Here is a 57,671-nt window from a genome sequence, read left to right on the forward strand (position 1 = left end):
GACCCAGATCGGGTGAACGTGCAACGGAGCAGTGAAATGGATTTTGTAGAACGCTTGAACGCAATGTCAGCGAAGGTCAATCAGCTAGCTTCGACCATACAAACGGAGGAAGCAACGAAAACTGCTTTTGTCATGCCGTTCATTCATACCGTGCTGGGCTATGATGTATTCGACCCGTCCGAAGTCGTTCCCGAATACGTGTGCGATGTGGGCACGAAAAAAGGGGAGAAGATTGATTACGCGATTTTGAAAGATGGCCAGATCCAGATATTGATCGAAACAAAAAAAGTCGGCGAGCCGCTCAATATCAATCATGCGAGCCAACTCTTCCGATACTTTCATGTCACAACTGCAAGAATTTCCATCCTTACAAATGGCAGGTTTTACCGGTTCTATACCGATCTTGATGCACCAAACAAAATGGATGAAAAGCCGTTTCTTGAGGTCGACTTGCTTAACATTGATGAGCACGTCATCCCTGAACTTCAAAAGCTTACGAAGTCCGCTTTTGACGTTGATTCGATCATCAATGCTGCAGGCGAACTAAAGTATGTTGGAAATATAAAAAAGGAAATGGCTAGGCAGTTCACGCAGCCTGATGATGACTTCGTTCGTTTCTTCGCATCGCGAGTCTACGAAGGGGTCATAACCCAAAAGGTTCGGGATCAGTTTACTCTGCTCACAAGGAAAGCCGCAGCCCAGTTTCTTAGTGACCAAATCAACGATAGGTTGAAGTCAGCGATGAGTAAAGCCACGTTTCCCACGCTCGCTGAATCGGTCGTTGCTGAAAATCAAGCTGAAGCCCAAGAGGAGCCTGAAGATCGTATTCTGACTACGATGGAGGAGCTGGAAGGCTTCCATATAATAAAAGCGATTGTCCGGACCGTCATAGATGCAAAGCGAATAGCCAGCAGAGACACCCAGAGTTACTTCGGTATCCTTCTAGACGACAATAACCGCAAGCCTATCGCTAGACTCCACTTCAACCGTAGTCAAAAATATCTTGGTATTTTTGACAAAGACAAAGTCGAAACGCGCCACCCTATCAAATCACTCGACGAGATCTATGAGTTTTCAGCCTCGCTAAAAGAGACGATATCTTTTTACCAAGAAGCCTGAGCAAGGACTTCCCAGTTCTTTACCTACAGGCCCTAGGACTGGGATTCCGCTAATCTCCGGCCATAGATGCTATTGGTGACTGCCAGCTTTCGGCCAAAAGCGGACGTTGGCAAGCGACCACTACCGTTCAAGTACGGACGCTGGACACAGTGACATCAAATGGGTAGCGTCACCAATGCTGCTTTTGAACCTGGAACTCCGCAGGGCTTATCTTCACCCTTGTCGCGTTTTTATGAGCGATATCGCGTTTACCGCGAGCACCTCTAAGCTGGACACAGTGTTACAGGACGTCAAGGTGCATGTATTCATTCGTAACGCTAAATAGTTAACTGTATGTTTGAGTTTTTTTGTAGCGAAGATTGATGATCTTCATAATCGATAATTGGCGCTCAGGAAATAAATAAGCAAAAGGAGAATCATGGCAAAGCCATTTAATGTCGAGTCTGGTGATATCAATAAATTAAATGATATCCAACTAACGCAATTGCTCAAGGAGCTTCTGCACGCCGAAGCTTTTCGTTTCGGTATTGCGCAGCGTGCCGTTGAAGTCGCACTTAATATAATTACCGGCGACGGCGGTGAAGATGGGAGGATTTCCTGGGAGCAGGGGCCAGACTCCACAGACTACATTCCCAATCGGCTAAGTTTGTTTCAGAATAAAGCGACCGATATGGGGCCGGCGGCATATGCAAAAGAGGTGCTCACTTCTAACGGCTTGGTCAAACCAATAGTGGATCAAGTTCTTGCCGATGGAGGAAGTTATATAGTATTTACCACCCAAGAGCTAAACTCAAAACAAAAGCAGGCACGCATTAAGCAAATAAGAACATCTCTTGTTGGTGTTGGCAAAGAGTATGCGAATGAGTGTGACTTGCGCATATATGATGCAAGTCAAATCGCAGGTTGGGTTAATCGTTATATTTCAGCTGTTGTAGCAGTTCAGCATTGGAGTGGTCGCCCAGTTGAGCGAGGTTTGAAAACCTACGAGCTTTGGAGTGAGCATGAAGATCTATCACGCTTACCTTTTGCCGCTGTTGCTAGTCGTAGTGAGATAGTTGAGAAGCTAAAGGTTGGTTTGTCTGTGCCGAAAGCTTGCTTTCGTATAATGGGATTGTCTGGCTTAGGTAAAACAAGAACAGCGTTTCAAGTATTCAGTGAAAGTCAGGAAATTAGAAGTTTGGTTGTTTATGTCGACGCTAATCATGCACCTAATATTGACTCGCTTATAGCTGACTGGGTTACATTGGGGTATGAGGCCATTATTGTTGTCGACAACTGTGAGTATCGGCTGCATGAAAGGCTTGTAAAGGAAGTCCGCCGTGAAGGTAGTCGTGTGAGATTGCTGACTCTTGACTATAATTTTGATTCGATGGCGGCTCCAACTGTTTGCTTTAAATTAGAGCAAATGACTGATGATGAACTTTTTCAGTTGCTAAGTCCTGTATATAATAATGTCCTGTCGGACTTGAAGCGAATAGTGGATTTCGCGCAAGGCTTCCCTCAAATGGCGGTGCTATTGGCGGAAGCTAGACTAAATGAAGACCCAAGAATTGGCAGTCTCACGGAGGACGAACTCGCGAGCAAGCTTCTGTGGAAACGTAATGAAGCAGAGAATCCGGCGTGTTTGAAGATTTTACAGGCATGTTCCTTGTTTGACGTGTTTGGCGTCGAAAAAGAAGTTGAATACCAGTTGGAGTATATTGCCAACACGATTGGTGTGCATGTTGATGAGGTTTATGGCTGCATTCAAGAGTATTCAATTCGAGGATTAATTGATCGTCGCGGACGATTTGGTCAAGTGGTCCCTAAACCATTGGCAATACGGTTGGCGGGGCAATGGTGGACGAAGTCACGAGAGGAAAAGCAAAAAGGATTAATTGACTCTGTCCCCGAAGGGATGATTGAGGGTTTTTGTAACCAAATTGAGAAAATGGACTTTCATAGTGACGTGAAGTTGCTCACTGAGAAGCTTTGTGGTCCTCAAGGCCCTTTTGGCCAAGCGGAGGTGATCCTATCGGAACGGGGTTCTAGATTCTTCCGCGCGTTTGTCAATGTGAACCCCGATGCCACATCCGCTGCGCTGTATCGAATTTTAACCTCCATGGATCACGATCAGTTGTTATCAATTGAGGGGGACGTTCGAAGAAACTTAGTTTGGGGGCTAGAGAAACTCTGCTTTCATGCCGATTTGTTTATGGAAGCCTCATGGTGCATGTTGCTATTAGCGTCAGCAGAAAATGAATCTTGGAGTAATAATGCCACAGGCATATTTGCACAATTATTTTGCATCAATCTCTCCGGTACTGCTGCTGCGCCAGATACCCGTTTTTCTTTGCTTCGACAGGGTATGGATATGGAGCAAGTTGAAGTTGATATGGTGCTGCTTAATGCGTTAGAGCAGGCAATTAGTACTTTTGGAGGTGGTCGGACAGTTGGTGCAGAATACCAAGGTACAAAAGCACCTCTTGAAGAGTGGCGTCCAAAAATTTGGCAAGAAATATTCGACTATTGGCAAACTGCTTTCGACTTTTATTTAGAGATGATAAATCGAGGCGAGAAACAGAGAGAGAAAGTATTAAATGACATTGGCAATTCGATTCGAGGCTTTGTAGGAAGAGGTCGGCTTGATATGCTAGATGCTGCTATTAGATACATCGTAGAATCTAATGGTCGATACTGGCCTGCTGCACTTGACAGCATAAAAAACACCTTCGAGTACGACGGCGAAAAACTAGAAGAAACTGCTGTCTCTGCGCTAAATTCCTGGATGAAACTACTCAGTCCAGAAGGTGCAGCGTTAGTGGAGAAACTTCGAATAGTTGTTGTTAATCCACCTCGAGAACATAAAATGCGCGATGGTGGGGGGTACATAGATGTTGCGGCGGAGAATGCTAAAAAATTAGCAGCTGAAGTTGCTGAAAATGTCGATGAGTTTTATTCGTGTATTGATCTTCTGCTTGAAGGTGAGCAGCGACAGTCACACTCGTTTGGGCATCAACTAGTGCTAGAGCTGGCAGATGAAAGCAAACTTATTGAGCTTGCTTTAACAGCGCTGTCTGAAAACGCCAAAGCAAATGCTAGCTTTATTACCGGCCTATTTCGTGGAGTGTACGAGAAATCTCCGGAAATTTGGCAGAAGCACATAGATTACGTTTCCTCTGATGAGCGGCTTGTCAGCTTTTATCCTGAACTTATTCGTACCGGAAATATTGATGCTCGACACCTAAATAAGCTGGTTGAGCTTATATCGGCTGGATTGATCTCAACCAATAGTGCAAATGTTTTGAGCTATGGTGGTGTTACTAGTGAGCTGGCGCCAGAGGTGGTTTCGGATTTTTGTTTGAAGTTGTCAGCGTTAGGTGAAGAGGCCGCTTGGCCAGCACTGAATGTAATGTTTATGTACTGCTTTGGAAATATGGAGAGAGTTGACGAAATACGTACGTCCGTAAAGTCATTGTTGTTGGCAGTTCCGTTACACAAAAAACATTCGGCGGCATACACGGATCTTCACAGTTGGTCCGCACTTATCGAGGCTCTGTTAAAGACTCGTGATGAAGAATTTGTTATTGCGATTTCTCGTCAATTGATTGATTCATGCCGAGTTGGGTTTAATCATAGTGATTTATGGAGCTACATAAAGCCGTTGCTTATGAAGATCGTGCAGCAGTACGACGAACTCTTATGGTCTGTTTTTGGGGAAGCGATATCTAAAGCGAAAGGCATGGAACTTTATTGGTTGCAGAAGCTACTTGATAGAGAAAGCAGTGTTTCAAGCCTACTCCCAAGTATTATTTCTTATTTTCCTTCAGGAGAAATTATTTCGTGGTGTTATAAGCATCCAAATTCTGGGTCCAGCTTTGTCGCTGCTTGTATAAATATATTTGAAGTGCAGAATAATGTTCAGACCCCGTCGGAATTATTTATTTTGCTTCTTGAGAATTTCGGCGAAGATAAACGTGTCGCGAGCGCTTTGGTAGCGAACATGGGGAGTAGGGGGTGGTCAGGATCATTGGTTCCTCATTTGGAGGCTGATAAGTTAGCACTGACTCCTCTTTTAAAGCATAAAAATGTCAACGTAAAAAGGTGGGTAAGGGGATATATTGGTTCTATCGATAGTCAAATAGAGCGCGAATCCAGCGTGGATGCAGAGCGCGATCTAGGGATCTTTTAATTTGGTAGTCAATAAACTTAGATGATGGTCTGAAATGCAAAGGGTGGCTATTGTTGTAGCCACTCGCCACCAAGTTACTTGTCGTGCCGATATAAATAATCACTCGATCGCAAACAAGCATATCCAAAATTAGTAATCGTGCAGCCGCTTGGATGTGGAAACTTGGAAAGGCGCATACTACCTATAGTGAAAATTCGAATTCCTATTAATCACCGCTAACACCTGAGTGACGGCAGTTATCCGAATGTGCCCGCATTTGACATATCTTGAGCTAGTGGGTTTCTGCTAAATGAATGAGTTTCGAATCCGAACCCGTTGAGCCAGGCGAACTAACACTCACGCGTGATGCGCTTTTCAACCTCGTCAGTTGTTTGGATATTCAAGGTCCGCTTCTGGCCGTTAGCTGCCCTCCGCGAAGGGCAGCTATGAATCGAAAGCAGCCCTTCTTGACAGGCAGCTATCGACCCAGGTTGCGTGAAACCGTATACACCGTTTTGTAGTCTGCGCTGCTACGTAAAATCTCCCATCGCTTGGTTGGTCAGCAGCTCTAAAATTGCATAGGACCATGTTTTTCGTTTTTATATTGGAAACGCTACCAAATTTTAATATTTAATTGTGATTCGATCTGGGCTTTGTCGACATTTATAAATATATCCTGCCTGTTTCCCGACTCGTATGTCACAAGGGATAATACTTCCCGATCTATGTTGGAACACTCCAAAATTAGACTTCCTTCGAGCAACGAAAGAAACCTTCTAAAATTCTTGTTGATTTTGAGATGGTCCGACAATGTTTCCCATCCTTCGATAATGGTTTCGGCGGCCATTACGGCGGACTGCACCGGGCTGAGACTAGGTTTAGCCGCGATGAACGGCAAGTGCTGCATTCCGTGTTGAGATACGGAAGCCATAAACATAGAGATATTAGAAAATTTCTCTAGTTTGGCTTCTTGATGTTTGACTTTTTGTATAAAAGGAAAAAATTCCGCAGCCAAACGCTCGGATGCGTTTTGAACTACATGGTAATGCAGGGAAGTCGGTTCCGAGACTATGATGAGAGGAGCGATATTCAGATTGGGGTCGAAAAAGGTTCGGACCAAAAAATTTGTAGGAGGCACGTCGGGACTAATATTCTTGTCGTAGATGATTGTATTACTGCTAATTGAAGTGAGTTTACTGAGGTCTGCAAGGAATGTAGCGTATTCCATCTTTTTTTCTCGTAAAGGACTGTTAACGTTTCGCAGCTGGCATGGCAATGATGCCATGTTATGCGGAATTTCGATGCAGATTGGTGCTACGACGCCACGCCAGCTTATCAATGCGCATACATGCCGCTGTTGAAGGCGGTCTTGTCTCGGGCGGGCGCTATTCCCAGTGTGCTCGTGCCCTTACCGCGGCGGCCAAGGCGATCTCGGCATTAGAAGCAATAAGTACGGCAGTCACGGTCAGATGCTTACTTCAGGAGCGGATGGGCGCCTTGGGTCATTGCGAGATGTGATGCCGAACAGCTGCTTCTGGCCGAAAGCGGCCCGTTACGACTGCTGACTGATCGCTGGCAGAGCGGCCAAACTGATGATTACAGCCCGTTAATCGCATCAATTGGGCGGACTGGGAGTGGGGAATTACCTGGTCTCCTGCGCATGGACATGACCTCCTCCGCCCCTCTTTCGAGCATCGGAGCGTTACACCAGATGGCAGAGTTACACGCCTAAATGTTTGTGTACGCAGCCGATGTAACATCATAAATAATCAATAAATACAGTCACTTAACAACCATCGTTACACCAGTTACACGAGTTACACCGCATTTTTGAGGGGTACATACCCCCACACCCCGTAAGCATCAATCCCACCAGCGAACGTCAGGTGTATCTCCCGCAGTGTGCCGGGGCCCCTGAGGTTTTCTTCGAGACACGGGGTCGGAAACCCGCGGGACTGCGTTAGCTGAAAAATGCCCAGCTTAGTGAACAGGTGAACTAGGTGAACTAGGTGAACACGCAGTTCACCAGTGCATTTGCACAAGGTACTGGGAGGACGCCGGGGACCCTGAGCATTTCTGAAGGACACGGGGCACAAAACCCGCGTGATCTCGTTAGTGGCTGATTTTTTTAGATTGGTTGACAGGTTGACTTGGTTGACAGCTCAACGCGTGCGGAATCAACAACACAAAAGGCCATCGTTACGAATGCGGTAACGATGCCTTTTTTTCAACCAAATCCTTTCGATTTCAATGACTGAAATTTCAGTAAGCTGGCGGGCCTGCCACTACCGAGATCCCGCGGGTTTCCGACCCCGTGTCTACTCAATATCGCCAGGGGCCCCCGGCTATTTTTCAATCGCCAGGCGATCCGGACCCGTTTTGCTCGTTGCCAAAGGTTCGGAAAACAAGCGAGGCAGTTTGGCGCTAGACTTCACCTTCACGTTCGTCCGCCTAAGGCGATGATAAGGCCATCTATGATCGCAAACTGGGAAGGAATGAGACGAATCGATGGTGAGATATTGATCATCGAGGACGATCCGACTCTGCGTAGGATTACCCAACACATCGTGGAGGAGTTAGGCGCGGAGGCCGTCACGTTTGAGTCAGCCGATGACGCGCTGGTGTATCTCTTGCAATCAAGCAAGCACTGCTGCCTTGTGATCGCTGACTACGGCGTGCCGGGCCAGCTCAACGGGATGGAGCTTATTCGACTGGTCAGAGAAAAGTGGCCGTCCGTCAAAACATTATTGATGTCCGGTTACGAACTCTTGCCTGCAACAGTGTCTGCTCCTACGGTCTACCTTCAGAAACCGTGGACGATCAATGAGCTCTTGGTTTCGATAGCTGATTTGCTACAACCCGACTTCCCTATACAGAAACTGTAGGTCGCAATCAGTCGTCGATACAGCCCGGCGAAAGGATGAGAAGGCTAACAGAGCACACCGTGTATCCCAGCTTGTATCCCAAACTTTCGGAATCCTCTACAGACCACAGGATATCTGGAACAAGCGAGTCTCCCTCGGGCACCAACACAGAGAAAAAGGTCTTGCGAAAGCAGGACTTTTTTTTCGTCTGAAGGAAAGTGGTTGGTGCAATGCCGACCGCTGAAATGCGCGTCGGAATCACCTTCTGTTCAGTGCTTGGGCTGTCATCACTTCGAGGGCCAAGGAGGCCAATCCCGAGACGCCGGAAGCATGGATAACCAAGCATAAGGCTGAGCAAATAGCGCTCGATGAGAAAAGGCCTGCGAAAAGGCCCTCTCTTTATCCCAACAAGCTATTTTTTCCGGCAGATCTCAACATCGTTTTGTGTTTTCAGATCGGTGTCGATGCCAAGCCGATACCTACAGTAATCAATAATCCATTTACGCTCCTGCTCCGTGAGTCGCTCGACTTGTCGAATCTCCCCGTCATTGGCGTGGATGTTGTAAAACTTCACCTGAAACGTCGGATGCTTTTTGACAAACAGGATGGTTTCGATGTCTCCATCATCGAGCGCTTGGTAATACCCGACGTAGAGCATTGTCACCAGAACCAAAACAATCAGGGCAATCAGCTTCTTTATTCTTGCGGCGCTGGAACTAACGCGCCACCGCATGGCCAAGCCTCCAATCTTCTACGCGCAGCAAGCCCATTAAAAAATACCTCTGTAAAACCCGCAAAAATGGCCTTGGCATGTCTTGGCGTTGGGAACCGGCCGGATCGTTACGTGCCGCAGGTTTTGCCACAACCAACTCCTCGTCACCATCGCCCATTCCCATACCAATTCGAGCTCAAAGCCTACGTACGATTTCCTCCCAGATGTACGCGTAGTTGTACTTCAACCAACGAACCAGCACTTTGTCGAACTGGCGACGAAACCAGTTTCGCTCCCTGGCTTCCAGCCTTTCCTCAATCGATTCTCTGAGTATGTCGGGGTCGAAACCCGTCCATATCGGAGGCACAGGTGCAACGAGATTGGTAAAGCACACCGGCGCGACCTCTGAATAAAGAATTGAGTAAAGGATTTCAGGGTCGACACCTCTCACCTTATTCGCCAAATAATCATATTCCACGGGAAAATCATTGAATGGCTCGGAAAGAGCAGCTCTAACTTTTGTCAGTTGTGGCTCGGTCAGAAGATATCCCAATGTGTGAGCTCCTCTAACTCTTCATCCAGTGAACTCGCTACCGCTTCGCCTGCAATATCACCGTCAGGCGAGCTGCGGGCAAACCATCGAAGAAAACGTCAGGCGAACCTGTCGCGATGGGGTTGGTTCCGTGCCCTGGAACAGGACAGCTGGAGGGATCGCTTTTACGAGCGGCTGGGTTAGCCATGGATGACTCCTGTCAAAAAAATCCTTTTCGAAAGATAAACCTATCACGAAATTCAGCCTGGACGGCCGCATCCGATCATTCAAAAAAGTGCTCGATCACCAGACCGCGCTACCTGTTGCTTCGGTTAACGCGGTTGGTACTTCGCTGGCGTTTTCTACCTTGCCGTCAACTCAGGTTTCAGAATGGGACGCGGCTCCTCCCTACTCCTTGACTGCAAACATCCGCCCAGCAATCTCCCGCCCCCGCTCCAACCCTTCCTCCGTCAACCATATCGACTTGTTCCTGTTCACCGGATTACTGATCAAACCCTGCTCGTGCAAGCGGTTCATGATCTCGAAGTCATAGCCCTTCCACGCATTGCCGGCGTCGGAGCTATAGGCTGCCAGGAGAGCAAGGACGGCGTCGTCGATCAGTTTCATGTCGTATTCCATGATGGTCACTCCGCTGATGTTCAGTGTTTGTAATCAAAGCGTCGGATCAAAGTGGATGTCAATGCTGCGCGAGCTTGTAGGTTTTAGATGCCCGATTGCTGGTTGCCTCGCATGCGATCCCCGCCCGTATAATCACGCCCGCACGTCAAACCTCCTCTGGCGTTTCGCGCATTGGTTTCAAACCCTTCACTTCACTGACAGACATCCCCATGGAAACCTCACTGGAAACCGTCGCCCTCTTCTCCCTCAAACTCGCCTACGAAGAAGAAGGCCTGAGCCCGATCCTGCGCGATGACATGGTCATGGGCGATTACCAGAAAGATGTTTTCGAGTTACTGGTGAAACGCGGCGATGTCGAGGCCATTCAGTTCAAGATGACCGAATGCCTGAATCTGGCGCTGGATGCTTTGGGTGGGGTCGAGAAGCCGTTGGGGCGGGAGTTGCGCAAGTTGTCGGCGGAGTTGGCTCAGGCGCGGTCGGTGGAGCAGCTGGGTCAGCCGCTGCTCGCGCTGAAGGGGTATCTGCGCGACATTCTTTGAGTGCCGCGCCACAGCCATGCCGGTATCTCTGCTGTCAGCGACGTGCTTTCAGCACTCGAATATCCGTTGGGAAGCCGTCAGCGCCCACCAGTTTTTTCCAGCCCATGTACTGAAATTCGCCATTGGGATCGATGTAGTCGCCCTTCTCTGGTTGCCCTCCGCCAACTATCGCAACACGCTTCACTTCGCCACAGCCGCCATCCGACGGTCGAACCGTGTAGATCACATACGGCTTCACGTATTGCGTGGCGCGGAAGTATTGGCCGCAGATTTCGTCGACGGTAATCAGCATGGTTTTCAGGCGGGCTTCGCCGTCGGTGTCTTCGTGCAGTTTCAGAAAGGAGATGTCGCCGACGTCGCTGTAGCCGAGGGAACGGGCGCGTTGGTAGGCGGGGGAGTTCTGGTGCGCAATACGGCCCTCCTCCACACCCCGTTGCATTTGCGCGGCGAACTCGGCTTTGCCTTGGGCCAGGGTTGCCTCGGCGTGGGCGGCGACGTTTTCGCAGTGGGCGTACTCGCTGGAGTCGAGGTGTTGCGGTAGCAGGTTAAGGCGGCGCTCGTTCATGGAGGCGAGGCTGTCTTGCAGGCCGGACGTTAGTGCATAGGCAGCGGAGACGCGACCGCTCTGGACGTCGGCGATTGTCTCCTGCATGCGCTGGCAATTGGCGAGGTAGTAATCCCAGCTGACTTGCGGGTGTTCTTGCGCGAAGCTGAAGGTCGGGGTGATGACGGCGACAAGGAGTGCGCCGAGCAGTTGCGGCAAACGGGTTGTGGAAACCATGGGTAGTCCATTACAGAGAAGGCATGGCGCGACGCTACTATTTTGCTATCTTGCCGTCCACTCTCTACAGGCGTGCAAGCTGCCGCCTCTGTCTCCTAGCCAGGAAAGAAATCCGATGGATGCTGTGTTGTGTTTGGTAGTGATGGCTGCAATGTGGTTCTGGGTGGTGCGCCAGCGCGGGCAATGGAATCTGTTGTTGGCGAACCTTGCCGGAGCGGGTAGCGCTGTGGTGGTCGGCATTGTCTTCACACTGCTTTATGACGCGCTGTTCGGCACCACAATGGCAGCGCCCGGACTGCATAACAGCCTGGTGGTGTTCATGACCAGCGCGGGCGTTCTGGCGGGCGTGTGGTTGTGGATCGCCAAGCGTCGTCAGCCGGCGCACCCGGTTGCACGTCAACTGCTTGCGGGCGCCTGTGGCTTTGCCGCCGGCATGGTCACGTTGATTTTTCTGGCGGCGAATTATTTTCCGCAGCCGTAGCCGGAAGACGCGTCTATTTTGCTATCTTGCCGCGCATCGTCGGTGCTCGCTGGTCGTCTCGCGCCGCGTTTGGATTGTTGAAAGGTAAGGAAAGGATCAAATGGAGTTTCTGCGTTTTCTGGCGTTCGTCGCTGTCTGGGGTTTCATGTGGCGCTGGGTGGTGAAAAACCGCGGTAGCTGGAATATTTTCTACGGCAACATCGTTGGCGCGGCGGGTGGGTTCATTGTCGGGCTGGTGATGTTGTCGATCACGTTCTCGCTGTTTCCTTCTTCGTTCGATCACGAAGCGGCGCAGGCGCAAAACACACCAGTCGTCGAGTCGACCTCTGTGTTGCCTGAAGCCGAGGCAGTCGCGCCCGCCACCGAGCTGAAAGATGCGCCGGTTTTTGCTGCGATCGAAGCGGATGACAAGCCTTCTCCCGCCGACTCCGCACTGCTACCGAATTACACCAGCCGGGCGCCGAAATCGATGCCGGTGCAGACGGTGCTCAATCAAAGCGACTATGACGGTCGCATGGCCCTGGCCGCGTTGAACAAGAAGTTGCGCGGCGACGCACAGGCCGACAAATCGATGATCGCGTATGTCATGTGCAGCCCGTTTGTCACCAGCACCCTGCGTTATCCCGCTTCGGCGCGTTTCGCTGACAGCAAAGCGCTGGTCAGTCATCGCTACAAGGATCAGGTCTACAGCTTCAGCAACAGCGTCACTGCGCGCAACATGAATGGCGACGATGTCACCTACCGTTTCGATTGCTCCGTGCAGGAATTACCACGGGTTGATGCGACGGCTGGGGAATGGCGTTTGCTGGCGCTGAAGCTGCAAAAAGCCGACTCTTAAGACTCATTTAAGGGATCAAGGCGCCGGCTGCGCTATCATCGCCGGCCTGTGCGCCTTGAACTTTATCCTCAATGTTTCCAACACCCGATAACCTGATCTCGCTGCCTCCTGTCCTGGCCGGCCCGTTACTGCGGCGGCTGGAGCCGACGCGCGTGGTGCTGTGGCTGGTGGGCTCGCGTGAACTGTCGTTGACCTTGCGCCTGCAAGGTGTAGGAGATATTCCGCTCGACTCAGAGAAATGCACGGTCATTGCCGTAGGCCGTCATGCGTTCGTGCATCTGATCGACGTTCAACTTGAAAGCGCCCTGCCCTGCGACACGTTTAGCGCTTACGACCTGCTGATCGACGACGCCATCGGTATGGCTGAGTGGGCACCGCACCTGCTTTATCCCGGCGCCACCTGCGCGAACCTCGTCGTGCGTTCGCGGATCGATCAATTGCTCCACGGTTCCTGCCGCAAGCCGCATCATCCGGCAACCGACGGTTTGCTCTGCGTCGATCAATTGCTGGCCGACGAAACCGATGCGCAACGGCGCCCGGCGCTGCTGATGATGAGTGGTGATCAGGTCTATGCCGACGACGTCGCCGGGCCGATGCTGCGGGCGATTCATGCCTTGATCGAGCGTCTCGGTCTGTTCGATGAGCACCTTGACGGCGCCGTGGTCAGCGACAGCGCCAAGCTCTATCAACACCCGGCAAGCTACTACCACCGTGCGGATTTGTTACCGGCGCTAGAGAGCAACGAGACCTTGCGCGAGCGATTTTTCGGTGGCGCGCGTAAGCCGATTTTCACCAGCAGCAGTGCCGACAATCACTTGGTGACGTTCGCCGAAGTCATGGCCATGTACATGCTGGTGTGGTCGCCGACGCCGTGGTCGTTGATCAATCCGAGCGCGCCGACGCTGACGCCGGAACGCCGCAAGCGCTACCACCTCGAGCAGACGCGCATCGATGCCTTCAAGGCGGGCCTGGGCAACGTCGCGCGGGCGCTGGCGCATCTGCCGAGCCTGATGATTTTCGATGATCACGACATCACCGATGACTGGAATCTTTCTGCGCAGTGGGAGGAAACCGCCTACGGCCATCCGTTCTCCAAGCGCATCATTGGCAATGCGCTGATTGCCTATTTGTTGTGTCAGGGCTGGGGCAACAATCCGGATGCCTTCAAGGACGTGCTGGAGCAAACCGCACGACTGAGCGCCAGCGGTGATGACGGCTATCTGGACATGCCGGTGCAGGACGATCTGATTGATCAATTGCTGCGTTTTCAGCAGTGGCATTTTGTGTTGCCGAGCAGTCCGGCGCTGGTGGTGATCGACACGCGCACCCGGCGTTGGCGCAGCGAGATGGCGCTCAAGCAACCATCGGGCCTGCTCGATTGGGAAGCCTTGAGCGAACTGCAACAGGAACTGCTCGATCACCCGTCGGCAATCATCGTGTCGCCGGCGCCGATCTTCGGCGTGAAGCTGATTGAAACCGTGCAAAAGGTGTTCAGCTGGTGCGGTTATCCGCTGCTGGTCGACGCGGAAAACTGGATGGCCCATCGCGGCGCGGCACAGGTGATCCTGAACATTTTCCGACACTCGCGCACACCGGGGAACTACGTGGTGCTGTCCGGCGATGTGCATTATTCCTTCGTCTACGAAGTCCTGATCCGCCACCGCAAGGCCGGCCCACGGATCTGGCAGATCACCAGCAGCGGCATCAAGAACGAATTCCCACCGACCCTGCTGGAATGGTTCGACCGCCTCAACCGCTGGCTCTACTCACCGCGCTCGCCATTGAACTGGTTCACCAAACGCCGCCTGATGCGCATCGTCCCGTATACGCCGGAACATGCCGAGGCCGGGGAACGGTTGTGGAATTCGGCGGGGATCGGACAGGTGTTTTTCAATGAACAGGGGCAGCCGAGCGAGATTGTTCAGCACAACTCGAATGGGGCGGAGAAGACGAGAATGCTGGCGCCGGAGTTTAAAGATGTGCCGGACTAAAGCCATGCGCTGACCTGTGGGAGCGAGCCTGCTCGCGAAGGCGCAATTTCAGTCGACATCTACTGTGAATAGTCGACTGCTTTCGCGAGCAGGCTCGCTCCCACAGGGTTTTGCGCAGACCAATCAATGTGCGTCCAGAGCCCGCCCAACCCCTCTGACAATCATCCCCACCTCGCGCTCATCAATCGTCAGCGGCGGGAGCAACCTGATGGTCTTGCCACGAGTCACGTTGATCAACAGGCCATGATCGCGCGCGGCGATCAGCGTCAGGTCGCGCACCGGTTGTTTCAGCTCGATGCCGATCATCAGTCCCTGCCCCCGGATTGCCAGCACGTTCGGGTTGTCTGCCAATTCGGCGCGCAAGCGTTCCAGCAGCCGTGCGCCCTGCACCCGCGCATTCTCCAGCAAACCTTGTTCTTCGATGATGTCCAGCACCGTGCAGCCAACCCGACAGGCCAGCGGATTGCCGCCGAAAGTGCTGCCGTGGCTGCCCGGGGTGAACAGGTCGGCCGCGCGGCCACGGGCCAGGCAGGCGCCGATCGGCACGCCATTGCCAAGGCCTTTGGCCAGGGTCATGACATCGGGCACGATACCTTCGTGCTGAAATGCAAACCACTGCCCGGTGCGGCCGATGCCGGTCTGGATTTCATCGAGCATCAGCAGCCACGCGTGGCGATTGCACAGGTCGCGCAGGCCCTTGAGATAACCCGGCGGTGCGACTTGTACGCCGCTTTCGCCCTGAATCGGTTCGACCAGAATCGCCACGATGCGCGCGCCGTGTTTGCGCTGTATTTGCTCCAGCGCGGCGAGATCGCCGAACGGCACTTTGACGAATTCCCCCGGCAGTTCGTTGAAGCCCAGGCGCACCGCCGGGCCATCGCTGGCTGACAGCGTGCCGAGGGTGCGGCCATGAAACGCGTTGGCCATGACCACCACCAGCGGCTGCTCGATGCCTTTGCGCCAGCCGTACAGACGCGCCAGTTTCAGTGCCGTCTCGTTCGCTTCAGCGCCGGAGTTGTTGAAAAACGCGCGCTCCATCCCCGACAACACAGTCAGCCGCTTGGCCAGTTGTTGTTGCCAATCGATGCTGTACAGGTTGGAGGTGTGCAGCAGCAATCCCGCCTGCTCGCTGATCGCCGAGACAATGCGCGGATGCGAGTGCCCGACATTGGTCACTGCCACACCGGCAACGGCGTCCAGATATTCGCGCCCCGCCTGATCCCACAGGCGCGTGCCCAGGCCCTTGGTGAAACTCAGGGCCAGTGGTTGGTAGGTGTTCATCAGGGCGGCGGTCATGACGTGAAACTCCATTGCAGGTCGGTGTTTTTGCAGTATGGTTAGCCACCTGAACTGGATAAACCCGGAAAAACTTCAATCATTTAAAAGCCGAGCTTGATAATGGATTTGTTTCAGTCGATGGGCGTTTACGTCAAAGTGGTCGAAACCGGGAGCATGACGGCCGCCGCTGCGAAGTGCGAAATGTCGACGACGATGGTGGGCAATCATCTGCGCGCGCTGGAGCAACGGCTCGGCGTGCAACTGCTGCAACGCACCACGCGCCGCCAGCGCCTGACCGAATTCGGCAGCGTCTATTATCAACGTTGCCTGGAAGTGCTCGGCTTGGTGGCCGACTCCGAACGCCTTGCCGAACAAGCGTCGGACGAGCCGCGCGGCTTGCTGCGTATCACCGCGCCGCTGACCTTCGGCGTCGAACGACTGACCCCGGCCCTCAGCGAATACTCCTTGCTCTATCCGCAAGTGAAGCTCGACGTGGTGCTGACCAACAGCCGCCCGGATCTGCTGGAGAACGGCCTCGATGTTGCGTTTCGGCTGGGCAATTTCGACCAATCCAACCTGATCGCCCGGCCCTTGATCGACTACACCCTGACGGTCTGCGCCTCCCCTGAATACATCGCGCGGCGCGGCATGCCGCACACGCCACAGGATTTGCAGCAACACGATTGCCTGTCCTTCGCCTACCCGGCTGGCGATGACTGGCAATCGGTGGAAAAACGCTGGCGTCTGAGCGGCCCGGAAGGTGAAGTCCTCGTCGACGTCAGCGGGCCGATGCTGATCAACAGCTCCGCCGGTCTGCACCAGGCAGCGCGCAACGGCATGGGCATCATGATGCTGCCCGACGCGCTGGTGGAGCAGGATCTGCGCGACGGCAAACTGGTCAGGGTAATGACGGACTACCAACCGCCAAGCAGGCCGATGCATCTGCTGTATGCGCAGGATCGCTATCGACTGCCGAAGCTGAGACGCTTTGTCGAGTTTGCGATGCGTACTTGGGGGAAACCTGACGTCGGCCGGCCGTAATTGATCACGATGGAAATTGATAAGGACTTGAATATCCCATGAACGACAGCCTTACCGTGCGCGACTTGCATCCCGGCGAAACAGAATCGGCGAGGCTGTTTCTTGGCCAGCATGGCTGGGGCCATCGCATTGGCGATGCCGAATCTTTTGCCCGCTTGATTCACAATTCGCAGCGCACAGCTGTTGCGCTCTTAGGCGAGCAAATTGTCGGTTTCGCTCGAGCAATTACCGATGAGGTCTCCAACGGCTATCTGTCTATGGTGGTGGTCCATGACCAGCATCGGCGCAAAGGAATCGGGCGGGCACTGGTGGAGTACGTCATGGGTGACAACCCGGACATCACCTGGGTGCTGCGCGCTGGACGCGAAGGCGCTGAAGCTTTTTTCGCCGGCCTGGGCTTCGAGAAGTCCGTTATTGCCATGGAACGTCAGCGCCGCAAATAGCGCACGCAGTGGAAAAATTCCGACCACCAGACCGTTGCTCCGTGACAACGCCGCCCCGCTCCCCTAAATTAGTCGGCCTGAAAAAGACCTCGTGCTTTCTCGCCTCAACTCAAGTTAAAAAAGTAGTGAAATTTCAATGTCCGATTTCAACACCGCTGAATCCGTAGTCACCCAGTCGTCCAAAGCGGAATACGAAAACTCCATCAATCTTTCACAACACCTGCCTCAAGCCAAAATCATCAGCGAGATGGTCCTGGACGCGTTCCAGTCGACCCGCGAAAGCGACCAGATCCGCGAATTGCGTGCGGCGATCCGTCAGGCGCATGACAGCTTTGATGACGACAAGGCGTACGAGCTGATGGGCGAACTCAAGCGCCTGAAAGACGCCGAGGCAGCGGACATTGCCGCGCTGGAAGACCTGAGCAGCAAGTTCTCGATCGGGCGCATTCTGTCCAGCTTCAAGGACGATCCGGCGTTTCAGGAAATCGTTTATGGTCTGGCGCTGAAAGTGCTGAATCAGACCCATCAGGCGATCAGCAATCCGAGCGGCGGCAAGAGCAAAGCTGCGAAGAAGAAAGAAGTGGAAATCTTCACCATCAGCAAGGACGGCGCCAGCGTGACCCTGCCAATGCGCACGCCGCGTTCGCGCCTGAATGTTGATCGTGAGGCACTGGAATTCCTCGGTTTTACCTTCGTGGGTGAAGGCGATGAAGCCGAGCTGGAGAGCGAAACCTTCGTCGATAACGCCGGTACGGAACAGGCGGTGAACCGCAAGAACATCATCACCGCCCTGCAGCAGCAGACCGCGTTTGATGGTTACAGCATCGCGGCGCAGTAATCTGCCCAGCACTTGTGAAAAAGCCCCGCGCTGAGTGATCAGGCGGGGCTTTTTGTTTGAGGCGGGGATAACTTCAAGCCGAAGGATGCAACGCCGCAATCATGTCCACTTCAATCGCCGCATTCTTCGGCAACTGATACACGCCGATGGTCGTGCGCGTATGCCGTCCGGCATCGCCCAGCACATGGCTGAACACGTCCGAAGCGCCGTTGGCCACTTCGCTCAGGTCGACAAAGTCAGCAGTCGACTTCACATACACCGTGACCCGCAACAACGCGCGAATCTTGTCCAGCGAACCCACCGCATCGACGATCAGCGCCAGGCAACGCATGGCGCTGATGCTTGCCGCTGCTTGTGCATCCTTGAGGTTCAGTTCCAGCCCCACGCGACCGGGATACAGGATCTTGCCATTGACCCGCGGCACCATCCCGCTGATGTACAGCTCATCGTGATGACGGATCAGCGGCGCGTAATTGCCACCGGCGGTGTTTTCGCCATAGATGTCGTAGTTGAGTTCTTCGGCCAGGGCGATAAAGCGCTCATCGCAGGTCATCCGTTCGGTCATTGCGCCCAGCCTTTTGATCAATGCACGGGTTAGGACAGTCGACCACCGGGGGATGGCGTGGAGCTACTACTGTCGGGGTTGGATCCAAATCTAGGGTGTTTGCGTAAGTTGTGCAACCAGCGTAGATGGAACAAAAAGCCCCAAACCTTCGGATGCCCCGGACCACAAGCTGATCTTCAGCGGCGCTCAAACAGTGTTCAAGCGCTCAACCATATCTGGAAATTTTTCAACCAGTCGTATCAATAAGGCTGCTTGAGCATTGGGCTTCGACTTTTCCTGCTCCCAATTTCGAAGGGTGTTTGGACTTGTCCTGATTCGACTGGCAAAAACAGCTTGAGACATATGCAGTTTTTCTCGAAGAGCCACAATTTCCTGTGCGCCCACTTCAGGTACAGGCTTGTCCTCAAGCACTGTATTGCGCAGTGTGATCTTGCCCTCGCGTTGAGCCGCCATCTCATCAACGCCCTGCATTAACTCTGCAAACAGGTCGCGTTTTTTCATGGGGTACCTCGTTTTTTCAACTCTTTATCAATGGCTGTCCTGAGTGCCCTCTCCTGCTCGGCAGTCAGCTTCTCAACCTCATCTTTGTCGTAAATGGCGAACATCCAGAACTGACCATCATTCATAAGCCAATAGTAGAGAACCCGCAAGCCGCCCCGTCTTCCCTTGCCACGGCGAGAATCAGCCCAGCGCAGCTTACGGAAGCCACCCGTTCGAGGCATTACATCGCCCGCAAGCGGATTGCTCTGAAGGTAGTTCTGCATTGTTCGATATTCGTCGTCCGTCAGATAGCGGCCAACGCTTGTGGTAAATATCGTGGTTTCAAAAAAGATTGTTCGCATAGTCAAACTATAAGCAGCTTGACTATAGATAGCCTATCAACAAATTGCTGCTCGAATAAACAAAAAACCCCGCACATCTCTCAACGTGCGGGGTTTTTCCTGAAGCCTGCAAACCTTACGGCGCGTACGTCAGCAACAGCTCTGCCGGCACCTTGAAGTCCAGGGACATCATGACGCTCAACGCAGTGATGGTGAAGATCGAGAACACGAACAGCTTGCGTGCCCAGACGGTGTCATCGACTGCCTTGTAGCCGGTCCAGGCCATGTACAGCCAGTACATGCCCATGGCGGCGGCGACGGCGAGGTAGCTCATGCCGGCGTAGCCGCTGAAGGTCAGCATCAAGGTCGCCACGAGGAACGCCAGGATGTAGAGCAGGATGTGCTTCTTGGCCACTTGAATGCCGCGTTTCACTGGCAGCACCGGAATCGATGCGGCCAGGTAATCATTGAAACGGAAAATCGCGATGGCGTAGGAATGCGGCATCTGCCACAGGCTGAACATCACCAGCAGGGTCAGTGCGGCCATGTCGAAGCTGTTGGTCACGGCAACGTAACCGATCACTGGCGGCATGGCGCCCGACAGACTGCCCACCAGCGTGCCGTGAACCGACTTGCGCTTGAGGTACAGGCTGTAGAAGCCGACGTAGATGATGAAGCCGATTACTGCGAACAAGGCAGCCAACGGGTTGGCCACCTTGTACAACAAGGCAACGCCGAGAACACCCAGAATGGTCGCGTAAACCAGGGCCAGTTTCAGGGAGATGAGGCCCTGGACCAGCACACGGTTCTTGGTGCGTTCCATCTTCAGGTCGATGTCGCGGTCGATGCAGTTGTTGAACACGCAACCGGAGGCCACGACCAGGGAAGTACCGATCATGGCGGCCAGAAACACCGCCAGATCGACATGCCCTTTCGAGGCCAGGAAGAACCCGCCTGCCACAGAAAGCACGTTACCGAAAATGATCCCCGGTTTGGTGATTTGGATAAAGTGCTTGAGCGACATCGGGTCTACCTCACTTCGCCATCATGTACGTGTGGATGCTGAACATGATCCACAGCGACAGGCCAACCAGCAGCACGATCACGATCGCCGTAAAGACGAATGCGATCACGTTGTTACGCTGTGCAATGGAACGGTCCAGATGCAGGAAGTAATACAGGTGAACGATCACCTGGATCACTGCGAACAGCAGAACGATTGCCAGCGTCGTCGACTTCGGCAGGGTCGGGTACATCACCAGACCGAACGGAATGACGGTCAGGATTACCGAGAGGATGAAGCCGATGGCGTACGACTTGACGCTGCCGTGGCCAGCATCGTGGCTGTCATGGGAGTGTGCGTTAGCCATTACAGAGTCCCCATCAGGTAAACAACGGTGAAGACGCAGATCCAGACCACGTCCAGGAAGTGCCAGAACAGGCTCAGGCAGCTCAGACGGGTCTTGTTGGTCGACGTCAGGCCATGCTTGTTGACCTGATACATCATGATGCCCATCCAGATCAGACCGGCCGAAACGTGCAGACCGTGGGTACCGACCAGGGTGAAGAACGCCGACAGGAAGCCCGAACGGCTAGGACCGAAGCCCTCGGAGATCAGCAGGTGGAACTCGTTGATCTCCATGGCGATGAAGCCCGCGCCGAGCAGGAAGGTCATGAACAACCAGCCCAGGACCGCCTGCTTCTTGCCCTTGTACAACGCCAGCATGGCGAAGCCGTAGGTGATCGAACTGAACAACAGCAGAGCGGTTTCGCCCAGCACGTATGGCAGTTCGAAGATCTCGTGGCCCGACGGGCCACCGGCAACGTTGTTTACCAGTACTGCGTACACCGCGAAGATCGACGCAAACAGAATGCAGTCGGTCATCAGGTAGAGCCAGAAACCGTATACGGTCATCTCGCCCGAGTCGTGGTGATGGTCATCGTGCCCATGGTCACCATGGGCGTGTCCAACATTGGTCACTAAGTTCGACATGGTTTAAGCCTGTTCCAACGAGGTTTCAACACGGGTGGCATTGGCCGGGATTTTCCCTGCCGCGACCAGACGCTTGTGCTGCTCGGCTTCGATACGCTCGATCGTTTCAACCGGAACCATATAGCCCTGGTCGTCACGTGCAGCGTGGATCACGAAGTAAACGACGGTGCCCACCAGGCTCGCGATCGCCAGCCACCAGATGTGCCAGATCATCGCGAAACCGAAGACGGTCAACAGCGCGCCCATCACCACGCCAGTGGCGGTGTTGTTCGGCATGTGGATCGGCTCGTACTTGGCCGGACGCTGGTACGCAGTACCGTTTTCCTTGGCTTCGGTGAACGGGTCGATGCAGTCAGCCTTTGGCAGCACAGCGAAGTTGTAGAACGGTGGTGGCGACGAGGTCGACCATTCCAGGGTGTGTGCATTCCACGGGTCACCGTGATCGCAAACGTTCTCTGGCTTGTTGCGGTCACGCACACTGACGTACAGCTGGATCAGTTGGCAGGCGATACCGACAGCGATCATCACCGCACCGAACATGGCAACGTACAGGTACGGTACCCACTCAGGGTTGGTGGTGGCGTTCAGACGACGGGTCATGCCCATGAAGCCCAGTGCATAGAGCGGCATGAACGCGACGAAGAAGCCCGAGATCCAGAACCAGAACGCTGCTTTACCCCAGCCTTCGTGCAGCTTGAAGCCGAACGCTTTCGGGAAGTAGAACGCGAAGCCAGCGATGTAACCGAATACCGCACCGCCAATGATCACGTTGTGGAAGTGCGCGATCACGAACAGGCTGTTGTGCAGCACGAAGTCAGCACCCGGGATGGCCAGCAGTACGCCGGTCATGCCGCCGATGGCGAAGGTCACCATGAAGCCCAGTGTCCACATTACCTGGCTGGTGAAGCGCAGACGGCCCTGGTAGATGGTGAACAGCCAGTTGAACAGCTTCACACCCGTCGGGATGGAAATCAGCATCGTCGCCAGACCGAAGAAGGCGTTGACGCTCGCACCCGAACCCATGGTGAAGAAGTGGTGCAGCCAGACCATGAAGCCCAGTACCGAGATCGCGCCCGAGGCGTAGATCATCGAGTGGTGGCCGAACAGTTTCTTGCCGGTGAAGGCCGAGATCACTTCCGAGAAGATGCCGAAGGCCGGCAGGATCAGGATGTAAACCTCAGGGTGGCCCCACGCCCAGAACAGGTTGACGTACATCATCGGATTGCCACCAAGTTCATTGGTGAAAATGTGGAAATCCATGTAACGGTCAAGGGTCAGCAGTGCCAGGGTAGCGGTCAGGATCGGGAACGAAGCCACGATCAGAACGTTTGCCCAGGTGCAGGTCCAGGTGAAGATCGGCATGTCCATCAGTTTCATGCCAGGGGTACGCATTTTCAGTACGGTCGCGAGGAAGTTGACCCCGGTTAACGTCGTACCCAATCCGGATAGCTGTAGCGCCCAGATGTAGTAATCCATACCCACGCCAGGGCTGTATTGCAGACCCGACAGCGGCGGATACGCAACCCAACCGGTCTTGGCGAATTCACCGATACCCAGCGACAGGTTGATCAGCACAACGCCGGACACCAGCAGCCAGAAGCTCAGGGAGTTCAGGAACGGGAACGCAACGTCACGCGCGCCGATCTGCAGCGGCACTGCAAGGTTCATCAGGCCGGTGAAGAATGGCATCGCCATGAAGATGATCATGATCACACCGTGAGCGGTGAAGATCTGGTCATAGTGTTCAGGTGGCAGGTAGCCAGGCGAACCCTCGGTGGCCATGGCCAGCTGGGTACGCATCATGATCGCATCGGCAAAGCCGCGCAGCAGCATGACCATGGCGACGATGATGTACATCACGCCGATTTTCTTGTGGTCGACCGAAGTCAGCCACTCGGTCCACAGGTACGTCCACTTCTTGAAGTAAGTGATCGCAGCGAACAGCGCCAGACCACCGAGGGCGATCATGGCGATGGTCACCATCACGATCGGCTCGTGGAATGGGACTGCTTCCCAACTTAATTTACCAAACATCGTTTACTCCTCTGCCCCGGCAGCTGAATGCGAACCCGCGTCAATATCCGTGGCCGCCACTTCTTTCTCTTTCTTCTCGTGCTTCAGCGGCTTGCCCGGCTTCATACCTTCGTACTTGTCGACGATGATCTGGAACTGGTTCGGCGTGACCGACGAGTAGAGTTCGACTGGGTTGTTCTGGCTCGGTTTGGCCAGGGCCGCGTATTCAGCCTGATCAAGCTGTTTAGGCGACTTCTTGACTTCACTTACCCAGGCGTCGAAATCTTCCTGAGTGGTGGAGATAGCCTTGAATTTCATACCGGTGAAACCGGCACCGCTGTAGTTGGCGGAGATACCGTCCATTTCAGCGTTGCGGTCAGCGATCAGGTGCAGCTTGGTCTGCATGCCCGCCATCGCGTAGATCTGGCCGCCCAGGCCCGGGATGAAGAACGAGTTCATCACGGCGTCGGAGGTGATCTTGAAGTTGATTGGCGTGTGCGCCGGGAACACGATCTTGTTGACCGTGGCAATGCCTTGTTCCGGGTAGATGAACAGCCACTTCCAGTCCAGCGCGACGACTTCGATGGTCACCGGCTTGACGTCAGACTCGATCGGACGATACGGGTCCAGCTCGTGAGTCGAGATGTAAGTGATGTAGCCCAGGGCGATGATGATCAGCACCGGGATGGTCCATACGGCCACTTCGATCTTGGTCGAGTGCGACCACTTCGGCGTGTAGACGGCGTTCTTGTTCGAAGCGCGGTACTTCCAGGCAAACAGGAAGGTCATGACGATGACCGGCACGACGACCAACAGCATCAGCAGCGTGGCGGTGATGATCAGGTTGCGCTGTTCCAGGCCGACCTGGCCCGTTGGATTGAGCAAGGTCATGTTGCAGCCTCCCAGCAACAACGTGCCGAGCAGCGGCACTAGGCCTAGTAATCTGGGGTACCTGTTTTTACTCATCTCACGACCTCTAAAGCAGCTTGCGCAATGCAGTTGGGTTTTGATCGCCAACACTTCACCCTGCCAAGGGTTGGCATTTTCTTTGGATTGAATAAGGGCCGCCCGTCGCGCGTCTCACGCTCGACAAAACCTTGGGACAGCGTTCAGTTCTTATTCGAATTCGTGGTCAAAGGCCTTGTTACAGACCAATTCCATTTGGTGCGGAAAATTGGAAAGGCACCGACACCAGGGTGTCTCGAAAGCCTCGCGGCTCGCTCGACACCCGACCTCCTGATCAGTTCCTTGATAAAGGCTGAACAGCGTCGGGAATTCAGTGCGGGCGATTGTAGATAGGTAGCGCCCTATACACCATGTCTTATCCCGAAATAATTTTTATCACTCAGAGCAACAATCCATCGCCATTTTTGCAAAAGTTGCGCAAGTTATCGAAAGCGTTTCTCAATAAAAGCGGCAAAATCCGCCAGCGTAACCGCCTCAAATCAGACAGCTCTGCACCCGATCTACAAACGCTGGAGCGGCGCAAAGCCCGATGTTCCAAGGGCTTCGTCCATCTGCCGGCGCCTGTTAAAACTGCCTGCTCTGGTACGTCCGTGCTCAAGCCCGAAAACGCTGAAGCTGGCCAATGTTTTTATGTAACAGGCGGCCAATCCGCCGCATCCCGAGTCCCTGCGACAGCCCCTGTGTGACAACATGTCGCACATTTGCCGCACGCTTCATTGCCGTTCGTCACGGTGTTTTCACAAACGCTCTGAAATGCAAAACGCCCGGATTTTCAGCAGCGAAAATCGGGGCGTTTTGTTTATCGGCAGCTCTGCCGAGAAGTTGACTCAGTGCAGCGCTTTTCGATTCCGCGAGGTCAGCAGAGGCACCAGAATGACCACCAGCACGAACGCCACCAGCGCCCATTGCGCCAGCGACAGACCGAGGATTGGCGGATACGGCGTCGAGCAGAAACCGTCAACCTGGAAGCCCAGCGGGAAGATCTTTGCCAGCGGCAGATCATCGACAATCGGCTGCAGCACATCGACGCCACAGCTCACCGCCGGATAGAACTGCGTATAGACGTGATGCCCGGCCACACCGGCCCCGGCGATCGCACAGATCACCACCAGCGTCTCGAACACGGTGATGCTGCGACGGCTGCGCATGCCCGCACCGATAAAGGCGAACAGTGCAATCAGCAACAATGCATAGCGCTGCAGAATGCACAGTGGGCAAGGTGCTTCGCCGAGCACGACCTGCATGTAAAGTGCGCCGCCGATCAACGCCAGGCAGATGATCCCCAGCAACACCAGATAGCGCCGCTCACGCCCCAACCGCATCGTTTCCTCGCTCATTGCCTTTCCTTTGTAAGTCCATGGTCCAGCCGGCCGGCGGCTGAAATTGTCGCAAGTCTACACCGGGGCAATAAACGATAGAGCGGTTAAGGAATGATTAACCAACATGGCTTTTGCGGCGCGCAGAAGATTCGCGAGCAGGCTCGCTCCCACAATGGATCTGCGTCGAACGCAAATCCGGTGGGAGCGAGCCTGCTCGCGAACGAGACAAGGCGGTCTCGGATCACTCCAGAGCAGCAGCCGGGCCGAAGAACTCGTAACGGCTCTGTTTCTCCGGCACGCCCAACGCTTTCAGATGCCGTTTGATCGCGCCCATGAACCCCTTCGGTCCCAAGAAGTAAGCATCGACATCACGCTGCGCCGGCAGCCACTGGCCGAGCAGTTCTTCGCTGAGCAGGCCAACCTTGTCCGCCGCCGGGCTGACCCCATCTTCTTCGGCGTAGCAATAGAAGCGCTTGAGTTGCGGATGACGCGCCGCCAGCCCATCGACCCAGTCACGGAATGCGTGGACGCTGCCGTTACGCGCGCAGTGGATAAAGTGCACCGGACGTTCGGTCGCCAGCGCTGCTTCCAGCATCGCCAGCGTCGGGGTGATGCCGACGCCGCCACTGATCAGCACCAGTGGTTTGTCGCTGGCCGCCAGGGTGAATTCGCCCGACGGCGGGAACAGTTGGATGCTCGCGCCGACGTGCAGTTGATCATGCAGGTAGTTGGACGCGCGACCATTCGGTTCACGCTTGACGCTGATGCGGTACTGACCATTGTTGGCCAGTGCCGACAGCGAATAGTTACGACGGATTTCTTCGCCGTCGAGGATCAGCTTCATGCCAATGTACTGACCCGGTTCGGCCGCAAGAATCGGCCCTTTGTCCGCCGGTTCGAAGTAGAACGAGGTGATTTCCGCGCTCTCCTGCACCTTCGCTGCGACGATGAATTCCCGCGCACCGCGCCAGCCGCCGACAGCGTGTTCCTTCTGGTCATAGATCGCGGTTTCGGCGCCGATCAGGATGTCGGCCAGTTGCCCGTACGCAGCGCCCCAGGCACTCATCACCTCAGGCGTGGCGATCTCTTCGCCGAGCACTTCGGAAATGGCGCGCAGCAGGCAGGTGCCGACGATCGGGTAATGCTCCGGCAGAATCTGCAGGGCGACGTGTTTGTTGATGATCTTCGCCACCAGATCGCCCAACTGGTCGAGCTGATCGATGTGCCGGGCGTACATCAGCACGCCGTTGGCCAAGGCACGCGGCTGATCGCCACTGGCCTGATGCGCTTGGTTGAACAGCGGGCGCACTTGCGGGTATTCGGAGAGCATCATGCGGTAGAAATGCGTGATCAACGCCTCGCCGCCGCTTTCCAGCAGAGGCACGGTGGATTTGATGATGGCACGATCCTGGACGCTAAGCATAAGGTGACTCCTGCGCTTTCTTGAAAGATTGCATTAGGGATATCAGCTTTCGTGCCAACTAATTAATCCTTTGAATTCAACAGCTTGAAACCTACTTAGTCATTTAGACACAAATGAACGTATAGTCATCGCGACTACACCTTGTCTCTTTGACTACATAACCATGACCGCTAAATCCCTGCTTACCGCCCTGCTGCCTCTGGTCGCCGACCTCTCCCGCGAACTGCCCGAAGGTGAGCGCTACCGGCGTTTGCTCGAGGCCATGCGCGCCTTGTTGCCCTGCGATGCCGCCGCGTTGTTGCGTCTGGATGGCGAATCATTGGTGCCGCTGGCGGTGGATGGCTTGAGTACCGACACCCTCGGCCGGCGCTTCAAGGTCAGCGAGCATCCGCGTTTTGAAATCCTGCTGGCCGGCGCCGGGCCGACGCGCTTCGCTGCCGACAGCGACCTGCCCGATCCTTATGACGGATTGGTCGATGGCCTCGACGATCATCTTGAAGTTCACGACTGCCTCGGCTGTCCTTTATTCGTCGATGAAAAACTCTGGGGCCTGATCACCCTCGACGCGCTGGACCCGGAGCGTTTCGAGCCGATCGAACTCGACGCCCTGCAAGCCTTCGCCAGCCTCGCCTCGGCCACGGTCAATGCGGCCGAACGCATCGAACGTCTGGCCACCCGCGCCGAAGACGAACATCAGCGCGCCGAGGTCTACCGTCAGGCCAGCGGTCAGCAGCACCGCGAAATGATCGGCCAGAGCAAGGCGCATAAACGTTTGGTGGAAGAAATCAATCTGGTCGGCGGCAGTGATCTGACTGTTCTGATCACCGGCGAAACCGGGGTCGGCAAAGAGCTGGTAGCCCAAGCGATCCACGCCGCCTCCGCGCGCGCCGACAAACCGATCATCAGTCTCAACTGCGCCGCCCTCCCCGACACGCTGGTGGAAAGCGAACTGTTCGGCCACGTGCGCGGCGCCTTCACCGGCGCCACCAGCGACCGGCGTGGCAAGTTCGAACTGGCCAATGGCGGCACGCTGTTTCTTGATGAAGTCGGCGAGCTGTCGCTGACGGTCCAGGCCAAGTTGCTGCGCGTATTGCAGAGCGGTCAGTTGCAGCGCTTGGGCTCGGACAAGGAGCACCAGGTCGACGTGCGTCTGATTGCCGCGACCAATCGCGATCTGGCCGAGGAAGTGCGCAGCGGTCGCTACCGTGCCGACTTTTATCACCGCTTGAGCGTGTACCCGCTGCGGGTGCCGGCCCTGCGCGATCGCGGGCGCGACGTGTTGCTGCTCAGTGGCTTCTTTCTCGAGCAGAACCGCTCGCGCATGGGCCTCAATAGCCTGCGTTTGAACAGTGATGCTCAGGAAGCGCTGCTCGCCTATACCTGGCCGGGCAATGTGCGCGAACTGGAGCACTTGATCGGGCGCAGTGCGCTGAAGGCGCTGGGTAACTGCAAAGTGCGGCCGAAGATTCTGAGTCTGAGCGCGGCGGATCTGGATCTGCCCCGTGAGGTTGTGGACAACGTGGTTGCGCCTGCCAGTGCCGACTTGGCCAATGTGCTGCCGATAATCAGCGCGGATCTGCGCAGTGCCACCGATGAGTTTCAGCGGCGCCTGATCAGTGCAGCGCTGGAGCGTCACCAGGATAACTGGGCAAGTGCGGCCCGGGAGTTGGGGGTGGATCGGGCGAATCTGGGGCGGATGGCCAAACGACTAGGCATGAAGAGCTAAAAGCACACCCTCACCCTAGCCCTCTCCCAGAGGGAGAGGGGACTGATTGGGGGATATTGAAGAATTCCACTGACGTGAAAGATTTCTTCCGAATCCATAATCGACTCGGTCGTTCAGGTCGGTGTAAAACGCCAGACACCTCCGTCGGCCCCCTCTATCTCTGGGAGAGGGCTGGGGTGAGGGGCAGTGATAGAGAGAACAGCGATCAACTCAAGCCGACTACCCGACAACTAACCTAAAGCCCATCCCTTTAACGCCGATAACACGGCATCAAAGGTTTCTGGCGATTTCCACTCTCGCCCCACAGAAGGTTCATATGTCCTCCACCAAAGCCCGCGCAGATTCACTTTCGCTTCTGCTGTTTACCTTGCGCAGCGGCAAGCTGATGGCGATCAACCTGCTGAAAGTCAGTGAAATCATCCCCTGCCCGCCGCTGACCAAGCTGCCGGAGTCGCACCCGCACGTCAAAGGCATCGCCTCGCTGCGCGGTGCATCGCTGTCGGTGATCGATCTCAGCCGCGCGATCGGCGAGCGGCCTCTGGAAGATCCCAACGGTGGCTGCCTGATCGTCACCGATGTCAGCCGTTCCAAGCAGGGTCTGCATGTGCAGGCGGTGAGCAAGATCGTTCATTGCCTGACCACCGACATCAAGCCGCCACCGTTCGGCTCCGGCGGCTCGCGCGCCTACATCACCGGCGTGACCTCGGTGGACGGCACGCTGGTACAGGTGCTGGACATCGAAAAAGTCATCCACAGCATCGCCCCGGCGCAGATCGAAATGGCGCCGACCGACCTGACCATGGAAGACGCTGAAGTGCTCGGCAACGCGCGCATTCTGGTGGTCGATGACAGCCAGGTGGCGTTGCAGCAATCGGTGCACACCCTGCGCAACCTCGGCCTGCAATGCCACACCGCGCGCAGTGCCAAGGAAGCCATCGACTGCCTGCTCGACCTGCAAGGCACCGCGCAGCAGATCAATCTGATCGTCTCCGACATCGAAATGTCGGAAATGGACGGCTACGCCTTCACCCGTACCCTGCGCGAGACCCCGGACTTTGCTCACCTGTACGTGCTGCTGCACACCTCCCTCGACAGCGCGATGAACAGTGAAAAGGCCCGACTGGCCGGTGCCAATGCGGTGCTGACCAAGTTCTCCTCGCCGGAACTGACCCAACGCCTGATCGAAGCCGCCAAGCACGTCGCGGCCAACGGGCACTGAGTGTTGGCCGAGACGTTTTGCTTTCTGCTGCGCCGCGACTTGAGTGAAGCGGTGCCGGATGCGCAGTGGCCAGACGGGATTGAGCTGTCCGTCTACCGCGAGGAACTGGCGCCGGCGGTGCATCAGTTGATGCAGCTCGGACAGCTGGAAGGTGGCGGTCGAGTGCCGTCACTGGACGACTGGCGTCAGCGCTTTGCCAGCGACCCTGAATACGATCCAGCTTTGTGTTTCGTGGCCTGCGATGCCGAGGGCGTGGTGGGCGTAGCGCAGTGCTGGACCAGTGCCTATATCAAGAATCTGGTGGTGCACCCGCGAATGCAGGGCCGGGGGCTTGGGCGGGCGTTGTTGCTGCATGCCTTCAGCGTCTTTCAACAGCGGCGCGAGGGGTTTGTCGATTTGCGGGTTCTGGAGGACAACCTGCGGGCGCGGCGGTTGTATGAGAGTGTCGGGATGGTTGTGGTTCGGCGCGAGCTTGTGCCCGACTGATCTACCGCTTTCGCGAGCAGGCTCGCTCCCACAGATGGATTGCATTTCAAACTGTGGGAGCGAGCCTGCTCGCGAAGGGCAGCACTGGCAACTTCCGCTATCCGACAGACTCCAACCTTGGCCATAACCAAGGATGCCCCAACCATGAAAGCCATCACCCTGGCGCTGCTCAGCCTCACCGCCCTCGCCTCCCAGGCCCACGCCTCCAGCCCCGACGCCTGGGCTGCCTATGACAAGACCGTGCTCGCCAGTTGCACCAAGGCCAGTGGCCTGAAAAACGTCAAACCGGTCGGCACACCTGCGCAATTCGACGACCGCGTCGGTTACACCGCCGTTCTGCTGCAAGGCCAATACCCGCAAAAACACATGAAAGGCCAGCAAGGCAGTGAGCTGTGCCTGTACAACAAACAGTCGAAAACCGCGTTCGTCACCGAGTGGGATTCGATTCGCCCGACCGCCAAACCCCAGTGAATGGCGCACAACTTGCTTCGACCAGGTCCTGTGCGGTGGTTTTCCGCCACCGTTTCACACCCTGATTGAAGACAGATCGCTCAATGAATACGACGTTTTCCTGCGTAGGTTGCGGCAAATGCTGCACCGACCACCATGTCCCGCTGACGCTCGCCGAAGCCCGCATGTGGGCGGCCGATGGCGGTCAGGTGATCGTGCTGGTCGAGGCGTTTCTCGGCAATGGCCTGGGCCTGCCGGCGCAGCAGCGCGAACATGCCGAGCGCCGTTCGGCGGTGGTCCGCAGTGGCACTACTGATGCTCACGTGGCGATCACCTTTGCCGCCTACAACGTCGGCCCCTGCCGGAATCTTGACGACGACAAGCGCTGCCGGATCTACGAGCGGCGCCCGCTGGTGTGCCGGATTTACCCGGCGGAAATCAATCCGCACATCCCGCTCAATCCAGCTGCCAAGGATTGCCCGCCAGAGTCCTGGGAACAGGGGCCGGAGCTGATCGTGGGCGGCGAGTTGGTTGATCGGGAACTGGTTGAGCTGATCCAGCGTTCGCGTCAGGCGGATCGGGATGACATCAGACTCAAGGATGCGATCTGCGCAACGTTGGGGATTCGCACCACGGCGCTCAAGGGCGACGGGTTCACCGCGTACTTGCCGAACATGGATGCGTTTGCAGCGGTGATCGACCAGGTGAGCGCGCAACCGATGGCGGCGCAAACCAGTGAATGGCTGTTTCATTTGTCTGGCGATGATGTGGCCGGACAGGTACTGGCTGCGGGTGGGCAGGTGGTGACGGAACCGGCGCAGACTTATGCGTTTATTTCATTGCGCGCGGCTTGATCTGGTATTTGTGCTGTAGCGGATGTCGCTTTCGCGAGCAGGCTCGCTCCCACAGGTTTGGGTTCTACACAAATCCAATGTGGGAGCGAGCCTGCTCGCGAAGAGGCCAGCACAAGCACCATCACTTTCCGATGTCAGCGCTTGCCCATCGACCGACGCGTCCCCGGCGGCGCCATGCCCGGGGTTTTGGTGTGGCCATTCTTCGCGCCATTCTTGTACCACGGCTGATTCGAGCCTTTCGCCGAAGCCAGCTCGCCCGGCTTGAACGGGAACTTGAACGCCGGGATCTCGGCCTTGGTTTCGCTGGCGTCAGCCACTTCAGCCGGGACGTCGCTCACAGCGTCGTCAACCGGCGGTTGGGTCGGGGAAGTCATAAAAGCTCCGGGAACAAAAAGTCGGCCCGATCAGTGAGCCGCAAAGGCGCGCAGTATACCTGTGCGCTGTGGCTCGGCATCTGAAGATTTGCACGGTGCGCTGAACGGGTTTCCCTTCACCCTAACCCACTCCCGAGGGAGAGGGGACAGACCGAGGTGTTTACTCGAGGTTCGCCGACATGGGATACCGAGTCGAACTCAGGTTCGAAAAGCCCACAAATCGGCTCCCTCTCCTTGGGGAGAGGGCTGGGCGGGCGGCGTTCCGATGAGGGGCGAATCCAACACAAGACCATCGCCGCACATTGCTACTCCCCATCTATCCAAACGAAACTGACAATCCTGACAGCCAGCCGTCACCCTGCCGACCGCCTGACCGGTTTATAACTGGTCAATCTGCCCAAACTCCAGACTTCGGCGCCGCGCATGTCCATTCAGAAAAACAAAATCCTGCTGGCCACTTTCCTGATTCTGCTGGCAGCCGCCGGCCTGTGGTTCGCGCTGAAACCGGCGCCGGCCAAACTGGCTACACAGACTGCCATCCCGGTGCGGGTGGTGACGGTCAACGCCAAAGACGTGCCGCGCTATACCAGCGGCATCGGCTCGGTGCTGTCGCTGCACAGCGTGGTGGTGCGTCCGCAGATCGACGGGATCCTGACGAAAATTCTGGTCAAGGAAGGTCAGCTGGTCAAAGCAGGCGACCTGCTCGCCACCATCGACGACCGCTCGATCCGCGCCAGCCTCGACCAGGCCCGGGCGCAGTTGGGCGAGAGTCGGGCGCAGTTGCAGGTCGCGCTGGTCAATCTCAAGCGCTACAAACTGCTCAGCGTCGACGACGGCGTATCGAAACAGACCTTCGACCAGCAACAGGCCTTGGTCAATCAGCTCAAAGCCACTGCGCAAGGCAATCAGGCCTCGATCGATGCGGCGCAGGTGCAACTGTCCTACACGCAGATTCGCTCCCCGGTCACCGGGCGCGTCGGTATTCGTACCGTCGATGAAGGCAACTTCCTGCGCATGACCGACACCCAAGGCCTGTTCACCGTCACGCAGATCGACCCGATCGCCGTCGAATTCTCCCTGCCGCAGCAGATGCTGCCGACCCTGCAGAGTCTGATCAGCGATCCGCAACGCGCCCCGGTCAAGGCGTACATCGGAGCCGATACTGATGGCGAAACCGGCAATCTGCTCGGCGAAGGTCAGCTGACCCTGATCGACAATCAGATCAACGCCAACACCGGCACCATCCGCGCCAAGGCCGAATTCGCCAATGCCAGCCAGAAGCTCTGGCCGGGTTTGCTGGTGACGGTGAAAATTCAGACGGCTGTGGATAAAGATGCGCTGGTGGTTCCGCCCACCGTCGTACAGCGTGGCCTCGAACAACACTTTGTTTACCGTGTGAAGGACGACAAGGTCGAGGCAGTGCCGGTACAGATGATTTATCAGGGCAGCGGCCAGGACATCATCAAAGGTGTCAACGCTGGTGACGTGCTGGTGACCGACGGCCAGTCGCGACTCAAGCCGGGCTCGAGCGTGCAAGTCATGAGTGAGCCGCCGCAAGTGGTGCAGGCGGAGCCGAAGCCATGAACTCGCACAAGGGCATCTCGACCTGGTGCATCGATCACCCGGTGGCGACGATTTTGCTGACGTTCGCTCTGGTACTGGTCGGCGTAATTGCCTTCCCGCGTTTGCCGATTGCGCCACTGCCGGAAGCGGAATTTCCTACGATCCAGGTCTCGGCACAGTTGCCCGGCGCCAGCCCCGACACCATGGCTTCCTCCGTGGCCACGCCGCTGGAGGTGCAATTCAGCGCCATCCCCGGCATGACCCAGATGACCTCCAGCAGCGCGCTGGGCTCAACTCTGCTGACCCTGCAATTTACCCTCGATAAAAGCATCGACACCGCCGCCCAGGAGGTACAGGCGGCGATCAACACCGCCGCCGGCAAGTTGCCAAAAGACATGCCGACGCTGCCAACGTGGAAGAAGGTCAACCCGGCCGACAGCCCGGTGCTGATCCTCAGCGTCAGCTCGACACAGATGCCCGGCACCGAACTCAGCGACCTGGTGGAAACCCTGCTCTCGCGTCAGATCAGTCAGGTCGACGGCGTCGGCCAGATCAACATCACCGGTCAGCAACGCCCGGCGATTCGCGTACAAGCCTCGGCGGACAAACTCGCGGCCATCGGCCTGACGCTGGCCGACATTCGGCTGGCGATCCAGCAGACCAGCCTTAACCTGGCCAAAGGTGCGCTGTACGGCGAATCGAGCATCTCGACGCTGTCGACCAACGACCAGTTGTTCCACCCCGAGGACTACCGCGAGCTCATCGTTTCCTACAAGGATGGCGCCCCGGTTCACCTGCGCGATGTCGCCAAAGTCGTCAACGGTGCGGAAGATGCCTACGTGCAGGCCTGGGCCGGAGATCGCCCCGGTGTGAATCTGGTGATTTTCCGCCAGCCCGGCGCCAACATCGTTGAAACCGTCGACCGCATTCAAGCCGCCCTGCCCGGCCTCGAAGCGATGCTGCCGGCCTCGGTGCAGGTGAAAACTCTGATCGATCGCACGCAAACCATTCGCGCCTCGCTGCATGAAGTCGAGATCACTTTGCTGATCGCGATCCTGCTGGTGGTCGCGGTGATGGCGCTGTTCCTGCGCCAGTTGTCGGCGACGCTGATTGTTTCGGCGGTGCTCGGCGTCTCGCTGATCGCCAGTTTCGCCCTGATGTACATCCTTGGCTTCAGCCTGAACAACCTGACGCTGGTGGCGATCGTCGTCGCGGTCGGCTTCGTCGTGGACGATGCGATCGTGGTGGTGGAAAACATCCATCGCCATCTCGAGGCCGGCGATGACATGCGCGAGGCGGCGATCAAGGGGGCCGGCGAGATTGGCTTCACCGTCGTTTCGATCAGTTTCTCACTGGTGGCGGCGTTCATTCCGCTGCTGTTCATGGGCGGTGTGGTCGGGCGCCTTTTCAAGGAATTCGCCCTGACCGCGACTTCGACGATCATGATTTCCGTGGTGGTGTCGCTGACCCTGGCGCCAACCCTTGCCGCGCTGTTTATGCGTAAGCCGGTACATCACGCCAACGCCAAACCCGGTTTCAGCGAACGCCTGCTCGGCTGGTACGAAAAGGGCCTGCGCCGCGCCCTCGATCATCAGAAATTGATGATCGGCGTGTTCGGTCTCTCGCTGGCGTTGGCGGTCGCCGGGTACATTTTCATTCCCAAGGGGTTCTTCCCGGTGCAGGACACCGGTTTTGTCCTCGGCACCACCGAAGCCGCTGCGGATATCTCCTACGGCGATATGGTGAAAAAACACTTGGCGATGGCCGAAATCGTCGCGGCCGATCCGGCGGTGCAGGCCTTCTCGCACTCCGTCGGGGTTTCCGGCAGCAACCAGACCATCGCCAACGGGCGCTTCTGGATCGCCCTGAAAAAACGTGGCGATCGCGATGTCAGCGCCAGCCAGTTCATCGATCGCATCCGCCCGCAACTGATGAAAGTGCCCGGCATCGTCCTTTATTTGCGCGCCGGGCAGGACATCAACCTCAGCTCCGGCCCCAGCCGTGCGCAGTACCAATACGTACTCAAGAGCAACGACGGCGCGACCCTCGCCACCTGGACCCAGCGCCTGACCGAGAAACTGCGCAGCAACCCGGCGTTTCGCGACATTTCCAACGATCTGCAGTTGGGCGGCAGCATCACCCACATCAGCATCGATCGCAGCGCCGCCGCGCGTTTCGGCCTGACCGCCAGCGATGTCGACGAGGCGCTGTACGATGCATTCGGCCAACGGCAGATCAATGAATTCCAGACCCAGGTCAACCAATACAACGTGATTCTCGAGCTGGACACCAAACAGCGCGGCAGGGCCGAAAGCCTCAACTATTTCTACCTGCGCTCGCCACTGAGCGGCGAGATGGTGCCGCTGTCGGCGCTGGCAAGGTTTGACGCGCCAACCATCGGCCCGCTGTCGATTGCCCATGACGGCATGTTCCCCGCCGCCAACATGTCATTCAACCTCGCCCCTGGCGTGGCATTGGGCGATGCGGTGATTCAGCTCAACCAGGCCAAGGCCGAGATCGGCATGCCCACCGCGATCAGCGGCAATTTCCAGGGAGCGGCGCAGGCGTTCCAGAGTTCGCTGGCCAGCCAGCCGTGGCTGATTCTGGCGGCGCTGGTGGCGGTGTACATCATCCTCGGCGTGCTTTATGAAAGCTTCGTGCATCCGCTGACGATCATTTCGACCCTGCCGGCAGCAGGCCTCGGTGCGGTGATCATGCTGTGGATCTGCGGCCAGGACTTTTCGATCATGGCGTTGATCGGCCTGGTGCTGCTGATCGGCATCGTCAAAAAGAACGGCATCCTGATGATCGACTTCGCGCTCGAGGCGCAGCGCCAGCGCGGTCTGCCGCCGCAGGAGGCGATTTTCGAAGCGTGCATCACCCGGTTCCGGCCGATCATCATGACCACCCTCGCCGCCCTGCTCGGTGCGTTGCCGCTGATGCTCGGTTACGGCACCGGCGCCGAATTGCGCCAGCCGTTGGGCATTGCCGTGGTCGGTGGTTTGCTGGTCAGCCAGATGCTGACGCTGTTTACCACTCCGGTCATATACTTGTGGCTTGAGCGGCTGTTCCACCGGCCCGAACCTACGCCTGTAGCGGCGTTGGCGACCACAGACTGAGGCAGGGTCATGCGCGTTCTGATTATCGAAGACGAAGAAAAAACCGCGGACTATCTGCACCGTGGCCTGACCGAACAAGGCTACACCGTCGACCTTGCCCGCGACGGTGTCGAAGGCCTGCATCTGGCGCTGGAATGCGACTACGCCGTGATCGTCCTCGACGTCATGCTGCCGGGGCTCGATGGCTTTGGTGTACTGCGCGCATTGCGTGCGCGCAAGCAGACCCCGGTGATCATGCTCACCGCCCGCGAGCGCGTCGAAGATCGGATAAAGGGCCTGCGCGACGGCGCCGACGATTACCTCGGCAAACCGTTTTCCTTTCTCGAACTGGTCGCCCGCCTGCAAGCGCTGACCCGCCGCAGCGGCGGCCACGAACCGGTACAAGTGACCATCGCCGACCTGTGGATCGACCTGATCAGCCGCAAGGCCACCCGCGCCGGAACGCGCCTGGATCTGACCGCGAAAGAGTTTTCCCTGCTCAGCGTGCTCGCCCGTCGCCAGGGCGAAATCCTTTCGAAGACCGCAATCGCGGAAATGGTCTGGGACATCAATTTCGACAGTGACGCCAACGTCGTCGAAGTCGCGATCAAACGCCTGCGCGCCAAGCTCGACGGGCCGTTCAACGAAAAACTGCTGCACACCATTCGCGGTATGGGTTATGTGCTGGAGAGCCGTGGTGTCCAGTAACTCGATTGCCTTGCGCCTGAGCGGCATGTTCACGCTGGTGGCGCTGGTGGTGTTTCTGTTGATTGGCGGCGCGCTGTATCAGCAGGTCGACAAAGGTCTGGGTTTGTTGCCCGAAGCCGAGCTGGATGCGCGGTACAGCGTGCTCGAATCCACCGTTGGCCGTTACGGCACGCCGGAGCATTGGGTGAAGATCAACAACAAGCTCAAGCTGCTCGGCGAAGAAGACAAGCGCATCAGCTTCTGGATCAGCAGCGGTGATCCGCGCTACGAGTACGGCAACCTTACGCCGCAGATTCGTGCCGCGATCAATGGCCCGTTGGGCATGCACGATCTGCAACTGCCCGATCAACCCTACCCACTGAAAGTGCTGGTCAGTCAGTTCCCCGCCAAGGATCAGCGCCCGCCGTTGCGTTTCATGATCGGCATCGACACCGAGACGCTGCATCAGACCCAGCATCACTTGCTCATCGCCCTGATCAGTCTGGCGATTGTCGGGGTGCTGCTGGCCTCTGCATTGGGCTATTGGGTCGCAAGAATCGGTCTGAAGCCGCTGATCAAACTGTCGCAGGAAGCCCAGCGTCTGGCCCCACCACTGCGCGCCGGACGCTTGCGCCTGTCGCCGCTGCCGCCGGAACTGGAACAGTTTGTCGAGTCGTTCAACTCGACCCTGGAACGGGTCGAACTGGCCTATTCACGGCTGGAATCGTTCAACGCCGACGTCGCCCATGAACTGCGCTCGCCGCTGACCAACCTGATCGGCCAGACCCAGGTCGCACTGACTCGCGGGCGCTCCGCCGAACACTATTTCGAAGTGCTGCAATCGAACCTCGAAGAGCTGGAGCGGCTGCGTTCGATCATCAACGACATGCTGTTTCTGGCCAGCGCCGATCAGGGCAACAAGGCGACCAAACTGACCTCGACGTCACTGGCTGATGAGGTGGCGACGACACTGGACTATCTGGATTTCATTCTTGAAGACGCGCAGGTTGAAGTGCAGGTCAGCGGCGATGCGCAAGTGCAGATCGAGGTCGCGCATCTGCGCCGGGCATTGATCAATTTACTCAGCAACGCGGTGCAGCATACCGAACCGGGCCAGGTGATCGAGGTGCACATCGAGGTTGAAGAACATCAGGTAAGCATTGGCGTAGCCAATCCCGGGACGTCGATTGCCAGCGAGCATCTGCCGAGGTTGTTCGAACGGTTTTATCGGGTTGATGCCTCGCGTAGCAACAGCGGCAACAACCACGGCCTGGGGCTGGCCATCGTCAAGGCGATTGCGCTGATGCATGGCGGGGATGTGTTTGTGCGCAGTGACCGGGGCATGAACACCTTCGGCATTCACCTTCCGGTCTGAATGCTCAGCCAAGCCCTGTGGCGAGGGGATTTATCCCCGCTCGACTGCGCAGCAGTCGCAAATCCTGTGCACAAGGTCCAAGAATCTTTGAGGCTGGAATTCTTGGGGCCGCTTCGCAGCCCAACGGGGATAAATCCCCTCGCCACAGGCCACCATCACGCACAGACCGGGTTGTTACCCGTGCCGATCTTTGCTTTTGCTGTAACAGTCATTTATGAAAATCACGCTGTTTCCCAACCCCCGGCAACCTTATCTTTGCCCGCACCAAACAGCACTCGCCAAGCGAGAAGGTTTTCAAGATGTCCAACAGTATGGGAATTGCCAGCGCATTCGTTTTGTCCTCATTGATCCTGTCGCCGATGGCGATGGCTGAAGAATCGCAAGCGTTCGTGGCGCACAACGTCGCTCGCGCGCAGGCATTCGATCAGCATCAGGCCGAAGTGATGGCCAAGGCTCAAGACGCGACGCAATCCCCGCAGGCCGCTACTTCCCAGGCTCAAGCGCTCGAGAAAGACAGCTGAGTCTCACCGCGAAAGGTTTCCCTCGACGCGGTTGTTTGGCTCTTCCCGTTCAACCGTCGTCACTCCAGGCCGCTGCCATTCAGCGGCCTTTTTTCGTTGTGGTCTGAAAGCCGTCTGGTGCGTCTGTAACAACAAGAAACATCAAGCCGCTCAAGAAACAGAGCGGCCCGCTGACCCAAGGAGCTCCATCGCACGTGTTTTACCCTGCCCGCCTCACCCCTCTGTTCATTGCGATTGCCGCAACGATTGCCCCCGCTGTCCACGCCGATGAGTCTGCCCAACAGGGCTTCGTCGCAGGCTCGAGCCTCAACCTTAACGCCCGCAACTACTACATGAATCGCAACCGCTTGCAGAAGGCGGACGACAATATCGAGTGGGGTCAGGGTTTTCTCGGCGTGTTCCAGTCCGGCTACACCGAAGGCACGGTCGGCTTCGGCGTCGATGCCCACGCCATGCTCGGCTTGAAACTCGATGGCGGAGGCGGAACCGACGGTTCGAGCATCCTGCCGATCAGCGATGGCAACGGCAAAGCGCCGGGCTCGTTCTCCACCGCAGGCGGGACGTTGAAGATGCGCGCCTTCGATACCGAGTTGAAGGCCGGTGATCTGTTCCTCACCAACCCGGTCATCGCCGGCGGCGACACGCGGATGCTGCCGCAGACCTTTCGTGGCATCAGCCTGAGCAACCACAGCTTCGACGGCTGGCTGATCGAAGGTGGCCAGGCCAGTTTCACCAAACCCTATAACCAGAGTGGTCATACCCGCATCGGGACGTCATACGGCACCCTCGCCGACGGCGACAAAAGCCAGCACCTGAACTGGGCCGGTGTGGCCTGGAGCGGCGTTGAGGGCCTGACCAGCAGCCTTTACGCGTCCGAGCTCAAGGACATCTGGAACCAGTACTACTACGACCTCGACTACACCTGGCAACTGAACGATCTGGTCAGCCTCAACCCGGGCGTGCACTTCTATCACACGCAAGACACCGGCGATGCGCTGCTCGGCGATATCGACAACAACACCTGGAGCACGCATCTCACCGTCGGCATCGGCAACCACAGCGTCACTGCCGCGTATCAGCGGGTCAACGGCAACACGCCGTTCGACTACATCAGCCAGGGCGACAGCGTTTATCTGGACAACTCGCAGCAGTATTCGGACTTCAACGGCCCGAACGAACGCTCTTGGAAGCTCAAGTACGCCTATGACTTCACCGGTGTCGGCATGCCCGGCCTGACTTCGGCGCTGTCCTACTCGCGCGGCACGGTGGACCTGACCGAAGCCGACCCGGACAGCACAGGCTATTCCAGCTGGTACAGCGCCGACGGCCATAACGCCAAGCATTGGGAACGCGACATCGATTTGCAGTACGTCGTACAAAGCGGCCAGGCCAAGGATCTCGTGGTGCGCCTGCAATGGGCGACCAACCGGGGCGGCAACGGCTACGGCGCGATTGATTCGGATACAGATGAATACCGCGTGATCATCGACTACCCGGTCAACGTCTTCTAAGATCGGCGCTGCGTTTTACAGATCCTGTGATCTACCCTGTGGGAGCGAGCCTGCTCCGGGCGGCGTTCCGACGAAAGCTGATTGTCAGTCAACATCTGTGTTGAATGACACACCGCTTTCGCGAGCAGGCTCGCTCCCACAGGTTCGTCCGGCGTCAGCCCTACTAAGCTTACGAAACCACTCCTACCGACAGCCCATCATGATCGCCAGCCGCACGCCTTCCATCACAGGCCTTACCGGTCGCCCCGAGCGCCTGCTGATCCTCGGCAGCCTGCTGACCGTGATTGCGATGGTGTGCATCGTCACCTTCCTGCTGATCCGCGAGTACGCCAGTGCGCAGGAAGTCGCCACGCGCCGCGCCACGACCATCGCGCAATTGATCGATGCCGATGTGCTGCGCACCGTCGAGCTGTACGACCTGACGCTGCAAGGGCTGATCGCCGCCGCTCAGCGTGACGACCTGCAGAACGTCTCGCCGCAGATCCGTCATCTGGCGCTGTTCGATCGCTCTGCCACCGCGCGCTTCAAGGGCGACATCCTGCTGCTCGACAAGCATGGCGAGGTGATCGCCGACTCCTCGCGCATCGAAGCGAAACCGGGCAATTTCGCCGACCGCGATTATTTTCTCGCTCACGCATTCAACCGCGATATCGGCATGTTCATCAGCCGCCCGTTCAAGACCCGCTGCGATTGCGAAGAGGCCGATCAGTGGCGCATCAGCTTCAGCCGGCGCATCTCCTCGCAGACCGGTGAATTCCTCGGCGTGGCGGTGGCGTCGCTGAAACTCGACTATTTCGACGACCTGTTCAAAAGCCTCGACATCGGCACCGACAGCACGTTGAACATCATCAACAGCGATGGCGTGCTGCTCGCGCAGAAGCCGTATCTGCAGAGCGATTCGGTCGGCAAGAGTTTCGGCAACCGCCCCAATGTCGTGCGGATTCTCAACGATCGCGATGGCAGCGGCAGTTTCACCAGCACCTCGAGCATGGATGACCAGCGGCGGCTCTATACCTACTCGCGGGTCGGCAATCTGCCGTTGACCGTGATGGTCGCGCTGTCCAGCGAGGAAGTGTTCGGCACCTGGCGGCGCACGGCGATCCTGATCAGCGGCGCCACCGGCGTGTTGTGCCTGGGGCTGTTGTGGCTGACCTGGCTGCTCGCCCGGGAACTGCGTTTGCGCCATCGCGCCGAACGCGAACTGGCGCAACTGGCTGCCACCGATGACCTGACCGGCGTGGCCAACCGGCGCATGCTCGATCAGACCCTGCGCCACGAGTGGTTCCGCGCCCAGCGCTCGGGCCAGCCGCTGTCGGTGATGATGATCGATGCCGACCACTTCAAGGCCTTCAATGATCGCCATGGCCATCAGGCTGGGGATCAGGTGTTGCGTGAACTGGCCAAGGTGATCACGGCGAACGTGCGACGCCCGGCGGATTTGGTCGCGCGGTATGGCGGTGAAGAGTTTTCGGTGATTCTCGCCGAGACCGACAGCGCCGGGGCGCAGCAGATCGCCGAGCAGATTCGCCAGGCTGTGGAAAACTTGCCCTGGGTTGAAGGCGCTGAGCGGGCGATGACCGTGAGTATCGGCATTGCTACGTGGACATCGGCGAGCGAGATGACCCTGGAGCAGCTGCTGTTTGCGGCGGACAAAGCGCTGTATCAGGCCAAGGAAGGCGGGCGTAATCGCGTTGTAGTGCCAGTTTAAAGTCAAAAGATCGCAGCCTTCGGCAGCTCCTACATCTGGAATGCGTTCCCCTGTAGGAGCTGCCGAAGGCTGCGATCTTTTGCTTTTGAAAGGGCATAAAAAAAGGCCATCCGAGGATGGCCTTCAAAAAACTAGAGAGGTTTTTTACTTACACCGCCGCAACCGGGCGCATGTAAGAGATTGGTGCGGTGCTGGCGTCTTCGAACGTCACCACTTCCCAAGCGTCTGTCTGCTCAATCAATTTGCGCAGCAGCTGATTGTTCAGTGCATGACCGGACTTGAAGCCTTTGAACTCACCAATCAGGCTGTTGCCCAGCAGGTACAGGTCGCCAATCGCGTCGAGGATCTTGTGTTTGACGAATTCGTCTTCATAACGAAGACCGTCTTCGTTCAACACGCCATCAGCGTCGACCACGATCGCGTTTTCCACGCTGCCGCCGAGTGCGAGGTTGTGCTTGCGCAGGTACTCGATGTCACTCATGAAACCAAAGGTACGAGCGCGGCTGACTTCTTTTACGAACGAAGTGCTGGAAAAATCCACGCTTGCACTCTGGGTGCGGTCCCGGAATACCGGGTGATCGAAATCGATCTCGAAGCTCACCTTGAAGCCTTCGAAAGGGACGAAAGTGGCGCGCTTGTCGCCGTCTTCCACTGTCACTTCACGCAGGATGCGGATGAATTTCTTGGCGGCGTCCTGTTCTTCCAGGCCTGCCGATTGAATCAGGAATACGAAGGGTCCAGCGCTGCCATCCATGATCGGGACTTCGGACGCGGAGAGCTCGACGTAGGCGTTATCGATGCCCAGGCCAGCCATGGCCGAGAGCAAGTGCTCTACCGTGTCCACTTTGACGTCGCCATTGATCAGCGTCGTCGACATAGTGGTTTCACCGACGTTTTCCGCGCGGGCAGGAATCTGCACCACAGGGTCGAGGTCAGCGCGACAAAACACAATGCCAGTGTCGACAGGCGCAGGCTTGAGGGTCAGATAGACCTTCTCACCGGAGTGCAGGCCTACACCTGTGGCACGGATAATATTTTTCAGTGTGCGTTGTTTAATCATGGCTTGGGCCGCTTCAGCGCAAATTGCGAACTGGTATCAACAAAGGCTGGCGATGATAGCAGACCATGCCTTTGCTGAACACCAATCACCTTCATAGCCCTGATACATTCCATCAATCGGCCTGACGACGCAGGAATGCCGGAATGTCCAGGTAATCCAGGTCATCCTGCGGATTCATCTTCGCGGCAGCCGCAGCACCGGCCTGAGCCTGGTTGCGCATGACGGTCGGACGGTCCAGATCACGGTAGTTCACCGCTGGCTGCTCCTGACGGGCCGGAGCCGGTTGTTGCACCTGCGCCGAAGCCATCGAGGTGTGCACGGTGTTGTCGATAACCTTCACAGGCTTCTCGATTTTCGCGCCCAGACCGGTGGCAACCACGGTTACGTGCAGCTCGTCGCGCATGTCCGGATCGATAACGGTACCGACCTTGACCATCGCGTGCTCGGAAGCGAAGGCTTCGATGATCGAACCAACGTCGGAGTACTCACCCAGGGACAGGTCAGGACCGGCGGTGATGTTCACCAGAATGCCGCGCGCGCCTTGCAGGTTGACGTCTTCCAGCAACGGGTTGCGGATTGCCGCTTCGGTAGCTTCACGTGCACGGTTCGGACCGCTGGCGCAGCCAGTGCCCATCATCGCCATGCCCATTTCGCTCATCACGGTGCGCACGTCGGCGAAGTCGACGTTGATCATGCCCGGACGCTTGATGATGTCGGAGATACCGCGAACGGCACCGGCCAATACATCGTCAGCCTTGGCGAAAGCCGACAAGAGGCTTGCGTCTTTGCCGAGGATGGTCAGCAGTTTTTCGTTCGGAATGGTGATCAGCGAGTCGACGCTTTCCGAAAGCATGCGGATGCCTTCGTCGGCGATCTGCATACGCTTGCGGCCTTCGAACGGGAACGGACGGGTCACGACCGCAACGGTCAGAATGCCCATTTCCTTGGCCACTTCAGCGATGATCGGCGCTGCACCGGTACCGGTACCGCCGCCCATGCCGGTGGTGATGAACACCATGTTGGTGCCGGCCAGCACTTCAGCGATGCGCTCACGGTCTTCCAGAGCGGCTTGACGGCCGACTTCAGGGTTGGCGCCGGCACCCAGGCCCTTGGTCACGCCGGTGCCCAGTTGCAGAATGGTCCGCGCGCCGATGTTTTTCAGCGCTTGAGCATCGGTGTTGGCGCAGATGAACTCAACGCCTTCGATGTTGCTCTTGACCATGTGATTGACAGCGTTGCCGCCGCCACCGCCGACACCGATAACTTTGATTACCGGGCTTGCGGGGATGTTGTCTACGAGTTCGAACATTTTCCCTCTCCTTACATTCTCTAGTTTTTTCGCCTACTGCTGTTTGTAGCGGTGTTGCGGTAAAGCTTTTAAAAATTGCCCTGAACCCACTTTTTCAGTCGGTCCAGCAGCGGCGCCTGAGGCTCTTCGCTGCTGTAGCTGTCGCGGCTGCCGATGCCGGAGAACGAAACTCCGTCGGACTGCTTTTGCAGGCCATACATCAACAAGCCGACGCCAGTGGAATAAATCGGGTTGCGCACCACGTCATCCAGACCTTTCACGCCATGCGGCACACCGAGGCGCACCGGCATGTGGAAGATTTCTTCGGCCAGTTCAGTGGCGCCTTCCATTTTCGACGTACCGCCGGTGAGCACGATGCCCGCCGGAATCAGGTCTTCGTAGCCGCTGCGACGCAGCTCGGCCTGGATCAGGGTGAACAGTTCGTCGTAACGCGGCTCGACCACTTCGGCCAGGGCCTGACGCGACAGCTCACGCGGTGGACGGTCGCCAACGCTCGGCACCTTGATGGTTTCACCGGCACCGGCCAGTTTGGCCAGGGCGCAGGCGTAACGGATCTTGATCTCTTCGGCGTACTGGGTCGGAGTGCGCAACGCCATGGCGATGTCGTTGGTCACTTGATCACCGGCAATCGGGATCACCGCGGTGTGACGGATCGCGCCTTCGGTGAAGATCGCGATGTCGGTGGTGCCGCCGCCGATGTCGACCAGGCACACGCCCAGTTCTTTCTCGTCGTCGGTCAGCACCGAGTAGGCCGAGGCCAGTTGCTCGAGAATGATGTCGTCGATTTCCAGACCGCAGCGACGCACGCATTTTTCAATGTTCTGAGCAGCGTTGACGGCGCAGGTGACCACGTGAACCTTGGCTTCCAGACGCACGCCGGACATGCCCAGCGGCTCACGCACGCCTTCCTGGTTATCGATCACGTAATCCTGCGGCAGGGTGTGCAGCACGCGCTGGTCAGCCGGGATCGCCACGGCCTGGGCGGCGTCGAGTACACGCTCAAGGTCCGCCGAGCTGACTTCGCGATCACGGATCGCAACGATGCCGTGGGAATTCAGGCTGCGGATATGATTGCCGGCCACGCCGACGAACGCCGAGTGAATGCGGCAGCCGGCCATCAGTTGGGCTTCTTCGATCGCGCGCTGGATCGACTGCACGGTGGATTCGATGTTGACCACCACGCCCTTCTTCAGACCGCGGGACGGATGCGTGCCGATCCCGACGATTTCCAGCTGGCCGTCGTCCGCGACCTCGCCTACCAGCGCCACCACTTTGGAGGTGCCGATATCCAGACCGACGATCATTTTGCCGCTTTGCACGTTTGCCATGGGTCCTGCCTCTTCTTAATTCTTTGCGACAGCGGGTTGGGCTGTCGTCGGCGCTACGGGTTCCCGCCAGCCAACAGCGAGGCCGTTGGCGTAGCGCAGATCGATGCGCGCAATGTTCGTAATCTGCTCTTTCAGCGTCTTGTCATAGATGGCGATGAAGCGGCGCATCTTTTCCACCAGGTTGCCGCGTCCCAGCAGCAACTCGATGCCGGGGCCGGAACTGCCGGCACCGGTGGTCAGGAACCAGCTGCCGCGTTCACGCAATTCCAGGCGTGCAATCGAAAAACCCAGCGGCCGCAGCAGTTGGCTCAGCACCTGATACTGCTGCATCACCTGCTGCTGAGCCCGTTGTGGGCCGAACAGCTGCGGCAGGTGTTCGTAGTTCGCCAGCTCTCTGGGGGTAAATGCCTGACCCTGATTGTTCAGCAGCGACTCGTCGCCCCATCGGGCCACCGGCAATTGCTCTTCGAGGCGGATCACCACCTGGTCCGGCCACACCCGGCGCACTTCGGCGTGGGCGATCCAGGGCATCTGTTCCAGCTCTTTGCGCATGCCGGCGAGGTCGATGGTGAAGAAGCTCGACGCCACGAACGGCGCGATTCGCTGCTGCACCGCCTGCTGGCTGATGTAACTCAGGTCGCCCTGCACCGCGACCTTGCTGATCGGCCGGTCGGCGTACGGCAGCAGACGCTGCGCGCCTTCGTAGGTGCCAAAGCCCAGCGCCACCAGCAGCACTGGCCAGAACAGGCTTTTCAGAAAGCTGAAATTGGCTTTCGGCAGGCGCGCGGACATCGGCTCTTTCGCCACCATTCGGCTGGCACCCCGCGGCACCGGCTTGCGGCCGGGTGCGGGTGGCTGATGTCTGAGATGAGCGCCTTGCATGGTCTTAACCTCGCGCCTCTGTTGCGCCTGCGTCTTCAACGCTGGCGGCCAGAATGGCCAGAACCAGTTGCTGGAAATCCAGACCGGCAGCCCGCGCCGCCATCGGCACCAGGCTGTGATCGGTCATGCCCGGTGCGGTATTGACTTCGAGGAACCAGAACTGCCCGTCGGCGTCCTGCATCACGTCCGCCCGGCCCCAACCGGCGATACCCAGCGCCTCACAGGCCTTGGCCGTGAGTTCCATGAGTTCCTGTTCCTTGGCCGCGTCGAGCCCGCACGGAATGCGGTACTGGGTATCGTTGGCGATGTACTTGGCGTCGTAGTCGTAGAACGTGTGCGGTGTACCCAGGGCGATAGGAGGCAACACCTGGTCACGCAGGGTGGCGATGGTGAACTCCGGACCTTGAATCCATTGCTCGACCAACACTTGCGAATCGTAGGTACTGGCCGCTTTCCATGCGTCGATCAACTCGGACGCAGAATTCACTTTGGCCATCCCGATACTTGAACCTTCATGCGCCGGTTTGACGATCAAAGGCAGGCCCAGTTCCGTCGCTGCGGAAATACAATCGGCTTCGCTGCACAGTACGGCGTGACGCGGCGTCGGAATCCCGAGACTGTGCCAGACCTGCTTGGTGCGCAGCTTGTCCATCGCCAGTGCCGAGGCGAGGATGCCGCTGCCGGTGTAAGGGATGCCGGCGCACTCGAGCAGGCCCTGCATGCTGCCGTCTTCACCGCCGCGACCGTGGAGAATGATGAACGCGCGGTCGATCTTTTCGCTGAGCAGACGCTGCAGGAAGTCTTCGCCCACATCGATGCCGAACGCGTCGACGCCAGCGCTTTGCAGCGCCTCGAGCACGGCGTTGCCGGATTTCAGCGAAACCTCACGCTCGGCACTCAGGCCGCCGAAGAGCACGGCGACGCGGCCGAAGTCTTTCGGCGCGATGGTGGAGAACAGCTTGGCGTAGGCAGCAGTCATTTCAACTTCCCCTCGACCGGCGCCGCCACGGCGCCGGCGAACAATTCACTTTTCAACAGCTTCGGCGCGAGACCGCCGATATCACCAGCGCCCTGGCACAGCAGAATGTCGCCGGCGCGCAGCAGCGGCTTGACCAGCGGCGCCAGGTCAACGCCCCGCTCGATGTAGATCGGGTCGAGCTGACCGCGCTGACGGATGCTGTTGCACAGCTTGCGGCTGTCGGCGCCCGGGATCGGCTCTTCGCCGGCCGGATAGACTTCCATCAGCAGCAGCACGTTGGCGTCGGCCAGTACATTGACGAAGTCGTCGTACAGATCACGGGTGCGGCTGTAGCGATGCGGCTGGTAGACCATCACCAGACGACGCTCCGGCCAGCCACCGCGCACGGCTTTGATCACCGCAGCGACTTCGGTCGGGTGGTGCCCGTAGTCGTCGACCAGCATCACGTTGCCGCCGTCGACCGGCAGTTCGCCGTAGACCTGAAAGCGTCGGCCAACACCCTGGAAGCCTGACAGGCCCTGAACGATGGCTTCATCGCTGACGCCTTCGTCGGTGGCGATGCAGATGGTCGCCAGCGAGTTGAGCACGTTGTGGTTGCCGGGCATGTTCACCGACACGTCCAGCGGCTCCCGATCCGGGCGCAGCACGGTGAAGAAGGTCTGCATGCCCTGCTGACGGACATTGATTGCGCGTACGTCGGCGTCTTCGCTGAAGCCGTAGGTCACGGTCGGACGTTTCACCAGCGGCAGGATTTCGCGCACCACCGGATCGTCCAGGCACATCACCGCCAAACCGTAGAACGGCAGGTTGTGCAGGAATTCGACGAAGGTTTTCTTCAGTTTGTTGAAGTCACCGTCGTAGGTCGCCATGTGGTCGGCGTCGATGTTGGTGACCACGGCCACCAGCGGCTGCAGATGCAGGAAGCTCGCATCGCTTTCGTCGGCTTCGGCGATCAGGTAACGGCTGGTGCCGAGCTGGGCATTGGTGCCCGCTGCATTCAGACGACCACCAATGACGAACGTCGGGTCCAGACCACCGGCCGCGAACACCGAAGCGATCAGGCTGGTGGTGGTGGTTTTGCCATGGGTACCGGCGACGGCGATGCCGTGGCGATAGCGCATCAGCTCGGCGAGCATTTCTGCACGCGGCACTACGGGAATGCGGCGTTCAAGGGCAGTCGCCACTTCCGGGTTGGACGTGTTCACTGCGCTCGACACCACCAGCACGTCGGCGGTAGCGGCATTCTCGGCACGGTGACCGATGAAGATCTGCGCGCCGAAGGTTTCCAGGCGCTCGGTGACCGGCGACGCTTTCAGGTCGGAACCGGAGACTTGATAGCCCAGGTTCAACAACACTTCAGCGATGCCGCACATGCCCACGCCGCCGATGCCGACGAAGTGGATGCGGCGGATGCGGCGCATTTCCGGTTGTGGCATGGCTTTCTGATTCTCAACCATGGGCCACCTCCAGACAGGTATCGACCACGCTACGGGTGGCATCGGGTTTGGCCAGTCGGCGGGCCGCTTGGGCCATTGCTTCGAGTCGTTGCGGTTGCATCAAGACCTCTGTCAGGCGCGCGGCAAGATCCGCGGCACCAGTCGTTCTTTGCGGCATCAGGAAGGCAGCGCCTTCGCGGGCCAAATAATCGGCGTTGCGGGTCTGGTGATCGTCGATCGCGTGGGGCAAAGGCACCAGCATCGAGGGCAGACCGGCGGCCGCCAGCTCACTGATGGTCAACGCGCCAGCGCGGCACACCACCAGGTCAGCCCAGCCATAGGCCTGGGCCATGTCTTTGATGAACGGCTGCACCTGCGCTTCCACACCCACGGCGCGGTAACGCTCGGCAGTCACTTCATCGTGATTTTTGCCGGCCTGATGAAACACTTCCGGGCGCAGGTCGGCAGCGACTTGGGCCAGGGCTTCAGGCAGCAATTTGTTCAACGGTTCTGCGCCCAGGCTGCCGCCAAGGATCAGCAAACGCGCTTTGCGCCCGGCCAGCGCCGGTCGCGATGTGTCGAGGAACAGCTCGCTGCGCACCGGATTACCGGTGGTACGGCGGCTGTCCGACAGAGTAAAGGTGTCGGGGAACGCTTCACACACTCGGGCGGCGAACGGCACCAGCAACCGATTGGCGGTGCCGGCGACAGCGTTCTGCTCGTGAACGATCACTGGCACGCCAGCCAGTTTCGCAGCAAGGCCACCAGGGCCGGTCACATATCCGCCAAAGCCAACCACGCACACCGGCTTCAGGCGGCGCATGATCGCCCGCGCCTGCCACACCGATTTCAGCAACATCAGCGGCGCCTTGAGCAGCGACAGCTTGCCCTTGCCGCGCAGACCGCTGGCGTCGATCCGGTGCAGTTCAAGCCCTGCCGCCGGAACCAGTTCGTTTTCGATCCCGCGTGGCGTGCCGAGCCAGTGCACGGTGTAGCCGCGCGCCTGAAACTCGCGGGCACAGGCCAGCGCCGGAAACACGTGGCCGCCGGTACCGCCGGCCATGATCAATACGTTAGCGCCCATGAGTCGGCTCCTCGGCGAAGTCGCTCTCCTGGAATTCCATCTCTTCGCTGCCCAGGTGGGTTCGACTCTCCCACTCGATGCGCAGCAACAGGCCCAGACAGGCGCAGCAGATCACCAGCGAGCTGCCGCCGTAACTGAGGAACGGCAAGGTCAGACCCTTGGTTGGCAGCAGGCCGACGTTCACACCGATGTTGATCAGGAACTGACCAATCCACAGGAACGACAAGCCGTAAGCCACGTAAGCGGCGAAGAACTGCTTGGCCTTCTCCGCCCACAGGCCGATGTACATGCCGCGAATACACACGAACACGAACAGCGCGACGGTGCACAGCGAACCGACCGCACCGAGCTCTTCGGCGAGTACCGAGAACACGAAGTCGGTATGCGCTTCCGGCAGGTAAAACTGCTTCTGCACGCTGTTGCCCAGGCCGACGCCCAGCCACTCGCCGCGACCAAACGCGATCAAGGCCTGTGACAACTGATAACCGGCGCCGAACTGGTCGGCCCACGGGTCGGCGAAGTTGGTCAGACGCGCCATTCGATAGGGCTGCATCTGGATCAGCAAAACCACCGCGCCAACCGCCAGCACCACCATCAGCGAGAAACGGAACAGCCCGACCCCGCCAAGAAACAGCATCGCCGCCGCCGCGCCCATCATGACTACGGTGGCACCGAAGTCCGGTTCCATCAGCAACAGACCGGCCATCGGCAGCAGGACGATGAACGGCTTGAAGAAGCCCATCCAGCTTTCGCGTACTTCTTTCTGCCGGCGCACCAGATAACCGGCGAGGTAGATCACCACGAACACCTTGGCGATTTCCGACGGCTGCACGTTGAAGAAGCTGAAACCGATCCAGCGCATCGAACCGTTCACTTCGCGACCGATGCCGGGAATGATCACCATCACCAGCAGGCCGAACGCACCGATCAGCATCATCCAGCCGAGGCGCTGCCAAGTGGCGATCGGGATCATCATGGTGACGATGCACGCGCCCAGGCCCAGCACCACATAGATAAGGTGGCGAATCATGTAATACAGCGGACTGCCCGACTGCGCCGCCGCCACTTCGGTGGACGCCGAGGCGATCATGATCAGCCCCAGACCCAGCAGCGCCAGGCAACCGGCGAGCATCGGGAAATCGAGGTCGATGCCACGCCCGGTGATCAGCGGCGACGGGTACGGCTTGATGATGTTTCTCAGGTTCATGCCAGTTCCTCCACAGCGCGGACGAACTGGTGACCACGGTCTTCGTAATTCTTGAACATGTCGAAACTGGCGCAGGCCGGCGACAGCAGCACCACGTCACCCGGCTGGGCAGCGGCGCGGCATTGCGCGACGGCGTCGACCAGCGAGGACGCGCGGATCAGCGGCACGGCATCACCGATGGCTGCGCCGATCTTGTCGGAGTCGCGGCCCATCAGCACCACAGCGCGGCAGTTGGCCGCCACCGGATCACGCAGATCGTTGAATTCGGCGCCTTTGCCGTCACCGCCGGCGATCAGAATGACCTTGCCGTCGATGTCTGCGCCCAAACCTTCGATGGCGGCCAGAGCGGCGCCAACGTTGGTGGCTTTGGAATCGTTGTAATAGGCCACGCCGTCGAGATCGCGGACCCACTGGCAACGATGCTCGAGGCCGGCAAACGTACGCAATGCAGAGAGCATGGCGTCGAACGGCAGGCCCACCGCGTGACCCAGTGCCAATGCGGCGAGAGCGTTGGACTGGTTGTGCGCGCCGCGAATCTTCAGTTCACGCACCGGCATCAGGTTCTGGAATTCGAAGGCCAGATACTTCTCGCCGTCTTCTTCGCGAATGCCGAACGCTTTGAAATCCGGTTTGCTCAGGCCAAAGGTCCAGCATGGCTGGCCTTCACCGATCAATGGACGGCTCAGGGCATCCTGACGGTTGACCACAAACTGCTTCGCGCCCCGGAAGATCCGGTGCTTGGCCAGGTGATAGGCCGGCAGACCGCTGTAGCGATCCATGTGGTCTTCGCTGATGTTCAGTACGGTGGCGACCTCGGCGTTGAGCTGGTCGGTGGTTTCCAGCTGGAAACTCGACAACTCCATTACGTACAACTCGACATCATCGCTGAGCAGATCCAGCGCCGGGGTGCCGAGGTTGCCGCCAACGGCGACGCGCTTGCCGGCAGCAGCCGCCATCTCGCCGACCAGAGTAGTGACGGTGCTTTTCGCGTTGGAACCGGTGATCGCGACGATCGGCGCCCGCGCATTACGCGCGAACAGTTCGATGTCGCCGGACATTTTCACGCCACGGGCAGCGGCGGCTTGCAGGGCCGGGGTCGCCAGCGCCAGGCCGGGGCTCACGTAGAGCTCGTCGGCACGGCAGAGGAATTCGACGTCCAGCTCGCCACAACGCACTTCCACGTGCGGATAGTCACGCTTGAGCGTGGCCAGTTCCGGTGGATTTTCCCGCGTGTCGGCCACAGCAAACGACGTGCCCCGGTTCGCCAGGAAGCGAACCAGGGACATGCCGCTCTTGCCGAGGCCGACAACGATGCGGAAGTGGTCAGAAGCGATCAGAGACACTCGTTCTACCTCAGCTTCAGGGTGGCAAGGCCGACCAGGACGAGAATCACGGTGATGATCCAGAAACGGACGATCACGCGCGGCTCGGGCCAGCCCTTGAGTTCAAAGTGGTGGTGTATCGGCGCCATGCGGAACACGCGGCGACCGGTCAGCTTAAAGGAGGCAACCTGAATGACCACTGACAGGGTTTCCATCACGAACACGCCGCCCATGATGAACAGGACGATTTCCTGACGGACGATCACCGCGATGGTGCCCAGTGCCGCGCCGAGTGCCAGGGCACCGACGTCGCCCATGAACACTTGCGCCGGATAGGTGTTGAACCAGAGGAAACCGAGACCGGCACCGATCAGCGCACCGCAGAACACGATCAATTCGCCCGCGCCCGGCACGTAAGGAATCAGCAGGTATTCGGCGAATTTCACGTTACCCGACAGGTAGCAGAAAATCCCCAGGCCGCCGCCGACCATCACGGTTGGCATGATCGCCAGACCATCGAGACCATCAGTCAGGTTGACCGCGTTGCTCGAACCGACAATCACGAAGTAGGTCAGCACGATGAAACCGGCGCCCAGCGGAATACTGTAGTCCTTGAGCATCGGCAGAATCAGCGTGGTTTCCACCGGCGTCGCGGCAGTCATATAAAGGAAGATCGCTGCGCCGAGGCCGAACACCGACTGCCAGAAATACTTCCAGCGGCTCGGCAGGCCACGGGAGTTTTTCTCGATGACTTTGCGGTAATCGTCGACCCAGCCGATGGCGCCGAACAGCAGGGTCACCAGCAGCACCACCCAAACGTAGCGGTTGCTCAAGTCAGCCCAGAGCAAGGTGCTGACGCCGATCGACGACAGAATCAGCGCGCCACCCATGGTCGGCGTACCGGATTTGGACAGGTGCGATTGCGGGCCATCGTTACGTACCGATTGGCCGATCTGACGGTTCTGCAGAGTACGGATCATCCACGGGCCATAGCACAGCGACAAGACCAGCGCGGTCAGCACACCGAGAATCCCGCGCAGGGTCAGGTACTGGAAGACCGCGAAGCCTTTGTAGAACTGTTGCAGATACTCCGCTAGCAGCAGCAGCATTAATGTTTCTCCAGACTGGACCCGCACAGAGCCGCAACGATGTTTTCCATCGCTGCGCTGCGCGAACCCTTGATCAAAATGGTGGTGTTTGTGTCCTGCTCGGCGGCGAGGGCCTGGATCAGCTCGGCCTGGTTGCCGAAGTGCTGCGCCTGCTCACCGAAAGCGTTTACGGCGTGGACCATGTTCGGCCCGACCGCGTAAAGCGCGGAAACCTTGCCTCGGGCGTACTCGCCCACGTCGCGGTGCCCCTGCTCCGCCCAGTCGCCCAACTCGCCGATATCGCCGAGCACCAGGACGGTGCGGCCGGAAAAGCCGGCGAGTATATCAACGGCCGCGCACATCGAGGTGGGGTTTGCGTTGTAGGTGTCATCGATCACGCGCATGCCGTTTTTCGCCAGTTGCGCGACGGTGCGCCCCTTGACCGGTTGCACCGCGCCGAGGCCGGTGGCGATGCCGAACAGCGAAACACCCAAGGCGTGGGCAGCAGCGGCGGCAGCCAGGGCATTGGCGACGTTATGAGTACCGAGCAGGTTCAGTTGCACGCGCTCGCTACCTTCTGGCGTGTGCAGGTTGAACGCCGGGCAACCACGGGCATCAGTGGCCAGATCGCTGGCGTGGAAATTCGCCTCGCTGTTGCTGAGAGCGAAGGTCAGCACCTGACGACCGGCAGCGCGGGTCTTCCAGATACCGAAAGCCTTGTCATCGAGGTTGAGCACGGCGATGCCATCGGCGGCCAGGCCTTCGATGATTTCACCTTTGGCTTCGACGATTTTTTCCGGACCGCCGAACTCACCGACGTGAGCGGTGCCGGCGTTGTTCAGGATCGCCACATGCGGCTTGGTCAGGCCGACGGTGTAGGCGATTTCACCGAGACGCGAAGCGCCCAGTTCGATCACGGCCGAGGTGTGTTCCGGCGCCAGCTCGATCAGGGTCAGCGGTACGCCGAGGTCGTTGTTCAGGTTGCCACGGGTCGCCAGCACCGGACCGCGCGTGCGCAGGATGCTCGCGAGCATTTCCTTGACCGTGGTCTTGCCACTGGAACCGGTCACTGCCGCCACTGGCTGGGTGAACGCAGCACGGTTCAACGCGCCGAGTTGTCCGAGGGCCTGACGGGTGTCCTTGACCAGCAATTGCGGCAGCGCGCTGCCGGCGACTTCGCGCTCGACCAGTGCCGCCACGGCACCTTTGCCGGCAACGTCGTTCAGATAATCATGACCGTCGAAACGCGGGCCGGTCAGGGCTATGAACAGCTGGCCGGGCTGGATGGCGCGGCTGTCGATGCTGACGCCGTCGAAACTCGCGTCAGCGCCGATCAAACGGGCTTCGAGCGCGTTGGTCAATTCGCTGAGTGTCAGGGCGTTAAGCATGGGCCACCTCCCACGCGGTCAGGGCATGATCGGCCTCGACCAGATCGGAAAACGCATGGCGCACGCCGTTGATTTCCTGATAGTCCTCGTGACCTTTGCCGGCGAGCACAATCACGTCATCAGCGGTTGCGCCAGCAATCAATTGCGCAATGGCCTGACCGCGACCGGCGACGAAGGTGACCTTATCCACAGCGGTGAAACCGGCACGGATGTCGTCGAAAATCACCGCAGGATCTTCGGTGCGCGGGTTGTCATCGGTGACCAGCACCTGGTCGGCGAGACGCTCGACCACTTCGGCCATCAACGGACGTTTGCCACGATCGCGATCACCGCCGCAGCCGAACAGGCACAGCAGTTGGCCTTTGACGTGCGGGCGCAGTGCGGTGAGAACTTTTTCCAGCGCATCCGGGGTATGGGCGTAATCGACCACCACCAGCGGCTGCGTGCCGCCACCCAGACGCTGCATGCGACCGGCCGGGCCTTCGAGCTTGGGCAGCACTTTGAGAATTTCGTCGAGGGCGTAATCCAGGCCAAGCAAGGCGCCGACTGCGGCCAGCACGTTGCTCAGGTTGAAACGCCCGAGCAATGTGCTGCGCAGGTGATGCTCGCCCTGCGGCGTGACCAGCGTGGCGCGCACGCCGTGGTCATCGAACTGCGCTTCGCGGCAGAACAGGTAGGCACTGCTGTCGAGCAAACTGTAGGTGATCAAACGCGACTCGCGCTTTTCCGCCGCCAGTTGCCGGCCGAAATCGTCGTCGAGGTTGACCACGCGGCACTTCAGGTCATTCCAGGCGAACAGCCGGGCCTTGGCCTCGGCGTACGCCTGCATGGTGCCGTGATAATCCAGATGATCGCGGGACAGGTTGGTCATCACCGCCACGTCAAACGCCAGCGCAGTCACCCGGCCCTGATCCAGACCGTGGGACGACACTTCCATGGCCACGGCTTTCGCACCGGCCTTTTTCAGGTCACCCAGGGTTGCTTGCACGGCAATCGGGTTCGGCGTGGTGTGCAGGCCGCTTTCCAGCGCGCCGTAGAAACCGGAACCCAGCGTACCGACGATGCCGCAATGCTGGCCGAGCAGGTCCAGCGCCTGCGCGACCAGTTGGGTCACGCTGGTCTTGCCATTGGTGCCAGTGACGCCGATCAGGTTCAGGTGATGACTCGGCTCACCGTAAAAACGCCCGGCGATGTCCGACAGCTGCGCCGCCAGACCTTTGACCGGAATCAGCGGCACGTCAGTGATCGGCAGCACGGTGGCGCCTTCGACTTCATAAGCCACGGCAGCCGCGCCGCGTTGCAAGGCATCGGCGATGTGCGCACGGCCATCGAAGCGGCCACCGGGCACGGCGAGAAACAGATCGCCGGCGCGCACGTTGCGGCTGTCCAGCGCCAGTTCACGGATCAACAGATCGTGGCCGGCGTGGGGGAATATCTTGTTCAGACTTAATGACATCAGCCGCGCCCTCCATTGGCTTTCAGCGGAACGACCGGGGTGGCATTGGCCTGTTGGGTGGTCGGCAGGTTGTCCGGGGTCACGTTCATCAGGCGCAGGGTGCCGGACATCACACGGCTGAACACCGGCGCGGACACCAGACCACCGAAGTAACCGGCCTTGGTTGGCTCATCGATCACCACCACGATGGCGTAACGCGGATCACTCATCGGAC

Annotated in this window: 53 protein-coding genes and 1 pseudogene (1 of these 54 cut by a window edge); 23 read left to right on the top strand and 31 right to left on the bottom strand. The window is 58.0% G+C overall.

Features of this window, described 5'->3' with window-relative positions; all coding sequences use genetic code 11:
• Positions 1–36 precede the first annotated feature (36 nt).
• Together OK411_RS22935 and OK411_RS22940 are read left to right on the top strand one after the other, a co-directional pair.
• On the top strand, positions 37–1,119 hold the full coding sequence (locus tag OK411_RS22935) for a type I restriction endonuclease (RefSeq protein ID WP_264365738.1): 1,083 nt from the start codon (positions 37–39) through the stop codon (positions 1,117–1,119).
• A 418-nt stretch (positions 1,120–1,537) separates the two neighbouring features.
• The gene (locus OK411_RS22940) at positions 1,538–5,290 is read left to right on the top strand and encodes a hypothetical protein (RefSeq protein WP_264365739.1); all 3,753 of its coding nucleotides are present in this window, start codon (positions 1,538–1,540) and stop codon (positions 5,288–5,290) included.
• A gap of 592 nt (positions 5,291–5,882) precedes the next feature.
• Here OK411_RS22940 and OK411_RS22945 read toward each other — a convergent pair.
• Entirely contained in the window at positions 5,883–6,497 is a 615-nt protein-coding gene (locus OK411_RS22945) for a hypothetical protein (protein ID WP_264365740.1), read from the bottom strand.
• A gap of 1,246 nt (positions 6,498–7,743) precedes the next feature.
• Here OK411_RS22945 and OK411_RS22950 point away from each other — a divergent pair.
• On the top strand, positions 7,744–8,154 hold the full coding sequence (locus OK411_RS22950) for a response regulator (RefSeq protein WP_130926421.1): 411 nt from the start codon (positions 7,744–7,746) through the stop codon (positions 8,152–8,154).
• A gap of 391 nt (positions 8,155–8,545) precedes the next feature.
• Here OK411_RS22950 and OK411_RS22955 read toward each other — a convergent pair whose 3' ends face one another.
• From OK411_RS22955 to OK411_RS22970, 4 genes and pseudogenes are all read right to left on the bottom strand, one after another.
• On the bottom strand, positions 8,546–8,866 hold the full coding sequence (locus tag OK411_RS22955) for a hypothetical protein (protein WP_413694520.1): 321 nt from the start codon (positions 8,864–8,866) through the stop codon (positions 8,546–8,548).
• A gap of 175 nt (positions 8,867–9,041) precedes the next feature.
• On the bottom strand, positions 9,042–9,398 hold the full coding sequence (locus OK411_RS22960) for a hypothetical protein (protein ID WP_264365741.1): 357 nt from the start codon (positions 9,396–9,398) through the stop codon (positions 9,042–9,044).
• Positions 9,399–9,465: 67 nt separating this feature from the next.
• Positions 9,466–9,585, bottom strand: a pseudogene (locus OK411_RS22965) (PAAR domain-containing protein); the annotation flags it as partial.
• Between the two features lie 200 nt (positions 9,586–9,785).
• The gene (locus tag OK411_RS22970; protein ID WP_240997406.1) at positions 9,786–10,004 is read right to left on the bottom strand and encodes a DUF6429 family protein; all 219 of its coding nucleotides are present in this window, start codon (positions 10,002–10,004) and stop codon (positions 9,786–9,788) included.
• 221 nt (positions 10,005–10,225) lie between these two features.
• Here OK411_RS22970 and OK411_RS22975 point away from each other — a divergent pair, with 221 nt between their 5' ends.
• The gene (locus OK411_RS22975; RefSeq protein ID WP_122507816.1) at positions 10,226–10,555 is read left to right on the top strand and encodes a hypothetical protein; all 330 of its coding nucleotides are present in this window, start codon (positions 10,226–10,228) and stop codon (positions 10,553–10,555) included.
• A 34-nt stretch (positions 10,556–10,589) separates the two neighbouring features.
• Here the strand turns inward: OK411_RS22975 and OK411_RS22980 are convergent, their stop codons facing one another.
• Complete coding sequence (locus tag OK411_RS22980; RefSeq protein ID WP_264365742.1) at positions 10,590–11,336, bottom strand: hypothetical protein; 747 nt, start codon at positions 11,334–11,336, stop codon at positions 10,590–10,592.
• A gap of 115 nt (positions 11,337–11,451) precedes the next feature.
• Between OK411_RS22980 and OK411_RS22985 the strand changes: the two genes are divergently transcribed.
• From OK411_RS22985 to OK411_RS22995, 3 genes are all read left to right on the top strand, one after another.
• Positions 11,452–11,817: a hypothetical protein gene (locus OK411_RS22985; RefSeq protein ID WP_264365743.1), complete on the top strand. Its 366-nt coding sequence runs from the start codon at positions 11,452–11,454 to the stop codon at positions 11,815–11,817.
• Between the two features lie 100 nt (positions 11,818–11,917).
• Entirely contained in the window at positions 11,918–12,655 is a 738-nt protein-coding gene (locus OK411_RS22990) for a hypothetical protein (RefSeq protein WP_264365744.1), read from the top strand.
• 71 nt (positions 12,656–12,726) lie between these two features.
• The gene (locus OK411_RS22995) at positions 12,727–14,646 is read left to right on the top strand and encodes an alkaline phosphatase D family protein (protein WP_264365745.1); all 1,920 of its coding nucleotides are present in this window, start codon (positions 12,727–12,729) and stop codon (positions 14,644–14,646) included.
• A gap of 123 nt (positions 14,647–14,769) precedes the next feature.
• On the opposite strand, the gene OK411_RS23000 is transcribed toward OK411_RS22995, so the two are convergent.
• Complete coding sequence (locus OK411_RS23000; RefSeq protein WP_263219763.1) at positions 14,770–15,942, bottom strand: aspartate aminotransferase family protein; 1,173 nt, start codon at positions 15,940–15,942, stop codon at positions 14,770–14,772.
• 102 nt (positions 15,943–16,044) lie between these two features.
• Here OK411_RS23000 and OK411_RS23005 point away from each other — a divergent pair, with 102 nt between their 5' ends.
• The 3 genes from OK411_RS23005 (at position 16,045) to OK411_RS23015 (ending at position 18,246) form a co-directional block, all read left to right on the top strand.
• Positions 16,045–16,965, top strand: coding sequence for a LysR family transcriptional regulator (locus OK411_RS23005; RefSeq protein WP_110646188.1), 921 nt, complete (start codon positions 16,045–16,047; stop codon positions 16,963–16,965).
• Positions 16,966–17,003: 38 nt separating this feature from the next.
• Positions 17,004–17,408 (top strand): GNAT family N-acetyltransferase, encoded by a 405-nt coding sequence (locus OK411_RS23010; RefSeq protein ID WP_122603727.1) that lies wholly within the window; start codon positions 17,004–17,006, stop codon positions 17,406–17,408.
• 136 nt (positions 17,409–17,544) lie between these two features.
• A complete protein-coding gene (locus OK411_RS23015; RefSeq protein ID WP_016773307.1) occupies positions 17,545–18,246 on the top strand; it encodes a hypothetical protein in 702 nt (233 codons plus the stop codon).
• Positions 18,247–18,319: 73 nt separating this feature from the next.
• Here the strand turns inward: OK411_RS23015 and OK411_RS23020 are convergent, their stop codons facing one another.
• The 8 genes from OK411_RS23020 to cyoA form a co-directional block, all read right to left on the bottom strand.
• Positions 18,320–18,811, bottom strand: coding sequence for a RidA family protein (locus OK411_RS23020; RefSeq protein WP_016773306.1), 492 nt, complete (start codon positions 18,809–18,811; stop codon positions 18,320–18,322).
• 186 nt (positions 18,812–18,997) lie between these two features.
• Complete coding sequence (locus OK411_RS23025; protein ID WP_041479944.1) at positions 18,998–19,312, bottom strand: helix-turn-helix domain-containing protein; 315 nt, start codon at positions 19,310–19,312, stop codon at positions 18,998–19,000.
• Positions 19,309–19,653: a toxin gene (locus OK411_RS23030; RefSeq protein WP_130888210.1), complete on the bottom strand. Its 345-nt coding sequence runs from the start codon at positions 19,651–19,653 to the stop codon at positions 19,309–19,311. Before OK411_RS23030 ends, OK411_RS23025 begins: the two co-directional genes overlap by 4 nt.
• A 115-nt stretch (positions 19,654–19,768) precedes the next feature.
• Positions 19,769–20,656, bottom strand: a complete 888-nt coding sequence (gene cyoE / locus OK411_RS23035; protein ID WP_007916939.1) for a heme o synthase — start codon at positions 20,654–20,656, stop codon at positions 19,769–19,771.
• 10 nt (positions 20,657–20,666) lie between these two features.
• Positions 20,667–21,002, bottom strand: a complete 336-nt coding sequence (cyoD, locus tag OK411_RS23040) for a cytochrome o ubiquinol oxidase subunit IV (RefSeq protein WP_011335842.1) — start codon at positions 21,000–21,002, stop codon at positions 20,667–20,669.
• Positions 21,002–21,625 carry a cytochrome o ubiquinol oxidase subunit III gene (cyoC, locus tag OK411_RS23045; RefSeq protein WP_024014230.1) on the bottom strand — a complete coding sequence of 208 codons (624 nt, stop codon included), beginning with the start codon at positions 21,623–21,625 and terminating at the stop codon, positions 21,002–21,004. Before cyoC ends, cyoD begins: the two co-directional genes overlap by 1 nt.
• Before the next feature lie 3 nt (positions 21,626–21,628).
• Entirely contained in the window at positions 21,629–23,659 is a 2,031-nt protein-coding gene (gene cyoB / locus OK411_RS23050) for a cytochrome o ubiquinol oxidase subunit I (RefSeq protein WP_016773302.1), read from the bottom strand.
• 3 nt (positions 23,660–23,662) lie between these two features.
• Positions 23,663–24,604 carry a ubiquinol oxidase subunit II gene (gene cyoA, locus OK411_RS23055; protein ID WP_024014231.1) on the bottom strand — a complete coding sequence of 314 codons (942 nt, stop codon included), beginning with the start codon at positions 24,602–24,604 and terminating at the stop codon, positions 23,663–23,665.
• A 350-nt stretch (positions 24,605–24,954) separates the two neighbouring features.
• On the opposite strand from cyoA, the gene OK411_RS23060 reads away from it, so the two are divergent.
• Positions 24,955–25,290: a hypothetical protein gene (locus OK411_RS23060; RefSeq protein WP_264365746.1), complete on the top strand. Its 336-nt coding sequence runs from the start codon at positions 24,955–24,957 to the stop codon at positions 25,288–25,290.
• 141 nt (positions 25,291–25,431) lie between these two features.
• On the opposite strand, the gene OK411_RS23065 is transcribed toward OK411_RS23060, so the two are convergent.
• Both OK411_RS23065 and hmpA read right to left on the bottom strand, forming a co-directional pair.
• On the bottom strand, positions 25,432–25,941 hold the full coding sequence (locus OK411_RS23065; RefSeq protein ID WP_122507825.1) for a disulfide bond formation protein B: 510 nt from the start codon (positions 25,939–25,941) through the stop codon (positions 25,432–25,434).
• 223 nt (positions 25,942–26,164) lie between these two features.
• Complete coding sequence (gene hmpA / locus OK411_RS23070) at positions 26,165–27,346, bottom strand: NO-inducible flavohemoprotein (RefSeq protein ID WP_123444194.1); 1,182 nt, start codon at positions 27,344–27,346, stop codon at positions 26,165–26,167.
• A 163-nt stretch (positions 27,347–27,509) separates the two neighbouring features.
• Here hmpA and norR point away from each other — a divergent pair, with 163 nt between their 5' ends.
• From norR to OK411_RS23095, 5 genes are all read left to right on the top strand, one after another.
• A complete protein-coding gene (gene norR, locus OK411_RS23075; RefSeq protein WP_016773297.1) occupies positions 27,510–29,072 on the top strand; it encodes a nitric oxide reductase transcriptional regulator NorR in 1,563 nt (520 codons plus the stop codon).
• Positions 29,073–29,388: 316 nt separating this feature from the next.
• A complete protein-coding gene (locus OK411_RS23080; protein ID WP_016773296.1) occupies positions 29,389–30,291 on the top strand; it encodes a chemotaxis protein CheV in 903 nt (300 codons plus the stop codon).
• Positions 30,292–30,294: 3 nt separating this feature from the next.
• Positions 30,295–30,777, top strand: a complete 483-nt coding sequence (locus OK411_RS23085; RefSeq protein WP_264365747.1) for a GNAT family N-acetyltransferase — start codon at positions 30,295–30,297, stop codon at positions 30,775–30,777.
• A gap of 144 nt (positions 30,778–30,921) precedes the next feature.
• On the top strand, positions 30,922–31,248 hold the full coding sequence (locus tag OK411_RS23090) for a hypothetical protein (protein ID WP_122699545.1): 327 nt from the start codon (positions 30,922–30,924) through the stop codon (positions 31,246–31,248).
• Positions 31,249–31,331: 83 nt separating this feature from the next.
• A complete protein-coding gene (locus tag OK411_RS23095; protein WP_122880687.1) occupies positions 31,332–32,081 on the top strand; it encodes a YkgJ family cysteine cluster protein in 750 nt (249 codons plus the stop codon).
• A 134-nt stretch (positions 32,082–32,215) separates the two neighbouring features.
• On the opposite strand, the gene OK411_RS23100 is transcribed toward OK411_RS23095, so the two are convergent.
• The gene (locus tag OK411_RS23100) at positions 32,216–32,455 is read right to left on the bottom strand and encodes a hypothetical protein (RefSeq protein ID WP_016773292.1); all 240 of its coding nucleotides are present in this window, start codon (positions 32,453–32,455) and stop codon (positions 32,216–32,218) included.
• A 423-nt stretch (positions 32,456–32,878) separates the two neighbouring features.
• On the opposite strand from OK411_RS23100, the gene OK411_RS23105 reads away from it, so the two are divergent.
• The 7 genes from OK411_RS23105 (at position 32,879) to OK411_RS23135 (ending at position 42,918) form a co-directional block, all read left to right on the top strand.
• The gene (locus OK411_RS23105) at positions 32,879–34,039 is read left to right on the top strand and encodes an efflux RND transporter periplasmic adaptor subunit (protein ID WP_264365748.1); all 1,161 of its coding nucleotides are present in this window, start codon (positions 32,879–32,881) and stop codon (positions 34,037–34,039) included.
• Positions 34,036–37,137, top strand: coding sequence for a multidrug efflux RND transporter permease subunit (locus OK411_RS23110; RefSeq protein WP_264365749.1), 3,102 nt, complete (start codon positions 34,036–34,038; stop codon positions 37,135–37,137). Before OK411_RS23105 ends, OK411_RS23110 begins: the two co-directional genes overlap by 4 nt.
• 9 nt (positions 37,138–37,146) lie before the next feature.
• Positions 37,147–37,824: a heavy metal response regulator transcription factor gene (locus OK411_RS23115; RefSeq protein WP_016773287.1), complete on the top strand. Its 678-nt coding sequence runs from the start codon at positions 37,147–37,149 to the stop codon at positions 37,822–37,824.
• A complete protein-coding gene (locus tag OK411_RS23120; RefSeq protein WP_264365750.1) occupies positions 37,814–39,178 on the top strand; it encodes a heavy metal sensor histidine kinase in 1,365 nt (454 codons plus the stop codon). Before OK411_RS23115 ends, OK411_RS23120 begins: the two co-directional genes overlap by 11 nt.
• A 299-nt stretch (positions 39,179–39,477) precedes the next feature.
• Positions 39,478–39,699 carry a hypothetical protein gene (locus OK411_RS23125; protein ID WP_016773285.1) on the top strand — a complete coding sequence of 74 codons (222 nt, stop codon included), beginning with the start codon at positions 39,478–39,480 and terminating at the stop codon, positions 39,697–39,699.
• Between the two features lie 194 nt (positions 39,700–39,893).
• The gene (locus OK411_RS23130) at positions 39,894–41,210 is read left to right on the top strand and encodes an OprD family porin (protein WP_136492738.1); all 1,317 of its coding nucleotides are present in this window, start codon (positions 39,894–39,896) and stop codon (positions 41,208–41,210) included.
• Between the two features lie 199 nt (positions 41,211–41,409).
• On the top strand, positions 41,410–42,918 hold the full coding sequence (locus OK411_RS23135; RefSeq protein ID WP_136492737.1) for a sensor domain-containing diguanylate cyclase: 1,509 nt from the start codon (positions 41,410–41,412) through the stop codon (positions 42,916–42,918).
• 148 nt (positions 42,919–43,066) lie between these two features.
• Here the strand turns inward: OK411_RS23135 and lpxC are convergent, their stop codons facing one another.
• The 13 genes from lpxC to OK411_RS23200 form a co-directional block, all read right to left on the bottom strand.
• A complete protein-coding gene (gene lpxC / locus OK411_RS23140) occupies positions 43,067–43,978 on the bottom strand; it encodes a UDP-3-O-acyl-N-acetylglucosamine deacetylase (RefSeq protein ID WP_007916984.1) in 912 nt (303 codons plus the stop codon).
• A gap of 112 nt (positions 43,979–44,090) precedes the next feature.
• Positions 44,091–45,287 carry a cell division protein FtsZ gene (gene ftsZ / locus OK411_RS23145; protein ID WP_016773283.1) on the bottom strand — a complete coding sequence of 399 codons (1,197 nt, stop codon included), beginning with the start codon at positions 45,285–45,287 and terminating at the stop codon, positions 44,091–44,093.
• Between the two features lie 68 nt (positions 45,288–45,355).
• Positions 45,356–46,615: a cell division protein FtsA gene (gene ftsA / locus OK411_RS23150; protein ID WP_016773282.1), complete on the bottom strand. Its 1,260-nt coding sequence runs from the start codon at positions 46,613–46,615 to the stop codon at positions 45,356–45,358.
• 15 nt (positions 46,616–46,630) lie between these two features.
• Complete coding sequence (locus OK411_RS23155; RefSeq protein WP_016773281.1) at positions 46,631–47,497, bottom strand: cell division protein FtsQ/DivIB; 867 nt, start codon at positions 47,495–47,497, stop codon at positions 46,631–46,633.
• Between the two features lie 4 nt (positions 47,498–47,501).
• Positions 47,502–48,476, bottom strand: coding sequence for a D-alanine--D-alanine ligase (locus tag OK411_RS23160; RefSeq protein WP_016773280.1), 975 nt, complete (start codon positions 48,474–48,476; stop codon positions 47,502–47,504).
• On the bottom strand, positions 48,473–49,933 hold the full coding sequence (gene murC / locus OK411_RS23165) for a UDP-N-acetylmuramate--L-alanine ligase (protein ID WP_024014243.1): 1,461 nt from the start codon (positions 49,931–49,933) through the stop codon (positions 48,473–48,475). Before murC ends, OK411_RS23160 begins: the two co-directional genes overlap by 4 nt.
• The gene (gene murG, locus OK411_RS23170) at positions 49,926–50,996 is read right to left on the bottom strand and encodes an undecaprenyldiphospho-muramoylpentapeptide beta-N-acetylglucosaminyltransferase (protein ID WP_151551037.1); all 1,071 of its coding nucleotides are present in this window, start codon (positions 50,994–50,996) and stop codon (positions 49,926–49,928) included. Before murG ends, murC begins: the two co-directional genes overlap by 8 nt.
• Positions 50,986–52,203, bottom strand: a complete 1,218-nt coding sequence (ftsW, locus tag OK411_RS23175) for a putative lipid II flippase FtsW (protein ID WP_016773276.1) — start codon at positions 52,201–52,203, stop codon at positions 50,986–50,988. The genes murG and ftsW overlap by 11 nt, the downstream gene beginning before the upstream one ends.
• Entirely contained in the window at positions 52,200–53,546 is a 1,347-nt protein-coding gene (murD, locus tag OK411_RS23180; protein ID WP_122752288.1) for a UDP-N-acetylmuramoyl-L-alanine--D-glutamate ligase, read from the bottom strand. The genes ftsW and murD overlap by 4 nt, the downstream gene beginning before the upstream one ends.
• 5 nt (positions 53,547–53,551) lie before the next feature.
• Complete coding sequence (gene mraY / locus OK411_RS23185) at positions 53,552–54,634, bottom strand: phospho-N-acetylmuramoyl-pentapeptide-transferase (RefSeq protein ID WP_016773275.1); 1,083 nt, start codon at positions 54,632–54,634, stop codon at positions 53,552–53,554.
• On the bottom strand, positions 54,634–56,001 hold the full coding sequence (locus OK411_RS23190; protein ID WP_264365751.1) for a UDP-N-acetylmuramoyl-tripeptide--D-alanyl-D-alanine ligase: 1,368 nt from the start codon (positions 55,999–56,001) through the stop codon (positions 54,634–54,636). Before OK411_RS23190 ends, mraY begins: the two co-directional genes overlap by 1 nt.
• Positions 55,994–57,457 carry a UDP-N-acetylmuramoyl-L-alanyl-D-glutamate--2,6-diaminopimelate ligase gene (locus OK411_RS23195; protein WP_016773271.1) on the bottom strand — a complete coding sequence of 488 codons (1,464 nt, stop codon included), beginning with the start codon at positions 57,455–57,457 and terminating at the stop codon, positions 55,994–55,996. The genes OK411_RS23190 and OK411_RS23195 overlap by 8 nt, the downstream gene beginning before the upstream one ends.
• Positions 57,457–57,671, bottom strand: the 3' end of a protein-coding gene (locus OK411_RS23200; protein ID WP_174823877.1) for a peptidoglycan D,D-transpeptidase FtsI family protein. It continues 1,525 nt past the right edge of the window; only the last 215 of its 1,740 coding nucleotides appear in the window; the start codon falls outside the window, past its right edge — the gene reads right to left on this strand; it ends in the stop codon at positions 57,457–57,459. The genes OK411_RS23195 and OK411_RS23200 overlap by 1 nt, the downstream gene beginning before the upstream one ends.

The organism is Pseudomonas sp. RG1, from assembly GCF_025910115.1.
GTDB lineage: Bacteria > Pseudomonadota > Gammaproteobacteria > Pseudomonadales > Pseudomonadaceae > Aquipseudomonas > Aquipseudomonas atacamensis.

Coding starts and splice junctions, on each gene's coding strand:
- OK411_RS22935 (WP_264365738.1), top strand. CDS start 37: ATGGATTTTGTAGAACGCTTGAACGCAATGTCAGCGAAGGTCAATCAG.
- OK411_RS22940 (WP_264365739.1), top strand. CDS start 1,538: ATGGCAAAGCCATTTAATGTCGAGTCTGGTGATATCAATAAATTAAAT.
- OK411_RS22945 (WP_264365740.1), bottom strand. CDS start 6,497: ATGGAATACGCTACATTCCTTGCAGACCTCAGTAAACTCACTTCAATT.
- OK411_RS22950 (WP_130926421.1), top strand. CDS start 7,744: ATGATCGCAAACTGGGAAGGAATGAGACGAATCGATGGTGAGATATTG.
- OK411_RS22955 (WP_413694520.1), bottom strand. CDS start 8,866: ATGCGGTGGCGCGTTAGTTCCAGCGCCGCAAGAATAAAGAAGCTGATT.
- OK411_RS22970 (WP_240997406.1), bottom strand. CDS start 10,004: ATGAAACTGATCGACGACGCCGTCCTTGCTCTCCTGGCAGCCTATAGC.
- OK411_RS22975 (WP_122507816.1), top strand. CDS start 10,226: ATGGAAACCTCACTGGAAACCGTCGCCCTCTTCTCCCTCAAACTCGCC.
- OK411_RS22980 (WP_264365742.1), bottom strand. CDS start 11,336: ATGGTTTCCACAACCCGTTTGCCGCAACTGCTCGGCGCACTCCTTGTC.
- OK411_RS22985 (WP_264365743.1), top strand. CDS start 11,452: ATGGATGCTGTGTTGTGTTTGGTAGTGATGGCTGCAATGTGGTTCTGG.
- OK411_RS22990 (WP_264365744.1), top strand. CDS start 11,918: ATGGAGTTTCTGCGTTTTCTGGCGTTCGTCGCTGTCTGGGGTTTCATG.
- OK411_RS22995 (WP_264365745.1), top strand. CDS start 12,727: ATGTTTCCAACACCCGATAACCTGATCTCGCTGCCTCCTGTCCTGGCC.
- OK411_RS23000 (WP_263219763.1), bottom strand. CDS start 15,942: ATGACCGCCGCCCTGATGAACACCTACCAACCACTGGCCCTGAGTTTC.
- OK411_RS23005 (WP_110646188.1), top strand. CDS start 16,045: ATGGATTTGTTTCAGTCGATGGGCGTTTACGTCAAAGTGGTCGAAACC.
- OK411_RS23010 (WP_122603727.1), top strand. CDS start 17,004: ATGAACGACAGCCTTACCGTGCGCGACTTGCATCCCGGCGAAACAGAA.
- OK411_RS23015 (WP_016773307.1), top strand. CDS start 17,545: ATGTCCGATTTCAACACCGCTGAATCCGTAGTCACCCAGTCGTCCAAA.
- OK411_RS23020 (WP_016773306.1), bottom strand. CDS start 18,811: ATGACCGAACGGATGACCTGCGATGAGCGCTTTATCGCCCTGGCCGAA.
- OK411_RS23025 (WP_041479944.1), bottom strand. CDS start 19,312: ATGAAAAAACGCGACCTGTTTGCAGAGTTAATGCAGGGCGTTGATGAG.
- OK411_RS23030 (WP_130888210.1), bottom strand. CDS start 19,653: ATGCGAACAATCTTTTTTGAAACCACGATATTTACCACAAGCGTTGGC.
- cyoE (WP_007916939.1), bottom strand. CDS start 20,656: ATGTCGCTCAAGCACTTTATCCAAATCACCAAACCGGGGATCATTTTC.
- cyoD (WP_011335842.1), bottom strand. CDS start 21,002: ATGGCTAACGCACACTCCCATGACAGCCACGATGCTGGCCACGGCAGC.
- cyoC (WP_024014230.1), bottom strand. CDS start 21,625: ATGTCGAACTTAGTGACCAATGTTGGACACGCCCATGGTGACCATGGG.
- cyoB (WP_016773302.1), bottom strand. CDS start 23,659: ATGTTTGGTAAATTAAGTTGGGAAGCAGTCCCATTCCACGAGCCGATC.
- cyoA (WP_024014231.1), bottom strand. CDS start 24,604: ATGAGTAAAAACAGGTACCCCAGATTACTAGGCCTAGTGCCGCTGCTC.
- OK411_RS23060 (WP_264365746.1), top strand. CDS start 24,955: ATGTCTTATCCCGAAATAATTTTTATCACTCAGAGCAACAATCCATCG.
- OK411_RS23065 (WP_122507825.1), bottom strand. CDS start 25,941: ATGAGCGAGGAAACGATGCGGTTGGGGCGTGAGCGGCGCTATCTGGTG.
- hmpA (WP_123444194.1), bottom strand. CDS start 27,346: ATGCTTAGCGTCCAGGATCGTGCCATCATCAAATCCACCGTGCCTCTG.
- norR (WP_016773297.1), top strand. CDS start 27,510: ATGACCGCTAAATCCCTGCTTACCGCCCTGCTGCCTCTGGTCGCCGAC.
- OK411_RS23080 (WP_016773296.1), top strand. CDS start 29,389: ATGTCCTCCACCAAAGCCCGCGCAGATTCACTTTCGCTTCTGCTGTTT.
- OK411_RS23090 (WP_122699545.1), top strand. CDS start 30,922: ATGAAAGCCATCACCCTGGCGCTGCTCAGCCTCACCGCCCTCGCCTCC.
- OK411_RS23095 (WP_122880687.1), top strand. CDS start 31,332: ATGAATACGACGTTTTCCTGCGTAGGTTGCGGCAAATGCTGCACCGAC.
- OK411_RS23100 (WP_016773292.1), bottom strand. CDS start 32,455: ATGACTTCCCCGACCCAACCGCCGGTTGACGACGCTGTGAGCGACGTC.
- OK411_RS23105 (WP_264365748.1), top strand. CDS start 32,879: ATGTCCATTCAGAAAAACAAAATCCTGCTGGCCACTTTCCTGATTCTG.
- OK411_RS23110 (WP_264365749.1), top strand. CDS start 34,036: ATGAACTCGCACAAGGGCATCTCGACCTGGTGCATCGATCACCCGGTG.
- OK411_RS23115 (WP_016773287.1), top strand. CDS start 37,147: ATGCGCGTTCTGATTATCGAAGACGAAGAAAAAACCGCGGACTATCTG.
- OK411_RS23125 (WP_016773285.1), top strand. CDS start 39,478: ATGTCCAACAGTATGGGAATTGCCAGCGCATTCGTTTTGTCCTCATTG.
- OK411_RS23135 (WP_136492737.1), top strand. CDS start 41,410: ATGATCGCCAGCCGCACGCCTTCCATCACAGGCCTTACCGGTCGCCCC.
- lpxC (WP_007916984.1), bottom strand. CDS start 43,978: ATGATTAAACAACGCACACTGAAAAATATTATCCGTGCCACAGGTGTA.
- ftsZ (WP_016773283.1), bottom strand. CDS start 45,287: ATGTTCGAACTCGTAGACAACATCCCCGCAAGCCCGGTAATCAAAGTT.
- ftsA (WP_016773282.1), bottom strand. CDS start 46,615: ATGGCAAACGTGCAAAGCGGCAAAATGATCGTCGGTCTGGATATCGGC.
- OK411_RS23155 (WP_016773281.1), bottom strand. CDS start 47,497: ATGCAAGGCGCTCATCTCAGACATCAGCCACCCGCACCCGGCCGCAAG.
- OK411_RS23160 (WP_016773280.1), bottom strand. CDS start 48,476: ATGACTGCTGCCTACGCCAAGCTGTTCTCCACCATCGCGCCGAAAGAC.
- murC (WP_024014243.1), bottom strand. CDS start 49,933: ATGGTTGAGAATCAGAAAGCCATGCCACAACCGGAAATGCGCCGCATC.
- murG (WP_151551037.1), bottom strand. CDS start 50,996: ATGGGCGCTAACGTATTGATCATGGCCGGCGGTACCGGCGGCCACGTG.
- ftsW (WP_016773276.1), bottom strand. CDS start 52,203: ATGAACCTGAGAAACATCATCAAGCCGTACCCGTCGCCGCTGATCACC.
- mraY (WP_016773275.1), bottom strand. CDS start 54,634: ATGCTGCTGCTGCTAGCGGAGTATCTGCAACAGTTCTACAAAGGCTTC.
- OK411_RS23190 (WP_264365751.1), bottom strand. CDS start 56,001: ATGCTTAACGCCCTGACACTCAGCGAATTGACCAACGCGCTCGAAGCC.
- OK411_RS23195 (WP_016773271.1), bottom strand. CDS start 57,457: ATGTCATTAAGTCTGAACAAGATATTCCCCCACGCCGGCCACGATCTG.